A 57671-nucleotide genomic window follows, 5' to 3' on the forward strand; every position below is an offset into this window, starting at 1 on the left:
GCCGAAGACCGCCCCCTGGGGGGGGGTTGTTCCCCCCATCCTCTTCTTCCTCCCGGGAAACCCGAAACCCCCCGGGTGCCCCCCCCCCGGGACCCGCGCCCCCCCCCCCCCCCCCCGCGCCGGGCCCGCCCCGCCCCGCCGGCTCCGTGCCGCGCCCGCGCCCTCCCTCCCACGTCAGAGAAAGTCCGTACCAACTGACACGCGCAACCGAACGCCTGCCCGCACTTGGCGAGAACTCGGGTTTCCTCGCCCCCACCCCGGTCCAACCCCCCATGCTCCCGTCCCACCCACCCCACGCCCCCTCTCCCCACCCACCCACAAACCGGCCGCCGCACCGCTCCTGACCGGCATACGGCCCACCGGATCGAGGACCTCACGGGAGCACACACCGGCGCACCGACCCGGCAGACGCCCCTTCCCGGCATCACAGGCGCGTCCGGGCGCCCCAGGTGGTCACGCGGGCGCCCCGGGCGGTCACTCGGGCGGCCCGCGCGTCCCCGATGCCGGCGAGCGAGGACTTCGGGCGGTTCGCCCGGGACGGCGCCACCACCGTCTACTGGTTCCTCGGCTCCGTCGCCGCCACCGACTGGCGCGCCGCCCCCGGCACCGCCCCGCAGGAGAAGACCGCCGCCCTCCCGGCCAACCACGCCCCCGACTTCGCGCCCGCCCCCGACCCCACCCTCCGCCACGGCATCACCGCCACCGCCGCCGCCCTCGCCTGTCTCGGCAGCGCCCCCGCGAAGACCGCTCCCGCCCCCTAAGGTGAGAACACCGCCGCTCGGCGCCGGCCACCCTCCGGCGTACCGGACGACCCTCCCCGCCCGGCCTTCCCGTCCGGAGAACGGAGACGCACGATGCCGCTCGAATCCGACCCGCGGCGGGTGGACGACGAGCCGGCCGGGCCGGCCCCCTCCCGGTTCGGCCTCGACTGACCCCGTGCGCCCACCCCGCACCCCCGGCACCCCCGACACCGATCTGATCGTCGTCGGCGGCGGCCCGGCCGGCTGCGCCGCCGCCCGCATGGCCGCGAGCGTCGGCATGCGCTCGGTCCTGGTCGAGCCGGAAGCCCTGTGCCGCACCCTCCACCGCATCCCGGCGCTGGACAACGTCCTCGGTGGTCACACCAGCGGGCCCGGACTCGCCGGCACCATCGCCGCCGAGCTGCGGAGCACCGAACTGTGCCGCCTCGCACTCGGCCGGTACGCCACCGAGGTCCGCGCCCACGACGACCGGGTCACGGTCACGCTGTACACGGGTCTCCGCCTCACGGCCCCGCACACCGTCGTCGCCACCGGCACCGGTCCCCGCCGGCCTCGGGACGTCCCCTGGATCACCGCGCCGGTCGGCCCTGCCCTGCCCGCGCTCTGGCAGGCCGACGCGACCGAGGCGGAGGGCCGCACCCTGCTCGTCCTCGGCGGCGACCGCCCCCTCGGCACCTTCCTGCGCGCCCACCCGGCCACCGGCACCCGCCTGCTGGCGGCGTACCCGGAGGCCGACGACTACAAGACCGAGGAGATCCGCCACGACCCCCGCGTCGTCCTCCTCCCCGTCCGGCACCTCACCCTCCACCCACCTGCGGCCCGCCTCCTGGACCGCTCCGGCGGCCACCGCACCGTCACGGCGGACGCCGTCTTCCTCAACCTCGGCAACACCCCCGCCGCCCCGCCCGGCGACCTCGTCCGCGACGCGTCCGGCCACTGCCCGCCCGCCGCCCAGCACCCCCGCGTCCTCGTCGCCGGCGACCTCCGCTCCGCCTGCTTCCAGCGCGTCATGACCGCCTTCGGCTCCGGCACCGAAGCCGCCCTGCGCGCCTACTACTCGGCACGCGACCTGCCGGACGAGAACACCCCCTGAACGCCGTGGTCCCTTGGCCGTCCCGGAGCGGAGCCCGCGCGGTAAACCGCTTAGCGGGCCACCGCGACCACTGCTACGTTCCCCGAGGCCGTGCGAGACGACGAGGAGGTGGTACCCGTGAACGCAGTATCGACATGGGTGCTCCCCTCCGGGGTCATGGTCGGGCGATAGGTCGTCCGGGAGCGCCGTTCAAGAGCACTCCCGAAAGGCACGACCATGCGTTTCACTTCCGAGAAGCGTCTTGATGACGGCGTCCTCGAACGCGAATTCACCCTCGGCGAGATCCCCGGCACCCTGTGGACACCCGAAGCCGCCGCACCGGTCCCGCTGATCCTGATGGCCCACAACAACGGCCTGCCCAAGGGGCAACCCCGGCTGGTGGCCCGGGCCCGGCACACCGCGACACGCGGTTACGCGGTGGCCACCATCGATACTCCCGGATGCGGTGACCGTCCCCGTTCCGCCGCCGACGAGCAGGCCCGCGCCGACCTCCGCCGGGCGATGCGGACCGGTGAGCCGGCCGACGAGATCTTCGAGTCCCTCGTCGGCCCGCTGGTCGACAAGGCGGTCCCGGAATGGCAGGCCACCCTGGACGCCCTCCTCGCACTGCCCGGGATCGGCGGCCCGGTCGGGTACTCCGGGTGGACCGCTGTCGGCATCCGGCTGGCGGTGGCCGAGCCACGTATCGCGGCCGCCGATTTCTTCGCCGGGGGTTACGTGCCCCGCGCCCAGCGCCAGGAGGCCCGGCAGGTCACCGTCCCGCTGCTGTTCCTGCTGCAGTGGGACGACGAAGGGAACCCCCGGCAGCGGGCCCTGGACCTGTTCGACGCCTTCGGCAGCAGAGAGAAGACGCTGCACGCCAACATGGGCGGGCACATCGGCACCCCGTGGTTCGAGGTGGAGGACGCGGGCCGGTTCTACGACCGGCACCTGAAGTGAGCCCAGGCCGCCGGGCGGTCAGCGGACGCTGAGCGGTCGTCGGCCAGGACGCCGCTCGTCGGTCGGGGACGGGCCCCGGCTCCCCCGGCTCGCCGCGTCGTGGGCCCCTGCCGGCTCGGCAGGGGCCCACGACGGGCAAAGCCGGTACAGGGGCCTTCCGTTCTCGTGCGCGGAGCCGCGGCGGCCCGGCGCCTCGCGGTCCGGAAGTGCGACCGAACAGCGAGTGCCACTGCCCCAGCGTCGAGGGCGCCGGCCGCCGCGGGTCCCCTGTGGCGCGACTCACGCGGACTGGTTCGCGCCCCGCCGTACCTTCCGCAGCGGGGGCCCGTCCGCATCGAGGACCTGGTCCCGCGGAGCGCGACGGGCGAGAGCGCCCTCACCGCCCGGGACCGCGACCGGTGAACGTCGAAGGGCCCCACCGCGAACGGTGGGGCCCTTCGACATCGTGCCCGGTGAGGCACTGGCGGAGGATACGAGATTCGAACTCGTGAGGGGTTGCCCCCAACACGCTTTCCAAGCGTGCGCCCTAGGCCTCTAGGCGAATCCTCCGCCGCAAACAATACAAGACGTTGAGGCGTGCTCGCGAACTCGTTCGCCGGGGGGTGGATCGGGTAGGCTGTGCGGAGCCCCTCACGTGGCGCTATCTGACTGAACTCCCCCAGGGCCGGAAGGCAGCAAGGGTAGGTCGGCTCTGGCGGGTGCGTGGGGGGCGCTTGCGTTGGGGGAGGGAGCGGGCCGGGCCGGTTGTCGGTGGGGCCCGATATCGTCGTATGCGTGTCGTCCCTCGCGCTGTACCGCCGCTACCGCCCCGAGACCTTCGGTCAGGTCATCGGGCAGGAGCATGTCACCGACCCCCTGCAGCAGGCGCTGCGGAACAACCGGGTCAACCACGCGTATCTGTTCAGCGGGCCGCGCGGGTGCGGGAAGACGACGAGCGCCCGGATCCTGGCGCGCTGTCTGAACTGCGAGCAGGGCCCCACGCCGACGCCGTGCGGGGAGTGCCAGTCGTGCCAGGACCTCGCGCGCAACGGGCCGGGTTCGATCGACGTGATCGAGATCGACGCGGCCTCGCACGGTGGCGTGGACGACGCCCGTGATCTGCGGGAGAAGGCGTTCTTCGGGCCGGCCAGCAGCCGGTACAAGATCTACATCATCGACGAGGCCCACATGGTCACATCGGCGGGGTTCAACGCCCTGCTGAAGGTGGTCGAGGAGCCGCCGGAGCACCTGAAGTTCATCTTCGCGACCACCGAGCCCGAGAAGGTCATCGGGACGATCCGGTCGCGCACCCACCACTACCCGTTCCGGCTGGTGCCGCCCGGCACGCTGCGGGACTACCTGGGTGTGGTGTGCGGCGAGGAGAAGATCCCGGTCGCGGAGGGGGTGCTGCCGCTGGTGGTGCGGGCCGGGGCCGGGTCGGTGCGTGACTCGATGTCCGTGATGGACCAGCTGCTGGCCGGCGCCGCCGAGGACGGTGTGACGTACGCCATGGCGACGGCGCTCCTCGGTTATACGGACGGCTCCCTGCTGGACGCGGTGGTGGACGCCTTCGCCGCCGGGGACGGGGCGGCCGCGTTCGAGGTGGTGGACCGGGTCATCGAGGGCGGCAACGATCCGCGCCGGTTCGTCGCCGACCTGCTGGAGCGGCTGCGCGACCTGGTGATCCTGGCCGCCGTGCCGGACGCCACCGACAAGGGGCTGATCGACGCGCCCCAGGACGTGGTGGAGCGGATGCAGGCCCAGGCCTCGGTCTTCGGCGCGGCCGAGCTGAGCCGGGCCGCCGACCTGGTGAACGAGGGCCTCACCGAGATGCGCGGCGCCACCTCGCCGCGGCTCCAGCTGGAGCTGATCTGCGCCCGGGTACTGCTGCCCGCGGCCTTCGACGACGAGCGCTCGCTGCTGGCCCGGCTGGACCGGCTGGAGCGCGGCGCCGCCCTGGCCCCGGGCGGCATGCCCGGCGGCGGCGCCCCGGTGTTCCAGGCGCCCCCGCCCGGGCCCGTGCCGGGGTACGCCCCCGGGCCCGGCGCCCATGCCCCCGTACCGCCCGTCGGGGGCCCGGCCCCGGTGCCCGCCCCCGTGCCCGAGCCGCAGGCACCGCCCGCCGCCGCGCCCGAGCAGCAGCCGGCCGGCGCCCAGCAGTCCGCGCCCCAGCAGACCGGGGAGCCCGAGCCGCAGGAGGCTCCGCCGGCCGGGCGCCCCGGGGCCTGGCCGTCGGCCTCGTCGCCCGGCTCCCGCGCCCCCGGCCGGCAGCCCGGCGGCTGGCCCACCGCCTCCGCGCCCGGCCAGGGTGCGCCCGCGCCCCAGCAGCAGGCCCCGCAGCCGGCCCAGCCGCCGCAGCCCCAGCCCGGCCAGGGACAGAGCCAGGGACAGAGCCAGGGACAGAGCCAGGGGCAGGGGCAGGCGCAGCCGGGGATGGCGCAGGGCGCCGCCCAGGTGCGGAACATGTGGGACTCCATCCTGGAGGCGGTCAAGAACCGGCGTCGCTTCACCTGGATCCTGCTCAGCCAGAACGCGCAGGTCGCCGGGTTCGACGGCACCACCCTCCAGCTCGGCTTCCTCAACGCCGGCGCGCGCGACAACTTCACGAGCAGCGGCAGCGAGGACGTGCTGAAGCAGGCGCTGGCCGAGCAGTTCAACGTCCACTGGAAGATCGAGGCCATCGTCGATCCGTCCGGCGGCAGCGGCGGCCCGGGCTCCGGCGGCACCGGCGGCTACAGCGGCGGCGGCCAGGGCGGCTTCGGCGGCGGGGGCGCGCCCGCGGCCGGCGGTCCCGGCGGATTCGGCACCGCACCGGCCGGCGGCAGCAGCGCCTACGGCAGCGGCGGCGGTCACGGCGGTGGCTCCGGATCCGGCGGCGCCCCGGCCGGCTCCTCCGCGTTCGGCGGCGCCGCCACCCCCGCCGCCCCGGCCCCCGGTGGCGCCCGGCCGGCCCCGGCGTCCGCCCCGGCCGCCGCACCCCGGCCCGCGCCGGAGCAGTACCGGGAGGCGTCCCCGGAGCGGTCCCGGCCCCCGGCCGAGCCCGCGCCGCCGCGCCCCGGCAGCCCGCCCCCGGTGGCGCTGGAGGACGACATGCCGGAGGACGACGATCCGGACCTGGTCGACAACGCGCTCTCCGGCCACGACCTGATCGTCCGCGAGCTGGGCGCGACCGTGGTGGAGGAGTACCCGAACCAGTAGGGACGCCGGGGACCGGGCCGGTCGGGACCGGATCGGCCCGGACCGGGCGGACCGAAACCGGGTCCGGCCTGGCCGGCATACCCGGAACGGGACAGTCTCTGGAGGAAGCTCCAAAGCCGTGGCGGCGGGGGCCTCGGTGGCCCGCACAAGGGGCACCCCGCGCCGCGGGCTACCCTGGCTGCCGTGAAGGTCCTCGTCATCGGCGGCGGCGCCCGCGAACACGCCCTGTGCCGCTCCCTCTCCCTCGATCCCGACGTCACCGCTCTGCACTGCGCGCCCGGCAACGCCGGAATCGCGGAGGTCGCGGAGCTCCACCCGGTGGACGCCCTCGACGGCGCCGCCGTCGCCCGCCTCGCCGGTGAACTGGCGGCCGACCTGGTCGTCGTCGGCCCGGAGGCGCCGCTGGTCGCCGGGGTGGCCGACGCCGTCCGCGCGGCCGGCATCCCCTGCTTCGGCCCGTCCCGGGAGGCGGCGCTGCTGGAGGGCTCCAAGGCGTTCGCCAAGGACGTGATGGCCTCCGCCGGCGTCCCCACCGCCCGCAGTTACGTCTGTGCCACGCCCGAGGAGATCGACCGGGCGCTGGACGCCTTCGGTGCCCCGTACGTGGTCAAGGACGACGGTCTGGCGGCGGGCAAGGGCGTGGTGGTCACCGCCGACGCGGCGCAGGCACGGGCGCACGCGCTCTCCTGCGAGCGGGTGGTGATCGAGGAGTATCTGGACGGCCCCGAGGTCTCGCTCTTCGCGATCACCGACGGCACCACCGTGCTGCCGCTCACCCCGGCCCAGGACTTCAAGCGCGCGCTCGACGGCGACGAGGGTCCCAACACCGGTGGCATGGGCGCCTATTCGCCGCTGCCGTGGGCCGATCCCAAGCTCGTGGACGAGGTGCTGGCGAGCGTCCTCCAGCCGACCGTGGACGAACTCCGCCGCCGGGGCACGCCGTTCACCGGTCTGCTGTACGCGGGCCTGGCGATCACCGGCAGGGGCGTACGGGTCATCGAGTTCAACGCCCGCTTCGGGGACCCCGAGACCCAGGTGGTGCTGGCCCGGCTCCGCACCCCGCTCGCCGGGCCGCTGCTGCGGGCGGCCGATGGGACCCTGGCCGACCAGCCCCCGCTGCGCTGGCACGAGGACGCCGCCGTCACCGTGGTCGTGGCCTCGCACAACTACCCCGGCACCCCCCGGACCGGTGACCCGATCGAGGGGCTTGACGAGGTGGCGGCGGAGGACGCCCCGTACGCGTACGTCCTCCACGCCGGCACCCGCCGGGAGGGCGACGCGGTGGTCAGCGCCGGCGGCCGGGTGCTCTCGGTCACCGCCACCGGCAAGGACCTGACCCAGGCCCGGGAGCGGGCGTACGCGGCGGTGGCCCGCATCCGGCTGGACGGCGCCCAGCACCGTACGGACATCGCGCGCGAGGCCGCCGGGGAGTGAACCCGCGAACGCGCGACCGGGCGGTCGCGCGGGGCGCACATTCGCTCGGCCGCTCATGCGTAAGGGGGGGGCATGGCCGTGCGGTCGTACGGACTGCACCTCGGACCATCGGGTGGTCGGGCGGTCGTACGGCCGGGGGAATCGCGCGGTCGGGCGGGAGCGCGAGCGGGAGTGCGGCCGGGAACACGGTCGGGAGCACAGGCGGAGATGCGGGCGGTGTGCGGACGCGCGGTCGCGCACAAGCCCGGGGCGTGCGCAAGGGCGCGGGGGAGTGAACCCCGCGGTTCCGGGAAGCGCATCACCTTTGCCCAAAGCCATTCCATCGAGTGACCGCTAGGCCATCCGAATGACGCCTGCCGGCGCCCCAACTAGGGTGCCGCGCAGGCGTTCCGGCATGTTCCGGCACTTGGCCCACCGGCATTGCGATGTCAGTGACGGGTGCCACAGTGGGGGAGTGACCAACACCACCGCGAGGCAGTCCGCCGCAGGGCGGGAGGGGGTGACGTACGGCCGTGTCCACAACCGGTACGAGCGAGGCGAGCGGTTCCGGCATGTCCGGTCCGGGTGACGAGCGGGGCGCGCGGGCCGCGCACGCCCGGGCCCTCGCGGTGCTGCGGGTGCGCGCCCGGGCGACGGCGCTGGCGCTGCTCCCGGCGGCCCTCGCCGTGGTGCTGCTGGCCGGCGGAGCGCTGGGCCGGCTGCCCGGCCCCGGCTGGGACACGGCCCGCTGGGCGGTGTCGGCGGTGGCCGTGGTGGTGCTGGCGGTGGCGGGCGCGGTGGCGGCGGTGATCACCCGCGCCCGGCCGGCCCTCAGCCCCACGGTCCAGCTCAGCCGCGAGTCGGCCCCCGATCTGTACCGGATGGTCCAGGACCTGGCCGGCCGGCTGGAGGTGCCCGCCCCCTCCGCGATAGCGCTGACCCCGGACTGCGACAGCTGGCTGGAGGACCGTACGCACCCGGCCCACCGGCCGGCCGGTGGCACCGGGGGCCGACCGGCCGGCGGCGCTCCCGTGCTGGTCATCGGCTCCCCGTTCCTGTGGTGGATGCGGGTGGCCGAGCTGCGGGCGGTGCTGGCCCCGGTCGTCGCCGGCACGGGGCCCTCCGCCCACCCCGACATAGCCGCCGCCCGCCGGTTCGTCCGGGGGCTGGACGCGGCCGCGGCGGCGACCGCCCGGCCGGACACCGGTCCGCTGCGGCGGCCGGCCTGCCGGCTGGTCGGCGCGGTGGTACGGGCGCTGCTGCGGAGTTGCGCGGTCCACGCCGCCGAGATGGAGCGGGGCGTGGCGGCGGCCGCCTCCGAGCGGGCCCGGACGGTCGACTACGGGATGCGGATCGTCGCCCAGGAGCAGGTCGGGCTGGCGTACGCCGGCTGGGACCGGCTGCTCACCCGGGTCGCGCTGCCCGCCTGGCGGATGGGGCGCTGGCCGTCCCGGCTGGACGCGGGCGTGGTCTCGGCGCTCACCGAGCTGTCCCGCCGCGACCGGCTGGCGGCGGACGGTTTCTCCTCCCGGCTGGGTGAGCGGCCCGCCTGCGACCTGCTGGAGGAACCGGGCGCGGTGGACGAGGCCACCTCGCTGCTCGCCGCCCGGCTGTTCCACGGCGGCCCCCCGGCGTCCGGGCCCGGCTGGGCCCCGGTCGACTGGCAGCGTTACCCGGAGGAGGTGGTGGACCGCAAGTGGCGCACCGAGGCCGCCCGGCTCCACCGGGTGCTGGACCGGCTGGGCGTCCGGCGCGGCGCGGAGGCCACCCTGACCCGGGTGCTCGACCACCTGGCCACCGCCCGCAACGGCGAGACCCTGGCGGCGGCGATCAGCGCGGAGCTGGCCCGCGAGGAGACCGCCCCCGGCCTCCCCGGCGCCCCTGGCCCTCCCGGTGCTTCCGCACTCGGTGCTCCCGGACTTCCCGGAGCGCCCGGCGGCGCCCCCGCCCACGCGCTCCCGGACGCCGGTACGCCCCCGGCCCCGGCTTCCGGTACGGCCCCGGCTTCCGGTACGGCCCCGGCTTCCGGTACGGCTCCGAGCCCGGCGCCCGACCCGGCCCCGGCCCCGGGTGCCGCCGGGGCCACCGGGTCCGCCCGCTCCACGCCCGGCGCGGCCCCGCACGCGCCCGCCCCGGACCGGTGTCCCGCCGATCCGGAGACGGCCGAGCGGTGTCCCGCCGCCGGGGCGCGCCCCGCCGACCCGGACCCAGGTGGTACCGGAGGTATGTCCTCGCCGGCGCCGCTGCCCGAACTGCTGGGCGGCGACCCGCTGCCGCTGTTCCCGCTGGGGCCGCCGCGCACGGGGCGGGAGCTGCTGGCCGACCATGTGACCGCCATGGTCTGCTGCGCGGCCGTCGACACCGCCGGTGCCGCCCCGGGGCTGGACTGGCTGGACGGACCCGCCCTGCTGGTCGACGGCGAGCGCCGGTCGGATCTGGGACCGGGGGTCCTGGCCCTGGTCGAGGACGCCGATCCCGAACCGCTCCTCGCCTGGCTGGCCTCGATCGGCATACGTCCGGAACTGCCCGTCCGTCTCGGATGACGGGGCAGCGCGCGGGGGCGTGAAAGGGGCAGGGGGCGCGCGCTGAGCGGAATGCACCGTTCCGATCACGCTGAAGAGCGCCGTACGGTGACGGGATGGGTGCGTAATGTGATGTGCTGAGTCCTCGCCGACCGGTCATCGGTCGGCCGGACGGGTGACCGCCGTCCGGCCTGCCGGCCCGGGCCCCGGCGGGACCGGTCGGGTGGCCGGGCCGGCCGAGCTGTCGGACGGGGGCGACGCCACGGTCCGCACACCACCGAGCGCGAGAAAACAGTCCGGAAATCCAGCGGTTCGGCGGTTGCGGTTCAGCGGTCCAGCACTCCAGAGATCCAGCAGCCCGGCAGTCCGGAGACCCGTTCAGAGGCCCAGACCCAGCAGTTCAGCAGTTCAGCAGTTCAGTAGTCCGGCAGTTGAGAAGCTCAGCAGTCCAGCGGCAGCAGGTCAGACACCGGTCACGGGGGAACCGAGGGAGGGGCACCATGGGGGCGGCACAGATCCGGCGGTGGGAATCGGGCGCGCTCGCCCACGCCGTCAGTGACCCGTTCGGTCAGGGCCCGCTGCCCTGGCTGCGCGGCTCCGAGCAGTACTTCGACGACACCGGGCAGGTCGTGCCCTGGTACGCGGACGAGACCTACGCCCGTGGCGGCACCGGCGGGCCCCGCTCCGCCGACGATGTGCGCCGGCAGATCAAGGGCTTCGCCTCCTCCGGGGCGGTGGCGCCCGGTGAGGCCATCGACTTCCATGTCACGGTGAACCCGCCCCAGGAGTTCTCGCTCGACATCTACCGGATCGGGCACTACGCGGGCGAGGGCGCGTCCAAGATCATCACCAGTCCGCGGGTCTCCGGCATCGTCCAGCCCGCGCCGCTCACCGCCGACCGCACCGTCTCCTGCCACAACTGGTGGCAGTCCTCGCGGCTCCAGGTGCCGGACTACTGGCCGATCGGCGCCTATGTGGCCGTCCTCACCACCCTGGACGGCTACCGCTCCCACATTCCGTTCACCGTCCGCGACAGTCACCCCGCCGACCTGCTCCTGCTGCTCCCGGACATCACCTGGCAGGCGTACAACCTCTATCCGGAGGACGGCCACACCGGTGCGAGCCTCTACCACGCCTGGGACGAGGAGGGCCGGCTGCTCGGCGAGGAGGACGCGGCGACCACCGTCTCGTTCGAGCGGCCCTACGCCGGGGCCGGGCTGCCGCTCCATGTGGGGCACGCGTACGACTTCATCCGCTGGGCCGAGCGGTACGGCTACGACCTCGCCTACGCGGACGCCCGGGACCTGCACGCCGGCCGGGTCGATCCCACCCGCTACCGGGGGCTGATCTTCCCGGGCCACGACGAGTACTGGTCGGTGCCCATGCGCCGTACCGTCGAGCAGGCCCGCGACCACGGCACCTCGCTGGTGTTCCTCTCCGCCAACACCATGTACTGGCAGGTGGAGCTGTCGCCGTCGCCGTCCGGGGAGCCCGACCGGCTGCTCAGCTGCCGCAAGCGGCGCGGCCCCGGCAGACCGGCGCTCTGGCGCGAGGTGGACCGCCCGGAGCAGCAGCTGCTCGGCATCCAGTACGCCGGGCGGGTGCCCGAGCCGCACCCCCTGGTCGTCCGCAACGCCGACCACTGGCTCTGGGAGGCCACCGGCGCGGGCGAGGGCGACGAGCTGCCCGGCCTGGTCGCCGGGGAGGCCGACCGGTACTTCCCGCGCACGGCGCTGCCCGAGCACGAGAGCCGCATCCTGCTCGCCCATTCGCCGTACCGGGACAGCGAGGGCGCCACCCGGTTCCAGGAGACCTCGCTCTACCGGGCCCCCTCCGGCGCCCTGGTCTTCGCCTCCGGCACCTTCGCCTGGTCCCCGGCGCTGGACCGGCCGGGCCATGTCGATCCCCGTATCCAGCGCGCCACCGCCAACCTGCTGGACCGGATCTGCAAACGCGACTAGACCCGGCACCCGAAGGACCGCCCGACCCCTGAGGAGCGCCCGGGCGCGCGACCGGCCGCCCCCGGGCGGAAGCGGTCCGGGCCATGCGGGAGAATCGGAGCCGACTGGAGAGAAACACCGGAGGGAACCGTGACCGGATTCGTCGAAAAGCCCGAGCCGGTGCAGGTGCCGGGGCTGGTGCATCTGCACACCGGCAAGGTGCGGGACCTGTACCGCAACGAGGCGGGCGACCTGGTGATGGTGGCCAGCGACCGCATCTCCGCCTATGACTGGGTGCTGCCCACCGAGATCCCCGACAAGGGCCGGGTGCTCACCCAGCTCTCGCTCTGGTGGTTCGACCGGCTGGCCGACCTGGTTCCGCACCATGTGATCTCCACCGAGCTGCCCCCCGGCGCCCCCGCCGACTGGGCGGGCCGCACCCTGGTCTGCTCGGCGCTGCGGATGGTGCCGGTCGAGTGCGTGGCGCGCGGCTACCTCACCGGCTCGGGGCTGGTCGAGTACGACCGTTCGCGTACGGTCTGCGGCCTCGCGCTGCCCGAGGGCCTCAGCGACGGCTCCGAGCTCCCGGCGCCGATCTTCACCCCCGCCACCAAGGCGGCGGTGGGGGAGCACGACGAGAACGTCTCGTACGAGGAGGTCGCCCGCCAGGTCGGCGCGGAGACCGCCGCCCAGCTGCGCCAGGCAACCCTGGCCGTCTACAGCCGGGCCCGCGACCTCGCCCGGGAGCGCGGCATCGTCCTGGCCGACACCAAGCTGGAGTTCGGCTACGACGGCGACCGGCTGGTGCTCGCGGACGAGGTGCTGACGCCCGACTCCTCACGCTTCTGGCCCGCCGCCACCTGGGAGCCGGGCCGCCCCCAGCCGTCGTACGACAAGCAGTACGTACGGGACTGGCTGACCGACCCGTCCACCGGCTGGGACCGCCACGGCGAGCTGGCGCCGCCCCCGCTGCCGCCGGAGGTCGTGGCGGCCACCCGGGCCCGGTATGTGGAGGCGTACGAGCAGCTGACCGGCGTGCCCTGGCAGTAGCGGCGCCGCAGGGCGCCTCCCGGCCGGGCAGCCCCCGCCCCCGCGGGCGGGCCGCCCGGCCGGGGCGCGGGCGGTGGCGGGAGCACGACGAAGCCCCCGGTCCGGGGACCGGGGGCTTCGTGCACCGAGCGGACGACGAGACTCGAACTCGCGACATCCACCTTGGCAAGGTGGTGCTCTACCAACTGAGCTACGTCCGCATGCGCCGTGGCGCGGGGACCACTATACCCAACCGCGCTCCCGGGCGAGACGCGCCGCCGTGTGCCGGTTCTCCGCACCCAGCTTGGCGGCGGCGGAGGAGAGGTAATTGCGCACCGTCCCGGGGGAGAGCGCGGCCCGTGCGGCGATCTCCGTGACCGGCGCCCCGTCCGCCGCCAGCTCCAGTACCTCGGCCTCCCGGACGGTCAGCGGCGAGTCGCCGGCCGAGATGGCGTCGGCCGCCAACTCCGGGTCCACATAACGGTTTCCGGCGTGCACGGTACGGATGATCTCGGCCAGCCGCTGGGCGCTGACGGTCTTCGGGACGAAGCCGCGCACCCCGGCCGCGAGCGCCCGCTTGAGGTGGCCGGGGCGGCCGTGACTGGTCACGATCATGGTGCGGCAGCCGGGCAGTTCGGACCGCAGCAGTGTGGCGACCTTCACACCGTCCGCCCCCGGCATCTGGAGGTCCAGCACCGCCACGTCCGGGCGGTGGGCGCGGGCCATCGCCAGCGCCTCGGGTCCGGACGCCGCCTCCGCGACCACGTACAGGTCGTCCTCCAGGCCCAGCAGCGCCGCCAGGGCGCCCCGGATCAGATGCTCGTCGTCGGCCAGCAGCACCCGCACGGCATCCCCGCCCGGGCCGCCGGGCTCCGTGCCCGGGCCATCGAACCCCGTACGCCGGCCACCGGGCTCCGTACCCGGGCCACCGAACCCCGGACGCCGGCCGCCGGGCGCCGTAACCGGTCCGCCGGACTCCGTGCCCCGGCCGCCGGGCTCCGTCCCCCTGTCCGGCCCCGCGCCCCCGCCGGTGGGTCCGTCGGGGCCGCCGGCGGGGGCCCCGCCCGGGCCGGCCGGCGCCGGCGTCCCGTTCCGCTCGCCACTCATGTCCGTCCGTCCTCCACTTCCGTACGCCCGTACCACCGTCCCGCACCGGGATTCCCGTCTTCCCCGCCGCCCGTACCCGGCGGCGTCACCGGCACCCGGGCGGTCACCCGGAACCGGTCGTCGCCGAGCCGCCCGGCCGCCAGCGCGCCGTCCAGCGCGGCCAGCCGCTCCCGCAGCCCGGCCAGCCCCGAACCGGGTCCGGGCAAGCCCCGGCTCGCGGGCGCACCGGAGGGGCCCCCGTCGCCGGTGAGCCCGTCGTTCTCCACCACCAGCACCGCGCAGCCGTCCTCCGCCGACACCGCGACCGACACCGTGCACCGGCGGGCGTCGCTGTGCCGGAGCACATTGGTGGTGGCCTCCCGGACCACCCAGCCGAGCGCCGACTGCACCGCCGCCGGCCATGTCCCGGCGCCGCCCGCCTCGACCACGCAGGCGATGCCCGCCGCGGCCAGGATGCTCCGGGCGCCCTCCAGTTCGGTGCCGAGATCCGCCTCGCGGTAGCCCCGTACGACGTCCCGCACCTCCCGCTGGGACTCCCGGGCGATCCGCTGGACCTCGGTCATCTCGTCCGCCGCCCGCTCCTGGGCACCGCGCCGGGCCAGTCGCACCGCCAGCTCGCTCTTGAGCGCGATCACCGACAGATTGCGGCCCAGCACATCGTGGAGGTCCCGCCCGAACCGCAGCCGCTCCTCCGCCACCGCGAGCCGGGCCTGCAATTCCCGCGCCGCGTCCAGCTGCCAGACCGCTTTCACCAGCCACGCGGAGAAGCCGCTGGTGAAAGCGAGGCCCAGCCCGGCGCAGCAGACGCCGATCAGCAGGGCGAGGGCCCCGGTGGCGGGCAGCCCCAACGCCAGCGCGACGAGCGGGGCCGCCGTCGACGTGGCGAGGACCAGATACAGCATGTGCCGCGCCCGCCGGAGGCAGAGCACCAGCCCGGCGATGCCGAACGCGAGCAGGAAGACCACCGACACCACGGCCGGCGTCGTGTCGCCGGTTCCGTCCGGCCGGTGGAACAGCAGGATCGCGCAGGCGCCGCCGCCCGTGATCACCGCGTACGCCGCCATGAGCCGGTACGGTCGCTCCCGGCGGCCCAGCGCCCAGTCCAGCGCCCGGGAGCAGAGCCATCCGAAGGTGAGGGCGTGCGCGAAGACCAGCAGCGCCCAGAGCGTCGGGCGGCCGCCCGCGAGCAGCGCGGAGCCCATCTCCATCACCACGAAGAGGTGGAACGACCACCGGGTGTAGAGCTCGACCTTCTCCGGATTGCTCCGGCCGCTCCACCATCCGGTCAGCCGCCTCATGGCCCCGCTCCGTCTTCCGTCGTCTTCCGTCGTCTTCCGGCGTCGTCTTCCGTCGTCTGCCATCGTCTGTTGTCGTCCGTCGTGAACCGTCGTGAACCGCCCTGATCCGCCGTCGTTCGTCCGCGAACCCCGGCGACCTTCAGGGACCCGCAGAGACTTTCAGCGACGCGGCTCCCAGCGGAACCACCGCCGGAGGACGTAGACCGAGAGCAGTGTCCAGACCGCCGCGGTGAGCGCGGCCGTCAGCACCTCCCGGCCGTCCGGGCCGCCGACCCAGCCGGCCCGCACCAGGGTGACCACCCCTGAGAGCGGCAGCAGCTCGCACACCGAGGCCAGCCCGCCCGGGAAGACGTCCAGCGGGACGAACAGGCCGGAGCCCACCGCCGAGATCATGAACATCGGCAACGTCGTGAGCTGGGCGCTCTCCACCGTCCGGGTGACGATCGCGGTGACCCCGGCGAGCGCGGCCATCAGCACCGTCCCCAGCAGGGTGCCCCCGAGCAGCAGCAGCGGGGAGCGCGGCGCGGTCACGTCCAGGAACCCGACCCCCGCCACCACCAGCAGCACGCACTGGACCAGCGCCGCCACCACCGCGGGCAGGGCGGTGCCCACGAGGATCTCCGGGTCCGTCACCTCGCCGGTCCGCAGCCGCTTCAGCACCAGTTCCTCGCGGCGCGCCACATACGCCGAGACCAGGTTCAGATGGACCACCAGCAGCAGCACCATCCCGATGCCGCCGGTCAGCGTCGCCTCCAGGACGCTCAGCCCGGACCCGCCGAGGCCGACCCCGTCCAGCGCCGTCCGCATGAACGCCACCATCAGGGCGGGCATCAGCAGCGCCGTGAAGAGGGCGTACCGATTGCGTACGAGGAGGGTCAGCTCCGCCCGGCCGAGCGCGCCCAGCCGCCCCGTCACCGTCGTACGCGCCGTCCGGGACTTCCGTTCCGCCGCGCGGTTCATGGGTGTGGCCATGGTCACACCCCCGCCGTCTCGGTGGTCCGCGCGATGTCCAGGAACGCCTCCTCCAGGCTGGCCGAGCGGGCGTCGAGCCCGTCCAGCCGTACGTTCTCCCGCCGGGCCCAGAGCAGCAGTTCGGCCAGGTCGTCCTGGAGCCGGTGGGTACGGACCTCGATCCGGCGCCCGGTGTCGTCCGCCCGCGCGGCCCGCAGTGTCAGCGGCAGCCGGGCGGCGTCGACCCCGTCGGGCAGCGCGAACCGGATCCGGGCCGGCCGGGCCGCGGTCACCTCCGCCGGCGTACCGGAGGCCACGATCCGGCCCCGGTGCATGATCGCCAGCCGGTCGGCGAGCGATTCGGCCTCCTCCAGGTAATGCGTGGTCAGCAGCACGGTGGTGCCGGCCGCGCGAAGTTCCCGCACCAGCCGCCAGGTGTCCCGCCGCCCCTCCGCGTCCAGCCCGGTGGACGGTTCGTCGAGGAACAGCACCTCGGGCCGGCCCAGCAGGGCCAGCGCCAGATCGAGCCGCCGCCGCTCACCGCCGGACAATTGCTTGACCCGCACCTCGCTCCGGGCGGCCAGCCCGACGAGCTCCAGCGCCTCGCCGGCCGGGCGGGCACCGCTGGTGCACCCGGCCCACATCCGTACGGTCTCCCGCACCTTCAGCTCGGACGGGAAGCCGCCCTCCTGGAGCATCACCCCGACCCTCGGCCGCACCGCGACCCGTTCCCGGTACGGATCGTGCCCGAGCACCCGCACCCGGCCGCCGCTGGGCCGGGCGAGGCCCTCCAGCACTTCCACGGTGGAGGTCTTGCCCGCGCCGTTGGTGCCGAGCAGCGCGAAGATCTCGCCGCGCGCCACGGTGAGGTCGATGCCGGACACCGCCTCGAAACCGCCGGAGTACGTACGCCGGAGGCCCGCGGCCTCGATCACCGGCCCGGCGCCGTCCCCGCCGGCCCCGGTCCCGCCCCCGGCTCCTGCCCGCGTCCCGCCGCCGGCCACGGGCACGGTGGCGCGGACGGCTCTGTCGTCACTGGTCATGGGTCCAGGCTTCCGCCGGGTGGCGAGGGAGGGCAGTGCGCGCTGTCATCGGCCCGGATGACAAATGTCATCGCCTGCGCCCCGGAAGCTGATCGGGGCCCCGGGACCGGGACCGCCCGGACCGAGCTGGGACCCCCGGACCGAGCCGGGACCGCCCGGCACGGGACACCCCGGACCGAGCCGGGGGACCGTGCGGACGCCTGGCGACCCGCCTGACGCGCCTGGGGGACTCGAAGATGCCCGGAGACGGCGAGAAGCGCCGGAAAGCGCGGGAAGGCTGGGAAAGCTGAGAAAGCTGAGAAAGTTGGGAAACGACGAAGACCCCGATCATTCGACCGGGGTCTTCTCACTGAGCGGACGACGAGATTCGAACTCGCGACCCTCACCTTGGCAAGGTGATGCTCTACCAACTGAGCCACGTCCGCATTGCTCCCGCTCGGCTCTCACCGGGCGGTGCTCCATCACCTTACCCGAACCACCTGAGTGGTCGGGTCGATGAGGTGGAGCGGGTGACAGGAATCGCACACTGCGCCTTCCCCCTGGAAGGGGGATGTTCTACTACTGAACTACACCCGCACGCTCCGTGAGGCGCTTGGCTTTTCGGCCTCGCCCCTCGGCGTGCTCCAGACTCTAGCCGATCACCGGGGGTGTCGCGCAACTCCGGGTTCCGCCGGCCCCCGCCCCGGGCGCCCCGACCCGGCCCCCGCAGCCCTCCCGCCCCGGGAACCGGGCCCCCCGGAGCCCCGTGCCCGAAATCCAGGACGGCGCCCGGTTCCGGTCTCGGGGTCGGAAGTCCCGCCCGGCCGCGCGCTCAGCCGGCCTGTTCGAACGCCTCGTAGATCCGCTTCGGGATGCGGCCGCGCGCGGGCACCTCCAGCCGGTTGGACTGCGCCCAGGCGCGTACGGCCGCCGGGTCGGGCGCGACGGCGGTGTGGCGGTAGGTGACCGCACGCGCCTGGCCGGTCTTCCGGGCCCGCTCGGCCGCCTGCTTCCGCCCGGCCGCCATGTAGGGGGCGAGGGCCTTGCGCAGTTTCTTGGCATTGGCGGGATTGAGGTCGATCTCGTACGACTTTCCGTCGAGACCGAAGGCGACCGTTTCCGCCGCTTCTCCGCCGTCGATGTCGTCGAAGAGCGTGACCACTACGCGCTGCGCCACGGATATCGGTCCTTTCGTGCGGGTCGCCGCACCGCTCGCGAGTGCCCGGCACCCACGTGTCTCCGGCGCCCGGACGGCACCCGGTGCTTCCGGGGGCCGGGCACCCTGCTGACGTGCGGCGAAACCGACTTCACGGCTGTTGTCGGGGAATGCTGTTTTTCGCTGCATTCCTTTGTACCCGGAACGCGTCGCCCGGGGAAGTCCAGCCAATTGCATCGCGTGTCCCGCCGCAATGGCCTGCGGCTTTGTTTTCCAGGTTTTTCCCGTTTGCAACGAGCCGGGGCCGGGGTCGCGGATGAAGGGGAAACGCGAGGCGGGGGAGGAGGGGGAGGAGGGGTGGGGGCGCGGGTCCCGAAGCGAGTGGGGTCACCGGGGTGCGACTCCCGGGGCAGGCCGCATCGGAACGGGCCCGGGGCCGGCCGGGTCGGGCAGTGCCCGGGCGGTGCCGGCCGGTGCCGGCCGGTGTCGGGGCAGTGGCACGCCGGTCGGCGGAGAATCCTTCGTAGACTCCTACAGAAATCTACTCGCGTAGAATTTGGAGACAGGTACGCTGAGGGAACCGCCCACGCAACACACCACCGGGAGTGCCAGTGGCACGCGTCGTAGTCGACGTCATGCTCAAGCCGGAGATCCTCGACCCGCAGGGACAGGCGGTGCAGCGCGCACTGCCCCGTCTCGGCTTCGAGGGGATCGCGGACGTCCGCCAGGGAAAGCGCTTCGAACTGGACGTGGAGGGGCCGGTCGACGACGCCGCCCTGGCCCGCATCCATGAGATGGCCGAAACCTTCCTCGCCAACACCGTCATCGAGGACTTCGTCGTGAAGGTGGAGTCGTGACCGCTCGTATCGGAGTCGTCACCTTTCCCGGCACTCTGGACGACCGGGACGCGCTGCGCGCGGCCCGTATCGCGGGCGCCGAGCCGGTTTCGCTCTGGCACCGCGACAAGGATCTGCACCAGGTCGACGCCGTGGTTCTGGCGGGCGGTTTCAGCTACGGCGACTATCTGCGCGCCGGTGCCATCTCCCGGTTCTCGCCGGTGATGGAGACCATCATCGAGCAGGCGAGGTCCGGACTTCCGGTTCTCGGCATCTGCAACGGCTTCCAGGTCCTCACCGAGGCGCATCTGCTGCCCGGCGCGATGCTGCGCAACGACCACCTGCACTTCGTCTGCCGCGACCAGAAGCTGCGGGTGGAGAACGCCACCACCGCCTGGACCGCCGACTACGAGGCCGGCCAGGAGATCTCCGTACCGCTGAAGAACATGGACGGCCGGTACGTGGCCGACGAGCGGGTGCTGGACGAGCTGGAGGCGGAGGGCCGGGTCGCGTTCCGGTACCTCGGTGGCAATCCCAACGGCTCGCTCCGTGACATCGCGGGCATCACCAACGCCGCCGGCAATGTCGTCGGTCTGATGCCGCACCCGGAGCACGCGGTCGAGCCGCTGGTCGGCACCGGCCGCACCGACGGCCTCGGGTTCTTCACCTCGATCCTGAAGAAGTTGGTTTCCGCATGACCCTCGATACGGTCAAGCACGCGGGCGGGACGCCCGACGTCGAGCAGCCGTGGGCCGAACTCGGGCTGAAGCAGGACGAGTACGCGCGCATCCGGGAGATCCTGGGCCGCCGCCCCACCGGCGCCGAACTCGCCATGTACTCCGTCATGTGGTCCGAGCACTGCTCGTACAAGAGCAGCAAGGTCCATCTGAAGCAGTTCAGCGAGAAGAAGCCCGAGTCCGACGCGATGCTCGTCGGCATCGGGGAGAACGCCGGCGTGGTGGACGTCGGCCAGGGGTACGCGGTGACCTTCAAGGTCGAGTCGCACAACCACCCCAGCTACATCGAGCCCTACCAGGGCGCGGCCACCGGCATCGGCGGCATCGTCCGCGACATCCTGGCGATGGGCGCCCGCCCGGTCGCCGTGGTGGACCCGCTGCGCTTCGGCGCCGCCGACCACCCCGACACCAAGCGCGTGCTGCCGGGCGTGGTCGCGGGCATCGGCGGCTACGGCAACTGCCTGGGCCTGCCCAACATCGGCGGCGAGGTCGTCTTCGACTCCTGCTACCAGGGCAACCCGCTGGTCAACGCCGGCTGCATCGGTGTGATGAAGCACGAGGACCTGCACCTCGCCAAGGCGTCGGGTCCGGGCAACAAGGTGATCCTGTACGGCGCCCGCACCGGCGGCGACGGCATCGGCGGCGTCTCGGTCCTCGCCTCGGAGACCTTCGACGCCGCGGGCAAGCCCACCAAGCGCCCCGCCGTCCAGGTCGGTGACCCGTTCCAGGAGAAGCTGCTCATCGAGTGCACCCTGGAGATCTTCCGCGAGAAACTGGTCGCGGGCATCCAGGACCTCGGCGGCGCCGGCCTCTCCTGCGCCACCAGCGAGCTGGCCTCGGCCGGTTCGGGCGGCATGCGGGTCGAGCTGGACACCGTGCCGCTGCGCGACGCCACGCTCTCGCCGGAGGAGATCCTCATGAGCGAGTCGCAGGAGCGCATGTGCGCCGTCGTGGAGCCGGACAAGGTCGAGCGCTTCCTCGCCATCTGCGAGAAGTGGGACGTCATCGCCACCGTCATCGGTGAGGTCACCGACGGCGAGCGGCTGGAGATCTACTGGCACGGCGAGCAGATCGTGGACGTGCCGCCGCGCTCGGTCGCCCACGAGGGCCCGACCTACCACCGGCCGTACGCCCGTCCGGAGTGGCAGGACGCCCTCCAGGCCGACGACGCCGGCACGTTGCCCCGCCCGGGGACCGGCGCCGAGCTGAAGGACCAGGTCCTGAAGCTGGTGGCCCACCCCAACCAGGCGTCCAAGGCGTGGATCACCGACCAGTACGACCGTTTCGTGCAGGGCAACACGGTCCTCGCCCAGCCCGAGGACGCCGGCATGATCCGGATCGACGAGGAGACCAACCTCGGGGTCGCCATGGCGACGGACGGCAACGGCCGGTACGCCAAGCTCGATCCGTACACGGGCGCGCAGTTGGCGCTGGCGGAGGCGTACCGCAATGTCGCCGCCTCCGGGGCCAGGCCGCTGGCCATCTCCGACTGCCTCAACTTCGGCTCGCCCGAGGACCCGGCCGTGATGTGGCAGTTCGCCGAGGTCACCCGTGGACTGGCCGACGGATGCCTGGAGTTGGGCACCCCGGTGACCGGTGGCAATGTCTCGCTCTACAACCAGACCGGTGAGGTGGCTATCCACCCGACGCCGGTGGTCGCGGTGCTGGGTGTGATCGACGACGTGACCCGCCGTACGCCGATCGCCTTCGCGGAGGAGGGCCAGCTGCTCTACCTGCTGGGCGACACCCGCGAGGAGTTCGGTGGCTCGGCCTGGTCCGAGGTGGTCCACGGGCACCTCGGCGGACTGCCGCCCCGGGTGGACCTGGCCCGCGAGAAGCTGCTGGGCGAGATCCTGATCTCCGCCTCCCGGGACGGCATGATCGACGCCGCCCACGACCTCTCGGACGGCGGTCTGGTCCAGGCGGTGGTGGAGTCCTGTCTGCGCGGCGGCACCGGCGCCCGGCTGGTCGTCCCGGACGGCCTGGACGCCTTCACCTTCCTGTTCAGCGAGTCGGCGGGCCGCGCGGTCGTCGCCGTCCCGCGCAGCGAGGAGCTCCGCTTCACCGACATGTGCGGCGCGCGCGGGCTGCCCGCGACCCGGATCGGGGTCGTGGACGGCACGGAGCTCGATGTGCAGGGCGAGTTCGGCGTCTCGCTGGACGAGCTGCGGACGGCCCACGAGGCGACCGTCCCCGCGCTGCTGGCCTGAGCCGCTGCCGGCCTGAGCCCGTACGAAGCCTGTACGGCGCTCCCGCCGTTGCCGGTCGTCGCCCGTGAGCCCCCGTCCGGCCCCTTCCCGGGGCCGGGCGGGGGCTTTCGTCTGCCCCAAGCCGTTGCCCATGTCTACGAAATTACGTAATCTCGTCACCATGGCATCGGAGGAACGGGAGCGGCTGAAGGAGCGGCTCACCGCACTCGAACGGCGGCTTGACGCCCTCGAAGGTTCCGGTTCCGCCTCCGGCCCCCTCTCCGCTCCCCGTCCCTCGCCGGACGGCCGGGGCCCCGAGTTCTGGGCGCTGAACGGTCTGAAGGAGCAGGTCGCGGCGGCGGGCGCGGAGGACGGCGCGGTGCTGTTCACCGGAGCCGTACGACTGCCCACCGGCGAGCGGTACGAATGGCAGGAGACCCGCCGCACGGCGGACGTCACCGAGGACCTGGTCCACGGCGGGAGCGCCGATGACGCCACCGGCCCGCCTGGGCCGCGGCGGACGGCCGAAGCGCTCGCCGCGCTCGGGCACCCGGTCCGCCTCCGGTTGCTCGGAGAGATCATCACCGGCCGCCGCACCGCCGCCGAGCTGGCCGGACTGGACGGCATGGGCACCACCGGCCAGATCTACCACCACCTGCGCCAGCTCACCGCCGCCGGCTGGCTGGTCGCCACCGGGCGCGGCCGGTACGAGGTCCCGGCGACCCGGGTGGTCCCGCTGCTGACGGTCCTGGCCGCCGCCGGGAGCTGACACGGGCGGCCGGAACGGCCGGGGCGGGCCCGGACATCCCGCGCATCGACCTATCTGGAGGGCTCACATGAACATCAGCCAATTACGAAAATCCGTAACGGTTCTCAGCCGGCTCGGGCAGCTGGCCGTGGTGGCGGCCCTGATCGCCCGGTTCGGCTTTGACGCCCCGGTGTGGTGGGTGCTCCCGCCCGTCCTGCTGTGCTGCCTGGTGCCGTACGCCTTCCGCCGGCTCGAACGGTCGGCCGGGCCCGCGCGCCCGCCCGTCGAGGTGGCGCCGCCGGTGACCGACCGCTGGCTGGCGCTCAACAGCCCGGCCGACAAGGTGCCGAGCCATGGCACGTACGGCCACGCCCAGAGCCACGCCATCGACATCGTGGCCGAACCGGACGAGGGCGCCCGGCCGCCGTTCCGGCCCCTCTGGCCGGTCGCCCGCCGCAACCGGGACTTCCCGGGCTTCGAGGCGCTGGTGTACGCGGTGGCGGACGGCACGGTGATCCACGCGGCCGACCGGCAGCGCGACCATCTGAGCCGCAACTCCGGCCCGGCGATGGCCTACTTGGCGCTGATCGAGGCGGCGGTACGGAGCCTCGGCGGCTGGCGCGGCCTCTTCGGCAACCATGTGGTGCTGAAGCTGGACGGGAGCGCGGACGGCTCGGACGAATCGGACGGCACGGGCGGCACGGGCGGTACGTACGCCGCCTACGCCCATCTGCGGCGCGGCTCGCTGCGGGTGCGGCCGGGGGACCGGGTGGTGGCCGGGCAGCTCATCGCGGAGTGCGGCAACTCGGGCAACTCCACCGAGCCGCATGTCCACTTCCAGCTGATGGACGGCCCCGACCCGGAGGCCGCCCGGGGCGTGCCCTTCAGCTGGCGCGGCATCGGCGTCCCGGGCGGGAACACGACCTTCATCGCCGCCCCGCCGGCCAAGGAGGCTCCTGCCGAGGGGCCGGCCGCCGAGGAGGCCCCTGCCGAGGGCTCGGCCACTGGAAGTCCGGCCGCCGGCGGCCCCTCGGCCGGAAGTCCGGTCGCAGGGGGGCCGCCGGCCGGGCGCACCGGCTAGTCTCGGGCGCATGCCCCCGGCCAGGAAGCGCGCCCGCAGTTACGACCCCGCCAAGACCCGCGCCGCCGTGCGCGCCCAGTTCGACCACGTCCGCGCGGCCGTTCTGGGGCTCACCCCGGAACAGCTCGCCGCGCCCACCCGGCTGGGTGACTGGACGGTCCGGGAGCTGGCCGCGCATCTGGCCCTCGGCTACGGCTCGGTGCCCCGGGCCCTCGCCGAGCCGGAGCCGGCCACCCGGGAACTGGAGCTGGTGGAGTGGCCGTTCGCCACCGCCCCGCAGGCCGGCGGGGTGGACGAGGCGGCACGCACGGCGGCGGCCGGCGCCGATCTGCCCGGGCTGTACGCGGAGGTGGCGGCGGACCTGGACGCGGTGCTGCCGGACGCCCCGGACGACCGGGTGGTGGCCATGCGCGCCGGGACGATGCGGCTGGGCGACGCGATGGTCACCCGGGCCGTCGAGCTGATCGTGCACACCGACGACCTCAACGCCGCGACCGGCCTGGCGGTGCCGTACGACCGCGCGGCGCTCGGGGCCTGTGTACGGCTGCTGGCGGACGCGCTGGCGGTGAAGGCCCCGGGCGGCTCGGTGGAGGTGCGGGTGCCGCCGTACGCGGTGGTGCAGTGCGTCCCGGGCCCCCGGCACACCCGGGGCACCCCGCCCAATGTGGTGGAGACCGACCCGCTGACCTGGCTCCGGCTCGCCACCGGCCGGGCGCGGTGGGCGGACGAGGTGGCCGCCGCCCGGGTCCGCGCCGGCGGCGAGCGGGCCGACCTCGCCGCCCTGCTCCCGGTCATGAGCTGACCCGTACGGGCATGCGGAGCCCGGCACCCGGGGGAACCGGATCGTCCCCGAGCCCGTCGAAGCGGCATGCAGACGACGACGCGCACTCAGCTGGCAGCGGCCACCACCCTGGCGGCCTCCCTTCTCGTCCTCACCGCCTGCGGCACGGAGGCGACGCCCGGCGGAGGGGGCGGCCGTACGGTCGCCGCCGACCCCGAGGTCGCCGGCGTCCACTGGTCCGTCGAGAGCGTCACCGCGGACGGCCGGAAGACCACCGTGCCGCCGGGGGCGTATCTGCGGATCGACCCGAAGACCGACCGCGCCGAGGGCGATCTCGGCTGCAACCGGTTCAGCGCCGGGGCGACCGTCAAGGGCGACACCGTCACCCTCAGCAAGCCGACCTCCACACTGTTGAGCTGTACGAGCCCGGACGGGAAGCGGGGAGAGGCCGAACAGGCGCTGCGCACGGTGCTCAACGGTCCGCTCACCGCCCGGGTCGCGGCCGGAAAGCTCACCCTGACCGGCAAGGGCGGCGACACGGTCCGGCTGTTCGACGCGCCCCCGGCGAAGCTGGTCGGCCCCACCTGGGAGATCACGAGCCGCTATCCGGGGACGCCCGCCCCGGGCAAGGCGAAGCTGGTCTTCGGCAAGGACGGCACGGTACGCGGCACCCTCGGCTGCAACCGGTTCAGCGCCACCTTCACGACCCCGGAGCCGGCCACGAAGGCGGCCCCGGAGCCATCCGGCGGGACCACGGAAGGGGCGCTCGTGATCACCCGGCCCGTCACCACCCGGATGCTCTGCCAGGGCGCGGCGGGCGAGACCGAGAAGGAACTGCTGAAGGTGCTGAAGGGCGGGCTCAGCTACCGGATCGACCACCGGAAGCTGGTGCTCCGGACCTCGGGCGACTCCGCCCCCGGCGGCAACGCGGGCCTCACCGCGTACCCGGTCGGCGGCTGACCCGGCGGCCCCGGCGGGCACACCCGGGCGCGCACCCGAATCGTCCGCGGAGCGAGCCCGGACCGTCCCCGGGCGGGTCCGCGAGGCCCCGGACCGTCCCGGAGCCGGCCCGTGAGGCCCCGGACCGTGCCCGGAGCCGGCCTGGAAGGCCCTCGGAGGCGTACCCGGCCCCGGAGGCGTACACGGCAGACGTACCCGGAATGAGCCATTCTCGGCCCGGTCCCGGTCCCGGCTGCCCGCAGAAGCCGGGGCCCGGCCCGGCGACCGGCTCCCGACGGCAGAGGAAGGCCGGATCGGGGCCGGATCGGGGCGAGGCCGGGGCAGGATTCGGGCCGGTTCACTGCGAGGTCCGTCACACCCGTGGCCGCCCGGCGGCCGGAGCAAGCTCCCTGGTCAGCGCGGTGGCCATGACCGACCGTGAGGGCGGGTGTCCGGAACGGGCGGCTCCAGGGGCGCGTCCCGGGGCCGTCCCCAATTCGGACCAGTGGTCGATCTCGCCTACACTCGGTGCCGTGCCACGTGGTGACGGTCGACTCAATCACGATCTGCTTCCCGGCGAGAAGGGCCCCCAGGACGCTTGTGGCGTCTTCGGCGTCTGGGCCCCGGGCGAAGAGGTCGCAAAGCTCACGTACTTCGGTCTCTACGCTCTCCAGCACCGGGGCCAGGAATCCGCGGGAATCGCGGTCAGCAACGGCTCCCAGATCCTCGTCTTCAAGGACATGGGCCTGGTCTCCCAGGTCTTCGACGAGACATCCCTCAGCTCCCTCCGCGGCCATATCGCGGTCGGTCACGCGCGCTACTCCACCACCGGCGCCTCGGTGTGGGAGAACGCCCAGCCGACGTTCCGGGCCACCGCCAACGGCTCCATCGCGCTCGGCCACAACGGCAACCTGGTGAACACCGCCCGGCTCGCCGAGATGGTCGCGGACCTCCCCCAGGAGAACGGCCGGTCCGCCCGGGTCGCGGCCACCAACGACACCGACCTGGTCACCGCCCTGCTGGCGGGCCAGGTGGACGAGGACGGCAAGCCGCTCACCGTCGAGGAGGCGGCCGCCAAGGTGCTGCCCGACGTCCGGGGCGCCTTCTCCCTCGTCTTCATGGACGAACACACCCTCTACGCCGCCCGCGACCCGCAGGGCATCCGCCCGCTGGTCCTGGGCCGCCTGGAGCGCGGCTGGGTGGTGGCCTCCGAGACCGCCGCCCTCGACATCTGCGGCGCCAGCGTGGTCCGCGAGGTCGAGCCGGGCGAGATGATCGCCATCGACGAGAACGGCATCCGCACCTCGCGGTTCGCGGAAGCGAAGCCCAAGGGCTGTGTCTTCGAGTACGTCTACCTGGCGCGCCCGGACACCGACATCGCGGGCCGGAACGTCTACCTCTCCCGGGTCGAGATGGGCCGCAAGCTGGCCCGCGAGGCGCCTGCCGACGCCGATCTGGTGATAGCGACCCCGGAGTCCGGCACCCCCGCCGCCATCGGCTACGCGGAGGCGAGCGGCATCCCGTTCGGCGCCGGCCTGGTGAAGAACGCCTATGTGGGCCGGACCTTCATCCAGCCCTCCCAGACCATCCGCCAGCTCGGTATCCGGCTGAAGCTGAACCCGCTGAAGGAGGTCATCCGGGGCAAGCGGCTGGTGGTCGTGGACGACTCCATCGTCCGGGGCAACACCCAGCGCGCGCTGGTCCGGATGCTCCGCGAGGCGGGCGCGGCCGAGGTCCACATCCGGATCTCCTCCCCGCCGGTGAAGTGGCCGTGCTTCTTCGGCATCGACTTCGCCACCCGCGCCGAGCTGATCGCCAACGGCATGTCGGTCGAGGAGATCGGCCGGTCGCTGGGTGCGGACTCGCTGTCGTACATCTCCATCGACGGCATGATCGAGGCCACCACCATCGACAAGCCGAAGCTCTGCCGGGCCTGCTTCGACGGGGAGTACCCGATGGAGCTTCCCGACCCCGAGCTGCTCGGCAAGCAGCTGCTGGAGACGGAGCTGGCCGCCGGACCGGCCGCCACCGCGGCGGCGGACGCGCTCCGCAGGCCGTGAGCCCGCGGCCGGTGACGCCCGTCTCGCCGGTGCCGTCCCCGGACGGCCCCCGAGACGGTTCACCGGCCGCCCGCCCGGACCGTTCCCGGCCGTCGCCCGGCGATCTCCTCGTCCCCGCCGGCCGCCCCCAGACTCACCGTCCCCACCACCCCTACCATCCCCAGCACCCGCCGTACGGCTCCCCGTACGCATCGCCGCACGACAGGAAAGTTCTCTCCGCCATGTCAGAGACCTCCGGGGCCCCCGAGACCCCTGGTGCCAGCTACGCGAGCGCGGGCGTCGACATCGAAGCGGGCGACCGCGCCGTCGAGCTGATGAAGGAGTGGGTCGGCAAGGCCCGGCGTCCCGAGGTGCTCGGCGGCATCGGCGGCTTCGCCGGGCTGTTCGACGCCTCCGCCCTCAAGCGCTTCGAGCGCCCGCTGCTCGCCTCCGCCACCGACGGTGTCGGCACCAAGGTGGACATCGCCCGCCGGATGGGTGTGTACGACACCATCGGCCACGACCTGGTCGCCATGGTCATGGACGACATCGTGGTCTGCGGCGCCGAGCCGCTGTTCATGACCGACTACATCTGCGTCGGCAAGGTCCACCCCGAGCGGGTCGCGGCGATCGTCAAGGGCATCGCCGAGGGCTGTGTGCTGGCCGGCTGCGCGCTGATCGGCGGCGAGACCGCCGAGCACCCGGGGCTGCTCGGCCCGGACGACTTCGACGTCGCCGGCGCCGGCACGGGCGCGGTGGAGGCCGACCGTCTGCTGGGTGCCGATCGCATCCGTACGGGTGACGCGGTCATCGCGATGGCCTCCTCGGGTCTTCACTCCAACGGGTACTCGCTGGTCCGCCATGTCCTCTTCGACCGGGCCGGGATGACGCTCGACCAGCGGGTCGGGGAGCTGGGCCGGACCCTGGGCGAGGAACTGCTGGAGCCCACCCGGATCTACTCGCTCGACTGTCTGGCGCTCACCCGGACGAGTGAGGTGCACGCGTTCAGCCACATCACCGGCGGCGGACTGGCGGCCAATCTGGCCCGGGTGATCCCGGACGGGCTGCACGCCACGATCGACCGGTCCACCTGGGCCCCGGGCGCCATTTTCGACCTGGTCGGTTCGGCCGGACAGGTGGAGCTGCTCGAACTGGAGCGGACCCTCAACATGGGCGTCGGCATGATGGCGATCGTTCCTGCCGAGTCGGTCGAGGTGGCGCTGACCACCCTGGCCGACCGGGGTGTCGACGCCTGGGTGGCGGGTGAGATCACCGAGCGGACCGACCGGCACACCACCGGGGCCACCCTGGTCGACGGCTACGCCCGGTAGTCGTCCGGAACCATGCGGCCGGTGTCGCCGTCCTCCGTCCCCGCGCCGGGCCCGTCCCCCGCGCGGGGGCGGCGCCCGGGCCGGGCGCCGCCCCCGCGCGATCCGGGCACCCCGGAGAGCGCGGCCGGCCCCGAGATCACAAACGCCTCGGGGATCACGGGGATCACGGAGAGCCCGGAGATCACACACGTCTCGGAGATCGCGGGCGACCCGGTCGCGGACAGCACAGAACCCGGTCCGGGGGCTGGCCCCGGACCGGGTGGGTGTCGATCAATGGCGACCGGTGGACGACGGACGGTCGTCGAGCGGACGGCTCATGTTCCTGACCAGGAAAGAGAGGCGCCGCACCAGTGCGTCAAGCGCCGCGACGCTGCTGCGACGACGAACCGGAACCCTCGTCCTCGTCATCGTCGTCGTTGTAAAGATCCGCGTACTGTGCGTACGGGTCGTCCTCTTCGTCGTCCTCGAACGGTTCGCCGTTCGGAGGCTGACTCGAAGTCGATGCGCCCAGCTCACTGGCCAGACGCGACAGATCAGTTCCGCCGGTGCTGTACTTCAGCTGGCGGGCGACCTTCGTCTGCTTGGCCTTTGCCCGGCCGCGCCCCATGGCTCGACCCCCTCGGTGACGGGGCTCGACGGCCCCAGAGTCTTGACACGCGTTCATGATGCGGAGCGGGCTCCCCGTGGAGAGACCGGCCCGCAGGGCTTCAACGGTACCTGCTTCCGCAGCCATACGGTACGCCGCCCGCATGACGCGCCCCGGAGCAGGACCGACGAGGCGCCCCGTCCTCGCTGGTCAGCTGCGATTTTAACCTCTTCCGCACGGCGACCCGCCGACCGGCGTGAGTCTTCTCTCGCCGGTACCCCGCCGAACGTGCCGGATCCCGCGGTCCGCCGCCGGGTCCGCCCGGTTCCCCGGGGCGGGCGCACCCGGCCGGTGATCGCAAGACCGCCGCCCGTCGCGCCGCAAGGAACGCGACAACCTGACACTTGCCCCGGGTTCGGCGCGGGAACGTTCCCGCGCCGAACCCGGGTGACCCTCCCGGGCACACTCGGCCGGCGGATCGATCAGCGGATCGGTCGGCGGATCGGTCAGCGGCGCGCGGCGCGGCCCTCGGCCATCCGCTGCTCGGCGATCCGGTCGGCCGCCGCGGCCGGCGGAATCCCGTCCTCATTCGCACGTGCGAATATCGCAAGGGTGGTGTCGAAGATCCTCGCCGCCTGCACCTTGCACCGGTCGAAGTCGAAGCCGCGCAGCTCGTCCGCGACCTGGATCACGCCGCCCGCGTTCACCACGTAGTCCGGCGCGTAGAGGATCCCCCGGTCCGCGAGGTCCTTCTCGACCCCGGGGTGGGCGAGCTGGTTGTTGGCCGCGCCGCAGACCACGGTCGCCGTCAGCACCGGCACCGTCTCGTCGTTGAGGGCACCGCCCAGCGCGCACGGGGCGTAGATGTCCAGGCCCGGGGTGCGGATCAGGGCGTCGGTGTCCGCGACCACCGTGACCTGCGGGAACCTGTCGGTCACCCGGCGCACCGACTCCTCGCGGACATCCGTCACCACGACCTCGGCGCCGTCCGTCACCAGGTGCTCGACCAGATGGTGCCCCACCTTGCCGACCCCGGCGACACCGATCTTCCGGCCGCGCAGCGCGGGGTCGCCCCAGAGCTGCTGGGCGGAGGCCCGCATGCCCTGGTAGACACCGAAGGCGGTGAGCACCGAGGAGTCGCCGGCGCCGCCGTGCTCCGGGGAGCGGCCGGTGGTCCAGCGGTTCTCCCGGGCCACCACGTCCATGTCCGCCACATAGGTGCCGACGTCGCAGGCGGTGACGTACCGGCCGCCGAGCGAGGCGACGAACCGGCCGTAGGCGAGCAGCAGCTCCTCGGTCTTGATCTGCTCCGGGTCACCGATGATCACGGCCTTGCCGCCGCCGTGCTCCAGCCCGGCCAGGGCGTTCTTGTACGACATCCCCCGGGAGAGGTTGAGCGCGTCCGCGACGGCCGCTTCCTCGGAGGCGTACGGGTAGAAGCGGGTGCCGCCGAGGGCCGGGCCCAGGGCGGTGGAGTGGAGGGCGATGACGGCCTTGAGGCCGGAGGCGCGGTCCTGGCACAGCACCACTTGTTCGTGGCCGCCCTGGTCGGAGCGGAACAGGGTGTGCAGGACGCCGTCGGTCACATCGGTCACGGTGGTGACTCCCAAGTACGAGGCGGCGATTGAGGCCCTCCTGCGGGTGGGGAGGACCGTGTTGGGCAAGAGAGTAAGTCCTACCTGGCCGTAGGGCCGCCCCCGTGCGCGGGATCACCCTCCCGGGCGTCCGCGGGGGCCCGGGCGTGGCAGGATGCGCGGCATGCCAGCCGTCTCCTCGGTCCTCGTTCCCTACGCGTCCTATCTGCGGGTGTACGAGCCGCTGGCGGCGTTCCCCGAGCCGGAGCGCGGCCACTGGACCCGGTACGCCCGGCGCGGTACGGCGCCCACCGCCCAGGACGAGCTGCGCCGCTCGCTGGCCGGTCTGCTGGCGACGCCGCCGGCCCCGCTCCCGGCCCACGAGAGCCCGGACGCCTTCGTGGCGGAGCTCGACGGCGCGGTGTGCGTCTGCCCCTGGCGCACCCGGCTGCGCGGCTGGCTGGCCCTGGCCGAGCTGCCGGGGCTGCTGCCCGGGTCGGTGCTGGACGCCGCGCTGCCGCCGGTCGTACGGGAGCAGGCGGCGGCCGACCACGAGCGGTGGCGGGAGCGGAACCCGGAGGCCCGGCCGTGGATCCGTACGGCGGTCTGGCAGGTGCCGATGCGCTGGTTCGCGCTCTTCGCGGACGAGGAGCGGGAGTACGACCCGGCCGGCGGCCCCGGCGGGACGCCGCTGCTCCGCTACCGGACCCCGATGGTGGAGGCCCGGCGGCGGGTGGCCCGTTCGCTGAAGGCGCTGCGGGACTCCGTCGACGAGGGCCCGTTGACCGAGAACCTCACGGACGTGGGGCGCTGGCTGGAGGAGTTCCATCCGCGCTCGCTGGTGGAGCTGGACTACGGCGGGCTGGTGCACGCGATGGCGCCGGAGGTGCTCGCCGGCGACCACTCGGTGGCCGATGTCGCCGAGGGCATCGCGGCGCTGCGGGACCGGGACGAGGACGCGGCGGGGAAGGCGTACCGGCGGCTGACGGAGCGTTGGCGGGCCGTGCGCGACCGGCAGTTCGCCAACTGAGCGGTTGGGCGGACGGCCGCGTAAGGGGAGGTGCGGGACCTGCCGGGTTGCGACCGGGCCGGCCGGGGGCCGGGGGCCGGGGGCCGGTCGGATCGTGGGCGGTGGCCGTGGGCCCCGGGCCGTGGACGGTGGGCCGCGGATCGCGGGCGGTGGATCGCGGACCCGGGTCCGGGTCATGGGGCCTGGGCCCTTGGTCCCGATCCGGGCCTATGCCTCAAGCGTGATGGATCGCACTAACGGGGCTCTTGCGCGCATCGCCCGCCCTCGTGCCAAAATAGGACAAGGAGTCCGGGGGGCTCCTTCCGTCCGGATATGGATGGAAGGCTTCAGCGTTGCACGCTATGGGGGGTCTGGTGGCTCCTGATCGCTCTGTGACTGATCGTCACTGTGACGTGACTGTCCGCTATGGCATGGTCCATTGGCTTCCGCCGGTGATGGACACCTGAGAGGGCAATTCCATCGGTTTGGCCGAACGTGGCTGGACAGATGGTGTAGTTGTAGTGCCGAGGACAAGCCGTTCGTCCTATAACCGACTCGGCCCGCGTCTGCCATTTCGGGCAACGCGGGTCAAGGTGCAGAATTTAGAGGAATGAACCGAGAAGGTTCGGTTCTCCCGAGGAGGCCGCTCATGACCGCTCGCACCCCTGATGCCGAGCCGCTGCTCACCCCCGCCGAGGTAGCCACGATGTTCCGCGTGGACCCCAAGACGGTGACCCGCTGGGCAAAGGCGGGCAAGCTCACGTCCATCCGCACGCTGGGTGGACACCGGCGCTACCGCGAGGCCGAGGTGCGCGCCCTGCTGGCGGGCATTCCGCAGCAGCGCAGCGAGGGCTGACCGCCCCGCACGGCCGGGCGCGACCGGATCCCCCAATCCGGTGAGCCCATCTGAAGCTCCATCGGCGGGCGCCTGCCCCAACAGGTTCTTCGCCAACGATCGCGCTGGACTCCGCCGGGTCCAGCGCGATTTGGCGTTTTCGGGGGAAGCTCCGGAGATGTCCGGGTGCCCGGGCGGGGCCGGACCGGCGCCGGGTCCGGGGCCGGCGGTCCGCCGAGGTGGTCGCGGGCGCCCCGGAGTTCGTCGATCCGGCGGTCGCGGAGAGGGCGGCGGCGAGGGGACGCGGGCGCCCGTACGGGCCGGTCGTGAGCGCGTCGGGCACCCCCGGAAGAGTGCAATTGCACGCATTAAATGGGGTGGTTGTAGGGAGGGTGTAAGTTATGCGCTCGGTAAAACAGGTTTAGTGACTCGCGTCACACTCGGCAGTCTCGTTCGGGTGGTGTGCACAGGCCGCCCCCGCCGGTCCGTCACGGGTCCTTCACCGTCGTCCGCCGACCCCTCCCTCGCCGTCCGCCGACCAGTCCCCTGCCCGCCGTCGGCCGGTCTCTCGCCTGTCGTCGCCGTCGGTCGTCAGGCGCCGGGGGCCGTCAGGCGCCGGGGGCCGTTCCGCCGGGCGTCCTTCCGGGCTCCACCGGCGCCGGGGGCTCCTGGATCCCTTCGGGTGCTCTGCCGGCGGTGCCGGTCGTCTTCCGCCCCCCCGGCGACCGCGAGGGGGCCGGCGGCCGTGCGGCGCCCCTAGGCGGCCCGGCTGTCACCGGGGCGGGGGGCAGGGGCGCGGGGCAGCCGCCGCCGGGTGGCGCGGGCGGTGCCGGTGCGCCCGGCCGCCCCGGCGCCGGCTCGGGGTCCTCGGCCGGTTCCAGGGCGAGGCGCAGCAGCCGGTGGCAGATGGGGCAGTGCCGGGTGATGTGCCGGTAGCCGGACGCGGCCGCCAGATGGGCGCGCAACAGTGCCCGGGTCTCGTGCTTCGTTGTGGACGCCGCCGCCATGACGTCACCTCCGCTGAAGGGCCCCCGTTGCCCTGATGACTGGGTACCGGCGGCAGTTGACGGCGTCAAGAGGTGGGGCAGCGGTTCGGCCCGGGGCGCCGGACCCCGGGCGAGTGAGCCGAAGGGGCGCGCCGCCGGATGCCCCGGCCCCGGAACACGGCGACGGCCCCGCTTCCACGAGGGATGCGGGGCCGTCCACTGCGGTCCTGACGGGATTTGAACCCGCGGCCTCCACCTTGACAGGGTGGCGAGCACTCCAAACTGCTCCACAGGACCAAGCTTTGCCGCCGTGCGCCGAATCGGCCGGTTCCACCCCGATTCGCTGCAGTTCACTGCGGTTCACCTGGGACTAGCCGGTTTCGGCTGGCTGCGAGTGAGACTCTACAGCAGCCCGGCCGCCCCGGTCGAACTCACCCAGCGCGACGGTCTCGTCACCGTGCGGGCGCTCTTCCGGGCGGGACGTCGTTCGGGTCGGTCCGGTGTCCCGGATCAGGGGGCGGCGGCGTCGATGGCCTTGACGATCCGCTTGTCCGAGACCGGGAACGCCGTCCCCAGGGCGTGCGCGAAGTAGCTCACCCGCAGCTCCTCGATCATCCAGCGGATGTCCCGGACGGCCCCCGGCACCGGGCGGCCGGCCGGGAACTGTTCGAGCAGCCAGGCGTACTCGTCGTTCATCTCGTGCACCTTCTCCATCCGGGTGGTGTCCCGCTGGACGGAGGTCGGCATCTGCTGGAGCCGCCGGTCGGCGGCGACCAGATAGCGCATCAGGTCGGGCAGCCGGCGCAGCCCGGTGGCGGTGACGAAGCCGGCCGGCACCAGGGCGGCCAGCTGCGCGCGTACGTCCTGGACATTGGCGAGAAGGGTCGGGCTGGTGGTGGCCTTCAGCCGGCGCTCGCACGCCTGCCAGGCGGCCAGGATCTGCTGGACCCGGTCCACCGTCCGTACGGTCAGGTCGACCAGATCGGCGCGGACCCGGTCGTACAGCTTCCGGTACGACTCCTCGTCCCAGGCCGGGCCGCCGTGCTCGGCGATCAGCCGGTCGGCGGCGGCGGTGGCGCAGTCCTCGAAGAGCGCCTGGACCGAGCCGTGCGGATTGCGGGAGAGGGCCAGCTTCTGCTGGTTGGTCAGCTTGTCGGAGGCGAACTTGGCGGGATTCACCGGAATGTTGAGCATGATCAGCTTCCGGGTGCCCCGCCACATCGCCTCGGCCTGCTCCTCCTCGGTGTCGAAGAGGCGTACGGAGACGGTGTCGCCCGCGTCGACCAGGGCCGGGTACGCCTTGACCGGCTGGCCGGCCCGGCGGGTCTCGAAGACCCGGCTGAGGGTGCCGATCGTCCAGTCGGTCAGCCCCGAGCGCTCCAGGCCCTGCCCGGAGCCGGCCGGACCGGAGGCGGCGGCCGCGGCGGCCTGGGAGAGCGCCTGCCGGGCCTTGGGGCGCAGCTTCAGCTTGAGCGCCTCCAGGTCCTTGTCCTCCGCCAGCTTCCGGCGCCGCTCGTCCACGATCCGGAAGGTGACCTTCAGATGGTCCGGGATCCGGGAAGGGTCGAAGTCGGCGGCGGTGACCGGGACGCCCACCATCCGCTGGAGCTCCCGGGCCAGGGTGGCCGGCAGCGGTTCCTGAAGGGGTACGGCCCGCTCCAGGAACGCCTTGGCGTAGTTGGGCGCCGGGACGTAGTGGCGGCGGATCGGCTTGGGCAGCGAGCGGATCAGCTCCACCACCAGGTCCTCGCGGAGCCCCGGGATCTGCCAGTCGAAGCCCTCCTCGGTGACCTGGTTGAGCACCTGGAGCGGAAGGTGCACGGTCACGCCGTCGGCGTCCGCGCCGGGCTCGAACTGATAGGTCACCCGGAACTTCAGCCGTCCCTGCCGCCAGGAGTCCGGGTAGTCCTCCTTGGTGACCGCGCCGGCCTTCTCGGTGATGAGCATCTCGCGCTCGAAGTCGAGCAGTTCGGGCTGCTCGCGGCGCTTGTGCTTCCACCAGGAGTCGAAGTGCGCACCGGAGACCACATGGTCGGGGACGCGGCGGTCGTAGAAGTCGAAGAGCGTCTCGTCGTCCACCAGGATGCCCCGGCGGCGGGCCCGGTGCTCCAGCTCCTCGACCTCGGTGAGCAGCTTCCGGTTGTCCGCGAAGAATTTGTGGTGGGTGCGCCAGTCACCTTCCACCAGGGCGTTGCGGATGAAGAGTTCCCGCGAGGTCTCCGGGTCGATCCGGCCGTAGTTGACCTTCCGCTGGGCGACGATCGGCACGCCGTACAGCGTCACCTTCTCGTACGCCATCACCGCCGCCTGGTCCTTCTCCCAGTGCGGCTCGCTGTAGGTGCGCTTGACCAGGTGCTGGGCGAGCGGCTCGATCCACTCGGGCTCGACCCTGGCGTTGACCCGCGCCCAGAGCCGGGAGGTCTCCACCAACTCGGCGGACATCACATACCGGGGCGGCTTGCGGAAGAGCGCGGAGCCGGGAAAGACCGCGAACTTGGCGCCCCGGGCGCCGAGATACTCGTTCCGGGGGGTGCCCCGGCCGCTCTGGCCGGCGCCGGTGCCCTCCTTGCCGGTCTCCTTCACGTCCTTGAGGCCGATGTGCGAGAGCAGTCCGGCCAGCAGCGAGATGTGCACCGACTGGGCGGGCGCGTCCTCCTCGTTGAGGTGGATGCCCATCTGCTTGGCCACCGTCCGCAACTGGGCGTAGATGTCCTGCCACTCCCGGATGCGCAGGAAGTTCAGATACTCCTGCTTGCACATGCGACGGAAGCTGGACGAGCCGCGCTCCTTCTGCTGCTCCCGGACGTACCGCCAGAGGTTCAGATACGCCAGGAAGTCGGAGGTCTCGTCCTTGAACCGGGCGTGCTGCTGATCGGCCTGGGCCTGCTTCTCGGCCGGGCGCTCGCGCGGGTCCTGGATGGAGAGCGCGGCGGCGATCACCATCACCTCCCGCACACAGCCGTTCCGGTCCGCCTCCAGCACCATCCGGGCCAGCCGGGGGTCCACGGGGAGCTGGGAGAGCTGCCGGCCGCGGGGGGTGAGCCGCTTCTTCGGATCCTTCTCGGCCGGGTCGAGCGCGCCGAGTTCCTGGAGGAGCTGGACGCCGTCCCGGATGTTGCGGTGGTCCGGCGGGTCGATGAACGGGAACTTCTCGATGTCCCCGAGGCCGGCGGCGGTCATCTGGAGAATGACCGAGGCCAGATTGGTGCGGAGGATCTCGGCGTCGGTGAACTCCGGCCGGGCGAGGAAGTCGTCCTCGTCGTAGAGCCGGACGCAGATGCCGTCCGAGGTACGGCCGCAGCGGCCCTTGCGCTGGTTGGCGCTGGCCTGGCTGATCGGCTCGATGGGCAGCCGCTGGACCTTGGTGCGGTGGCTGTAGCGGGAGATCCGGGCGGTGCCCGGGTCGATGACGTACTTGATCCCCGGCACGGTCAGCGAGGTCTCGGCGACATTGGTGGCCAGCACGATCCGCCGGCCGGTGTGCGGCTGGAAGACCCGGTGCTGCTCGGCGTGCGAGAGCCGGGCGTAGAGCGGCAGCACCTCGGTGAACCGCAGCTTCCGCTTGTTCAGCGCGTCGGCGGTGTCGCGGATCTCCCGCTCGCCGGAGAGGAAGACCAGGATGTCGCCGGGGCCCTCGGCGCAGAGCTCGTCCACCGCGTCGCCGATGGCGGTGATCTGGTCCCGGTCGCTCTCCTCGGAGTCCTCCTCCAGGAGCGGCCGGTAGCGCACCTCCACCGGGTACGTACGCCCCGAGACCTCCACGATCGGGGCGTCCCCGAAGTGCCGGGAGAACCGCTCCGGGTCGATGGTCGCGGAGGTGATCACGACCTTGAGGTCCGGGCGGCGGGGGAGCAGCTGGGCCAGATATCCCAGCAGGAAGTCGATGTTGAGCGACCGCTCGTGGGCCTCGTCGATGATGATCGTGTCGTAGGCCCGCAGCTCGCGGTCGGTCTGGATCTCCGCGAGCAGGATGCCGTCGGTCATCAGCTTGACGAAGGTCGCGTCCCGGTCGACCTGGTCGGTGAACCGGACCTTCCAGCCGACCGCCTCGCCCAGCGGGGTGTTCAGCTCCTCCGCCACCCGCTCGGCCACCGTGCGCGCGGCGATCCGGCGCGGCTGGGTGTGGCCGATCATGCCCCGTACGCCACGCCCCAGCTCCAGGCAGATCTTGGGGATCTGGGTCGTCTTGCCGGACCCGGTCTCACCGGCGACGATCACCACCTGGTGGTCGCGTATCGCCGCCAGGATGTCGTCCTTCTTCCGGCTGACCGGCAGTGCCTCGGGGTAGGTCACCTCCGGCACCCTGGCGGCCCGCTCGGTGAGCCGGGCGGCGGCCTTGCCGGCCTCGGCGGCGATCTCGTCCAGCACGGCCTGCCGGGCCTCGGGCTTACGGATGCGGCGGGCGCCCTCGAGACGGCGGCCGAGCCGCTGCGCGTCGCGCGGCGAGACCTCGGTCAGCAGGGTCTGGAGGTCGGCGAAGGAAGTAGACATACGGGCTCCAGGATCTCACCCGGCGCTCGGGAGTGGCGAACCGATTTACCGGTACGGGGTTTCGGACGCGGGCCCGCCGGCCCGGGGGCCGGCCCCGTCGTCGGCACCGGGCCACGGGCCGCCCCCCCGGGGCGCCGGGATGCCGGTGCGGGGGTGCTCCTCCCGCCCAGGTGCGGGCGGCCCTCTCCCCCCGGCGGGGTGGCTGGCTGGCTCCCCCCCGGGGCTCGGGGGTGCGGGCTGGCTCTCCCCCCTGGGCGTGGGCTGGCCCTCTCGGCGGGTGCCGGGGGCGGGTGTAGTTGTCGGATGTCGGGCTGCCGGGGGCGGCCTCCCCTGGGTGGGGGCTGGCCTCCCCCTCGGCGGGTGCCGGGGTCCCCGGGTGCGGTTGTCGGGTGTCTGGACGCCGGGGCATTCGGGCGCCGGGGCGCCGGTGTGGTGCCCTCGTCGGCGCCGGAGTGCCGAGTGGCGCGGTTGCTGGGGGCCGGGGTCGTCGGGCGACCGGGTCCGGGTGCTGGCCGCCTGGGTGCGGGTGGGGATACGGGGGTTGCCGTGGTCGTCCGGCGTCCGATGCCAGGGGCCGGATGGTGCGGTTGCCGGGGCGCAGGGGCGGTGCGGGTGCCGGGTCCTGGGGCCGTCGGCTGACCGGTGCCGGGTGCCGGGCGGAGTGGTCGGCGGTGCCGGGACGGGAGTTTGCCCCGTCGTCGGTGCCGGGGTGCGGGCCGGCCGGGTGCGGGCACGGGGTGCCCCGTCCCGGGCGGGTGGGGCGCTTCGCTTGTCACCTTGCGCCCTCCGCTCCCCGCCCTCTGCCGTTGCCGGGGTCCGACTCCCCGGTGCCGGTTTTCCGGTACGGGCCTCCGCCCCGGGCCCGTACCATTTCGGGCGAGCCGACGCATCCGCCGGGCGGCCGGGGCCGAGCGCCCCGCCCGGACCCGGCCCGACCCTCCGGAAGGCGGTGGACCGTGGCCCGAGCCGACGGCCCCGCCCGCCTGCCCTCCCGGATGCCTCTGTGGCCGGCCGTGCTGGCCGTGCTGATCGCACTGGTCTGCTGCCTGGGGGCGGGCGGCCACCCGGTGGTCGGGGCGGGAGCCTCCGCGAGGGCCGCCGTATCACCGGGCGCGGGGCTCGCGGAGCCTGCCGCGCGGGCCGGGGGGCCGGCTGCCGGGGGCGCCGGACCGATCGCCGTACCGGGTGCGGAACCTGCCGCCGCGCGGGCCGTCGCCGCGCCGGCCGCCCGGTTCACGCACGCCACCGCCGCGTCCTTCACGGGCCCCGGAGCCGGGGAGGCCGTAGCGGCCGTACCTCCGGCGTCCGGCGGTCGGGCGCCCGGCTGTGATCGGGGGCCCGGCTCGGACGACGGCGGGCTGCGGCCGGTGGTCCCGTCGCGCGGCGGCACCGGCGCCGAGCTGCTGCCGGTCCCGCACACCGCCCGGCACCTGGCCGGGAGCTGGGCCGTGCCGGGCGGCGTACCGGCGGCCGTGCGTCCCGGCCGGACGCCACCGCCGCTCGCCCCGCCGACCCCGGTCGGCCTCTCGGTCCTGCGCGTATAGCCGGCGCCCGGTGCGGCCCGGCGGCCCGTTCTCCCGGCACGCCCGGGGGCCCGGCCGCACCCGTCACCCCGCCGACCCAGTCGTTCCCGCGTCCGCCGCGTACCCGCGTCCGCCGGGCGGGCGTCCCCGTGTCTCCCTCAGGGGTGACCACCGGGACGGTCGTACCCGCCCCCGGCCACGGGCCTCGCCGCCGGCCGCGCACCGCGCTCAGGAGTTCCCCATGCCCTTCCTCTCGTCCGCCCGCAAGCCGTATGTCATCGGAGCCGGGGTGGTCGCCGCCGCCGCGCTGCTCGGCGCCGTCTCCTACACCGCCACCAAGCCCGACGCGCCCACCGCCTCCGCCGCCCGCACGCCCGGCGGCGGGGAGTCCGCGCCGGGCGCGGAGCCCCGGGTCTACCCCGAGCTGGAGCGGTACGCCCGCCGCGACGCCGAGGACGGCCTGGCGCTCGGCCGGGCCGACGCCCCGGTGGTCCTGATCGAGTACGCCGACTTCAAGTGCGGCTACTGCGGCAAGTTCGCCCGCGACACCGAACCCGAGCTGATCCGCCGCTATGTCGACCGGGGCGTCCTGCGCATCGAGTGGCGCAACTTCCCGATCTTCGGCGCCGACTCCGAGCGTGCCGCCCGGGCCGCCTGGGCGGCGGGCCAGCAGGGCCGGTTCTGGCAGTTCCACCGGGCCGCCTACGCCGAGGGCGCCAAGGAGAAGGGATTCTCGGCCGAACGGGTGGCCGCCCTGGCCCGGGAGGCGGGCGTACCGGACCTCGGCCGCTTCACCCGCGAGCTGGACGGCGAGGCCGCCCGCAAGGCGGTGGCCAAGGACCAGGACCAGGGGTACTCGCTGGGCGCCACCTCCACCCCCTCCTTCCTGGTGAACGGCCGCCCGCTCGCCGGCGCCCAGCCGACGGAGGCGTTCGCGAAAGCAATTGAAGCGTCGGCGGCCGCCGCGAAGCAGCGCCCCGAGTCTGTCACTCCCAGTGAGACGGCGGGGGCGGGAGCCCGGGACGAGAGGGCCGACCGGTGACCGACCTCGGCTATCTGGCCGCCTTCCTCGGCGGGCTGCTCGCCCTGCTGAGCCCGTGCAGCGCCCTGCTGCTCCCGGCCTTCTTCGCGTACTCGATCGACTCCCCGGCCCGGCTGCTGGCCAGGACCGGGATCTTCTACGCCGGGCTGGCCACCACCCTGGTCCCGCTGGGCGCGGCCGGCTCGTTCGCCGGGCGGCTCTTCTACGGCCACCGGGACCTGCTGGTGACGACCGGCGGCTGGCTGATCATCGGCCTGGGACTGGCCCAGCTCCTCGGTCTGGGCTTCGCCTCCCGGCGGCTCGGTGAGGCGAGCGGGCGCATCCGGCCCACCACCGTGCTCTCCGTCTACGCGCTGGGCCTGGTCTACGGGCTCGCCGGATTCTGCGCGGGCCCGATCCTGGGCAGCGTGCTGACGGTGGCCGCGCTCGGCGGCAACCCGGTCTACGGGGGCCTGCTGCTGGCGGTGTACGCGCTCGGCATGGCGGTGCCGCTCTTTCTGCTGGCGCTGCTCTGGGACCGGTTCGAGCTGGGCCGGCGCCGCTGGCTGCGCGGCCGGCCGGTGCGGGTGGGCCGCTGGGAGACCCACTCCACCTCGCTGCTGTCGGGCCTCTTCTTCGTCGCGCTCGGGGTGCTCTTCCTGGCCTTCGACGGGGCGACGGCGCTGCCCGGGCTGCTGGACGTGGACGACTCGTACGCCGTCGAGGAGTGGGCCGCCGGGCTGGGCGCGGCGGTGCCCGACTGGGCGCTGCTGGTGGCCGTGGTCGCGGTGGTGGCGATCGCCCTGGGGGTACGGGGCTGGCGCCGCCGCGAGCGGGCGTAGCACCGGTGACCGGTCGCCGGGTGGCGGGCCTCCGGGCCGGCCCGCCCCCGGTGGCGCACCGGTACGTGTCTCCCGTACGACGCTCTCGTACGGGTCACACGACGAAGCCCCCGGCGCGGGGCCGGGGGCTTCGGGCGGTGGCTGGGGCCGGGGTCGAACCGGCGACCTATCGCTTTTCAGGCGATCGCTCGTACCAACTGAGCTACCCAGCCACGGTGTTTCACGTGAAACACCAGCGGTCCTGACGGGATTTGAACCCGCGGCCTCCACCTTGACAGGGTGGCGAGCACTCCAAACTGCTCCACAGGACCAAACGTGATGCGAGAACCAGTCTCGCACACGGTGATGCGTGCCCCCAACGGGATTCGAACCCGTGCTACCGCCTTGAAAGGGCGGCGTCCTGGGCCACTAGACGATGAGGGCTAAGAGGCCCGCCTGAGCGCCTCTCAGCGCGTCGGGGACGTGAGAAGCATAGGCGATGGGCGGACCGATCGCCAAAACGGTTCCCCGGCGCCCCGCGGGCCCCCGTTCAGGACCGGGCCGGGTCCCGCGGCCCGGGGGCCCGTCCCGGAGGGCGCACAGGTCAGGGCGTACCGGCCGGGACGGGCGTACCGCCGCCGGGGGAGCCGCTTCCGGCGGGCGTACGGGCGCCGGAGGGCGTACCGCTCCCGGCGGGTGCACCGGCCCCGGAGGGCGGGCCGGACCCGGAGGGCGGGCCGGAAGGACTGCCGCCCGGTGAAGCGGCGCCCGGGGACGAGTCCGGGGCGGACGGGGTGGGCGACGGGCCGGGGGCGCCGGGAAGGCGCTCCTTGGGCACGTGCCGGCTCACCTCGGCGGTCGTCAGGCCGAGGCCGCCGAGCGTGATCTCGTCCCACGCCTGGAGCCGCCGGGTGTCCCGGTCCAGATAGAGCACCGAGGCGCGGACCTGCTCCGGCCGCTCGTTCTGTACGGCGCGCAGCCCGCCGCCGCCCGTGGAGCCCTCGACCTTCAGCCGGGTGCCGTGCGGCAGCGTCTTCTCGACCCGGTGGTGGACATGGCCGGCCAGCACCAGCGGCACCCGGCCGTCCGTCTCCTGGGCGGCGACCGGATTGTGGGCCACCGCGATGTCGACGGGCGTCCCGGACCGCTCCTGGCCCAGCAGCGCGGCGGCGAGGCGCCGGCCGGCCGCCCGCTCGTCGTCGTCGGTCGCGGGCACCACCGAGCGGTCGGGCGTGAACTGCGGGTCCCCGATCCCGGCCACCCGCAGCCCGCCGACCGTGACGGCCCGGCCGTCGTCCAGGACATGGACGTTCTTCAGGCCCTCCAGATACCGCTGGGTCACCCGCGAGTCGTGGTTGCCGCGCACCCAGACGTACGGGGCGCCGAGGTGGGCGGCCGGGTCGAGGAAGCCGTTCTCGGGGGCGGTGCCGTGGTCCATGGTGTCGCCCGAGTCGATGATCACGTCGATCTTGTACTGCTTCACCAGCGAACCGATGATGTGCCAGGCGGCCGGGTTGAGGTGGATGTCCGAGACGTGCAGCACCCGGATGGTGCCCGGGTCGGGCTGGTAGGTCGGCAGGGCGGAGGTGGCGTCGTACAGCTTGGTCACATTGGTGACCAGCCGGGCCAGCTCCTTCTGGTAGACGTCGAACTCGCTGACGATCGACCGGGCGTTGCCGACCACCGAGGGCGCCGAGGAGAGCAACCCGGAGAACCGGGGCTCCAGCACCGACTTGGGGTTCCAGGTGGCGAAGGCGCAGGCGCCCGAGGCGGCGAGCAGCACCAGGGCCAGCCCGCCGGCGGCCAGCGCGCGGCGCGGGCGCCGGTAGACCACCAGGCCGAGCGCGGTCGCCCCGGAGACGACCGCGACGCAGGACCGGACGGCCAGGTCGCGGGTGCCGTGGCTGACGTCCCGGGTGATCTCCTCCTGGAGGCCGGAGATCCGCTCCGGGTGCTGGACCAGGGCCTGGGAGCGCACCGGGTCGAGCTGGTCCACGTCCACGTCCAGCCGGAGCGGCGCGGTGTGCGAGTCCAGCTGGAGGGCGCCCAGCGGGGAGACGTTGATCTTCGTTCCGCCCTCCAGGGACGGGCGCAGGGTCATGCTGGTGTCCATCGGGCCGACGGGCGTACGGACGCTGCCGACGACCAGCAGACCGAGCCAGGCGCCGAGCAGGACCACCCCGACCATGCCGAGGGCGCGGGCCCAGGGATGCGGCGGGTGCACCAGGGTGCTGGTGGGGCCGGAGTGGCGGGAGCGGTAATGGCGGAGTGCACGGTGGTACGTGGCACGGAGGGCGCGGGCCATGCGGAGCCGTATGCCCGTTCCGCCCTCCGGACATGCCCGCCCCCGCCCGTGCGGGGGAGCCGGGGGCCGGGGAGCCGGTGGGCTGGGGGCCCGGTGGGTTGGGGCGGCGGAACCGGCCCCACGGTGTGCGCGCCGCCGTCCCGCGCCCCCGCCGCCGGGGCGCGTCCGGGACAATGGCCGGGTGCTGGAGATGACGCGCGAGGAGTTCGAGGAACTGGTCGCCGAGGCGCTGGACCGGATCCCGCCGGAGCTGACACGGCTGATGGACAACGTGGCCGTGTTCGTGGAGGACGAGCCGTCCCCCGACGACCCCGAGCTGCTCGGGCTCTACGAGGGGACCCCGCTCACCGACCGGGGCGAGTGGTACGCGGGCGTGCTGCCGGACCGCATCACCGTCTACCGGGGGCCGACGCTGCGGATGTGCGAGACCCGCGCGGACGTGGTGGCGGAGACCGAGGTCACCGTGGTGCACGAGATCGCCCACCACTTCGGCATCGACGACGAGCGGCTGCACGAACTCGGCTACGGCTGACGGGCTCCGGCCCCGGTGTCCGGGGCACGGGTGCCGGGGCGCGGGCGACGGGCGATGGGCGGCGGATGGTCGCGTACGGGCCAGGGGCGGGCCGTGCGCGGGCGTCGGGCCACGGGCGGCCGCGCGCGGGCGGCAGGTGACCACCGGGGCGGGCGTGTCCCTTGCGGGGCCCGGGGAGTTGGGCAGGGCGACCCCGTCCCAGGGTCCGGCAATCCCGTCCGGGCCTCGCCGTCGCGTTCCGTGTCCCGGAGGAGCCCCCGTGCGCCAGATGCCCGCCCCCGTCCGCTGGGCCGTCACCGCACTGGCGGTGGCCGCCTCCGCCGGTACCGTCAGCGGCTGTATGAGCGTGACCGACGAGCGCGCCAAGCCCGCGCCCGCCAACTCCGTGGAGCCGTCCGAGGTGACGGTGGAGCACGAGGCGGTGGACGCGACCGCGGACGGCGGCCCGGTCTCCGGCGGCGGCCAGGAGCCGGACGGCCGGACGGACCCGGAGCACCCGGCCGGGGCGAGTGACGGACCCCGCGCCCAGGCCGGGCCGAGCGGCGCGCCGTCCAAGGGCGCCGCGCCGGGTGCCCGCCCCGGCCGGCCCCCCGTGGCCACGCCGACCGCCGGGCCGCCCGGGGGGTCCGGCGGCGGCGGCGGGGGCGGCCCGGCCCCGACGACCCCGGCGCCCACGCCCCCGGAGCCGACCCCCGAGCCCGAGCCGACGCCCACCCCGACCCCGCCCGTCGAGCCGACCCCGGAGCCTACGGACCCGCCGGCTCCCTCGCCGGGCGGCGACTCCCACACCGAGGCGATGCGGGCGCCCCAGGGATACGGTGCCTGGACGCCCCAGGTGCTCGCCGCGCCGGCCGGGGCCGAGGCATGAGCCGGTGGCCGGCGCCCCCGGGCGCGGTGGTGGTACCGGGGCGGCGTGCGGAGGCCGTCCGGCGCCGGGAGGCCGTCCAGGACAGGGCCCGTCCCGGACGTCGGGCACCGGGACTGTGACGCGCTCCACTCCGTATCGGCCGTATCGGATTTGCGCGGGGTGGGGGAGGGTGCGTATGGTGGTAGATCGTTTGATCCCATTTGCCCGGCGCCACGACCGAAGAGCGCCGCGTGTGGCGCGTACTCTCCTTTGCCGTGGCTGACCGCATCGAGGCGGTCGTTGGCGAAACACGGAGTTGACGGGCGCGTGCCGAGACTCCGGAAGGTTTCGCATTTCGCATGTCCATTTCCAGTTCTGACCGTACCGTTGTGACCGCCGAGACCCCCGTCTCCGCCGAGTCCGAGGCCATCGAGACGGCCGGGGCGGCCCAGACCGCTCAGACCGCCGAGCTCACCGAGACCGCTGAGACCGCCGACGTCCAGTCCGCCGACGACAGCGGCGCGGCGGAGTCCGCCGAGCCGGCTGAGCCGACCGTGACCTTCGCGGACCTCGGGCTGCCCGAGGGCGTCGTGCGCAAGCTGGCGCAGAACGGCGTGACCGTCCCGTTCCCGATCCAGGCCGCGACCATCCCGGACGCCCTGGCCGGCAAGGACATCCTCGGCCGCGGCCGCACCGGCTCCGGCAAGACCCTCTCCTTCGGTCTGCCGCTGCTCGCCACCCTGGCCGGCGGCCACACCGAGAAGAAGAAGCCGCGCGGTGTCATCCTCACCCCGACCCGCGAGCTCGCCATGCAGGTGGCGGACGCCCTCCAGCCGTACGGTGATGTGCTCGGCCTGAAGATGAAGGTCGTCTGCGGCGGTACGTCGATGGGTAACCAGATCTACGCGCTGGAGCGCGGCGTCGACATCCTCGTCGCCACCCCCGGCCGGCTGCGTGACGTCATCAACCGCGGTGCCTGCTCGCTCGACCAGGTCCGGGTCGCCATCCTCGACGAGGCCGACCAGATGTCCGATCTGGGCTTCCTCCCCGAGGTCACCGAGCTGCTCGACCAGGTGCCGGCCGACGGCCAGCGGATGCTCTTCTCCGCCACCATGGAGAACGAGATCGCGACCCTGGTCCGGCGCTACCTGAACAACCCGGTCAGCCACGAGGTCGACAGCGCCCAGGGCAACGTCACCACGATGACCCACCACGTCCTCGTGGTGAAGCCGAAGGACAAGGCGCCGGTCACCAACGCCATCGCCGCCCGCAAGGGCCGCACCATCATCTTCGTTCGCACCCAGCTGGGCGCCGACCGCATCGCGGAGCAGCTCCGCGACTCCGGGGTGAAGGCCGACGCGCTGCACGGCGGCATGACTCAGGGCGCCCGCACCCGGACGCTGTCCGACTTCAAGGACGGTTACGTCAACGCGCTGGTCGCCACCGACGTCGCCGCCCGCGGCATCCACGTGGACGGCATCGACCTGGTCCTCAACGTGGACCCGGCCGGCGACCACAAGGACTACCTGCACCGCTCGGGCCGCACCGCCCGCGCCGGCCGGTCCGGCACGGTCGTCTCGCTGGCCCTGCCGCACCAGCGCCGCCAGATCTTCCGCCTGATGGAGGACGCGGGCGTGGACGCCTCCCGTCACATCGTGGGTGGCTCCGGTGCGTTCGAGCCCGAGGTGGCCGAGATCACCGGCGCCCGCTCGCTCACCGAGGTGCAGGCCGACTCCGCGAACAGCGCCGCCAAGCAGGCCGAGCGCGAGGTCGCCGAGCTGACCCGGGAGCTGGAGCGCCTCCAGCGCCGGGCCGGTGAACTCCGCGAGGAGGCCGACCGCCTGGTCGCCCGGGCCGCCCGCGAGCGCGGCGACGACCCGGAGGCCGCCGTCACCCAGGTGACCGAGGAGGCCGAGGCCGAGGTCGCGGAGGCGGTCGCCGCCCCCGCGCCGGAGCAGCAGCCCCGCGAGTACCGCGAGGACCGCCGGGACGACCGCGGCAACTTCGAGCGCCGTGCCCCGCGCCGCGAGGACGACCGCGGTGGCCGTTCCTTCGAGCGCCGTGACGACCGTGGCGGCTTCCGTCGTGACGACCGGCGCGACGACCGCCGGGACGGTGACCGTGGTGGCTTCCGCCGTGACGACCGCCCCTCCGGCGGCTTCAACCGCGACCGGCGCGACGACCGCCGGGACGGTGACCGCGGTGGCTTCCGCCGCGACGAGCGTCCCTCCGGTGGCTTCCGCCGTGACGACCGGCGCGACGACCGCCGGGACGGTGACCGTGGCGGTTTCCGCCGCGACGACCGTCCCTCGGGCGGCTTCAACCGCGACCGGCGCGACGACCGCGGTGGCCGTTCCTTCGAGCGCCGTGACGACCGTGGTGGCTTCCGCCGCGACGACCGTCCCTCCGGCCACCGGGGCAGCGACCGTCCGTTCAACCGCGACCGCCGCGACGACCGCCCGTCCGGTGGCTTCCGCTCCGGCGGCCACGACCGCCCGTTCGGCCGCCGCGACGACCACCGGGGCGCCGGCTCCAACTCGCCCTCGTCGTCCTACGGCCGCCGCGACGACAAGCCGCGCTGGAAGCGCAACGGCTGACCCCGCCCGGCCGGTGCGGCTGACCCCGCCCGGCAGGTGACGGTCCGACGGGCCGGTACGGCGCTCCCGGGCGCCGTACCGGCCCGCCGCGTATCCCCAGGCCACGCCCGTACCCGATACCCGGTCGGCCCGGCAGCTCCGGGGGACTATGCTCGGTCGGGGCGCGCCGACCACGCACCCCCCGGCCCCGCTATGCTGCGGGGCGCGGGCCGTTAGCTCAATTGGCAGAGCAGCGGACTTTTAATCCGTTGGTTGTGGGTTCGAGTCCCACACGGCCTACCGACAGCAGGGCAGGGGAAGCCTCCTGACCTGCGGTGGAGCGCCCCGACCGGTTTCGACCGGGCGGGGCGCTTCGTCGTTCGGGGGTGGGTGCGTGAGCGATGCGTGAGCGCCACTGATACCGGACGCTGCGCTCACGAGGCGGTTACCTCTCCGCGTAACGGAGGAACTGGATGCCCAGGCCGACCAACATGACGGCTTCCAGGACGGAGGCCGTGGTCAACAGAGCGTTGTCCCTACCCGAGCACCAGAAGGCGACGAGCGCGGAGAAGGGGGTGAGGAAGAAGGCCGTCAGATCGACGATCGTCTGTGTGACCTTGCGAGAGACCCGCTTCGCGTCGCTGCGGTGGAAGGTCTCCCAGCCGAAGAGCGGGGCCCCTGCGTCCACTCTTGTTGCCAGTTGACCGGCAAGTTCGGTGCGGACGTACCGTCCGATGGCTGAGATCTTCTCGTCGTTGACGAGGTAGGTCCACCCAAGCACGATGCAGACGACTGGTAGAGCCAGCAGCAACTGTGGGCGCTTGGTCTGCAGAGCGACAGCAGTCAGAGCAGTCACGGCCGCCAGCGTGACGTACAGCAAGTTGTCGCGGAATCCGATGCGCGCTCGCTGCTCATCCTTGATCTGGGCGTACTCAGCGAGGAGCACGGCGCTCTCGCTTGTTTCGCCGTTACCAGCCACGGGTTCCCCCTCACGTACCGACACGATGCCGTTCACCCGTTCACAGCCGCCGACAGGGCCTACGGTATGAACCTGGAGAGCGGACTCCGCTGTGAGGCTGCACCGTGAAGCGATGCTGGGCAAGGGGGCCGAGTTGAACGAGGCATCGGACAAGATCGTTGTGCTGACGGCGCTCCCGTTGGAGTACCAGGCCGTGCGTAGCCTCCTTGAGGACCCGAGGCGTGTTGATCACGCTGGAACTATCTTCGAGCAGGGGCGTCTTGCTGGTACCTCGCACACGGTCTATCTGACGTCTACCGGTCCTGGCAACGATTCGGCCGCAGCGCTTACTGAGCGAGCCGTCAGTTTTGTTCAACCACGAGCTGTTTTCTTCACGGGAATCGCTGGAGGGCTTAAATCGGATATCTCTCCAGGGGATATCGTAGTCGCGACTGAGGTGCACGCGTATCACGGAGGCAAGCAGGACCCGGACGGGTTTAAGGTCCGCTCTCGTAGTTGGGAAGCCTCCTATCAGTTGCAGCAGGTGGCTCAGTACGTTGCGAATGTCGGCACATGGAGGAGCAAGCTTCCCGAGGGAGTGCGGACTTCGACCGCCGTTCACTTCAAGCCCATTGTGGCGGGTGACGTCGTACTGAACGCTCCTCAGGAGTCCTCGCTAAGGACATTCCTGGACCACTCCTACAATGGTGCCGTCGCTGTGGAGATGGAAGGTGCCGGATTCGCCAGCGCGGCCCACAAGACTCAAGCCGTACCCCATCTTATGATCCGGGGCATTAGCGATAGAGCGGATGGAACAAAGCAGAACACTGATGGCCTAGGGCTACAGGAAGCGGCTGCCAGTCATGCCGCGCTCTTCCTGGCAGAAGTGATCACTCAGCTCAGCCCGCCACCGACCTCTGTCGGTGGCCCAGACTTCAGTACCTCGCGACGGCTCGACGACGAACTGGTCTGGCAGCCCCTTGAGCAGCCGGCTGTGGTGACTTGGCGCAAGAACCTGATCCCAACGAGTGAGTACACCAGCAGTGCTTCGTTGCTTGAACTCCACCTCGTGCCTGTCCCCGCAACCAGCAGAGTGCCTGCGGTGCGAATGCAGCAGCTGACTGCCGAGTTGGTTGATCTAGGGAGGTCGGAAGGGTTCTTCACGAATCTTGAGCATGTAGAAGCTTATGATTCGGCCGAGGTGGCTTTGGTAGCCGTAAAGGATCGGCATAATCGTTCAGCTGGGATCGCAATTACGCGATCAGGTCAACGAAGTGCCTGGGAGGCTCTTCCGCATCCGGGACTTTCCTATGTGCTGGACGAGGATCGCACACGCGATAGAATCGGAATTCTGCTGAAGATTTTGGATTCTATTGCTAGTCCCGCCGCTTCGCATTATGCCCCTGCTGTAGCTGTCGAGAATACTACGATGGTCACGGTAGAGCGCCTTAGTGAAGTTAACCCGCATTCCGCCAGAATCCGGCCAACCGATGCGCCCATCGAAGTTCAACCCGAAGAGGCCATCGGTGTCGAAATGATTTCCAGGTGTGGTCGAGAGCTGGCCGAAGAGCTTACTGCTCGATTGATCTACTCTTTCCGAAACCCACGTCGTCAATGGTAGAGGAGGTCGCCGGTCATTGGGTCGGAGGCGGATCGGACTGTGACGATGTAGGGCGGCTGCGCTGGATCAGAGCGGCTGCCTTCTCCGCGATCTCACGGTCTACCTCAGGCAACAGACTCGTATACGTGTCCGAGGTCAGGGTGATCGTGGAGTGGCGGAGGGTCTCCTTGATCGTGTGGATGTCGCCGCCGGCGCCGTGGGTGAGCGTCGCCGCCACGTGGCGGAGGTCTCGCAGGGTGATGGGCGGGAGGTCGGTGGTGGTGAGGAGGCGGCGGAAGGTCTCCGAGACCGTCTCCGGGTGGAGCCAGGAGCCGTCCTCCTTGGTGAAGATCTTCCCGGTCTCCTGCCAGGCGGCACCCGCCTTCTTCCGTTCTCGTGCCTGGCGCTTCCTGTGCGCGCGCAGGACGGCCACGTTCACGCTGTCGAGGGCGATCGTGCCAGCACTGCCGTCGGTCTTCGGCTCGGACTCGTACGGGTCCCAGCCGTCGACGACGATCTCTTTGGCGGGGGTGATGAGGCCGGCGTCGAGGTCGGTCTCGTGCCAGTCCTGGCCGACGGCCTCACCGCGCCGGAGGCCGCGGGTGCCCATGAGATGGAAGAGGGCGTAGAGCCGATCCTCCTCGGCGGCGTCGAGGAAGGCGCCGAACTGCTGCGGAGTCCACACCATGACCGGACCGGGGACCTCGCCCGTCTCCCGCCAGCGGCGGACGCGTTCGTCGGTCCAGAGGAGCGGCTTGGGGCGCTTGCCGGACTCCAGCTCGACGTGGGCGGCCGGGTTGAACGTGATGAGCTGCTGGGCGATGGCGGAGTTCAGGGCCGCGCGGAGGGTACGGCGTACGGCCTGCCTGGTCGCCGGGCCGGTGATCTTCCGGAACGGCTTCATCTCCGCCAGCTTGGCCCGCTCGGCGGCGAGTAGGGCCCGTTCAGCGGCGACCGGGCGGCCGGGCCGACTCGGCTTGCAGCGGGCGATCTGCTCGCGGCGGGCCTGGTTCTCGGCGGCGATCACCTCGTTGTCGTCGGCTATCCCGTCGAACGTCTCCACGAGGTGACCGACGTTGAGCCGGTCCAGGCGTATGTGCCCGATACGGGGCTTCAGGTGGACGCGGATGTGTGACGCGTAGCCGTTGAGGGTGGTCCTGCGGCGCTTCTTCGACACGAACCAGGCGTCCAGCCACTCGCCGACCGTGAGCTTGCCGCGCAGCCCCAGACCGGCCCTCAGGCGCCGCCGTGTCTCCTCGACCTCGGGCAACGGCGCTTTCTCGTCCCCGACCTCCTCCAGGAGCGTGACGAGGCGCTGGAGGCTGTCGGGATCGTCCGTGTCGGCCAGGGCGAGGAGCGCGCGGACGTGGTCGAGGTCGGCCTGGGCAGCCTTGAGGGATTCGTAACCGGCGCGGCTGAAGGAGCGGCGGGTGCCGTCCTCGCGGGGCGGGAGCTCCTGGCGGATGGAGTACGAGCCGTGCTTGCGGCCGGCGAGCTTGGGGCACTTCTTGCCGAGCGGTTTGCCGGTGTGGGGGTCACGGCAGTAGCAGCGGCGGTGGGTGGAGCCCTTCAAAGGCGTTCCTCCGGTGTGGGGTCGGTTTCGGGCGGGTCGACGTCGCCCAGTGCGGGTGGCAGGTCGGGTGGGACGGCACCGTCCTCGCGGAGTTCGCGGCGGAGGTGGCGGAGGGTGTACTTGGCGGAGATGGCCTGATCGGCGTAGGTGGTCCGCTTGCGCTCGGCTTCCTCGCGCTGGGCACGGCTGGTGGCCTGCTTGGCCGCGAAGCGGGCGTGTTCCTCCTCTTCGAGGGCGGCGAGCGCGGTGCGCACGAGGCTGGCGTGGTACTCGAAGGAGGGGACGAGGCCGGCGTCGTTGTCGATCACTTCTTCTTCGCCGGTGAAGCGCCGCAGGGCGTCCCAGGTGGGGACGAGGGGCTGGAAGGGGAGTTCCTGGGTCTCCTCGACGTAGCCGACGGGGAAGATCAGGTGGGCCGGGTAGGTCTCCAGGGCGGCCGCCAGGACGATCACGTCCACCAGGGGGAGGACGGCGCGGCGGCCGGACTCCATGTTGGCGATCACGTTGCGCGGGATGGGGTGTCCCAGCTCCTCGCAGCGGTCCGCCAGGTCCTGTGCGCTCCACCCCATCTCCTTCCTTCTCCTCCGGACTTCGCCGGCCACGTTGGCCTTGACCCGGTCCACCCACTCGGGGAAGTCGTCCTCGTCAGCATCCACATCGCGTTGTGTCACATGGACACATTAGCTTGTGGATCCTGATCGGTAGACGCCTGGAGCCGGATGTGACGGTCACGTTCGCCGAGGGCTGTGCCGAAAGAGGTCCCCCGCATGCGAGAAGAAGCGAAGTCCGGACGTTCGAAGGGGATGAGCCGGGAGGAGATGCTCGCTCTCCCCGTGATGGTTGACCTGGAGACGAGCAACCGCGCACTCGGTCTGGGGCGGAGCAAGGGGTACGAGCTGGCGAAGCGCGGGGCCTACCCGTGCAAGGTGCGGCGGTTCGGCAACGCCTACCGCGTCGTGACCGCCGACCTGCTGGACCTGCTCGGGCTGGCGGCGTGAAGGGACGAATCCGTAGCACACCGTTCTGCGCTGAGCTGACACAGAAACGCTGGACTGTTGCCGGGGGTGGACGTACGGTTCGTGGTCCCTCGCGATGGGCTGATGCCCGCGAGAAGGGGATGGGCCCCCGGCGGTGCGACGCCGGAGGCCCGAGCAACCCCGAACGGCCCTGGAAGAACCAACCCGGCGGCAAGGGCGTGCGAGCCCACCGCCAGACGAGGAGCTGCCCTGTGCAACACCCCGAACCCCGGACCCATTCCGATCTCGACGCGCGGGATTGGCCACCGACCGCGATCCCCGGCATGCCCGGCCGGTACACAGGCGAGGAGTCCGTCGCCGATGAAGCCGACGGGATCGAGAGGGCCTTGGCGGACGCGCCTGTAGAGGAGGGGGCATCGAGGCCCGAACCGACCGCCGGGGCAAAGGTGCTGGACGAACTGCGTGGGCAGCTCGCGAAGTTCGTGATCCTGCCCTCGCCGGAGGCGCTGGACGCCGTCACGCTGTGGGTGGCGGCCACGCACCTGCAGACGGCGTGGCAGCACGCGCCGCGCCTCGCGGTCGTCGGCCCGGCGAAGCGGTGCGGCAAGTCGCGGCTCTTGGACGTGGTGACCGAGACCGTGCACGACCCGTTGATCACGGTCAACGCGTCTGCTGCCGCGGTGTTCCGGTCGATCACCGACGCCCCTCCGACCCTGCTGGTCGACGAGGCCGACACGCTCTTCGGGTCGGCGAAGGTGGCGGAGAAGAACGAGGAGATGCGCGGCCTGCTCAACGCCGGCCACCAGCGCAACCGCCCGACCCTGCGGGTCTCCGGCCCGAACCACGAGGTGTCGAAGTTCCCCACCTTCGCCATGGCCGCCCTCGCCGGCATCGGAGACCTGCCGGACACGATCATGGACCGGTCGGTCGTGATCCGGATGCGCCGCCGGGGGCCGGGGGAGAAGGTCGCCGAGTTCCGCACCGTACGGGACACCCCCGCCCTGCACGCCGTGCGGGACCGGCTCGTGGCCTGGCTCGGGCCGCTCTACGACACCGCCATGGGCCTCACCCCGCCCATGCCGGTCGAGGACCGGGCCGCCGACACCTGGGAGCCGCTGGTCGCCGTCGCCGACCTCGCGGGCGGCACCTGGCCTGCCGCTGCCCGGGCCGCCTGCCTGGCCATGACGAAGCACGAGGCCGAACAGGACCAGGACAACAGCGCCCTGAACCTCCGGCTTCTCGCCGACATCCGCCGTGCCTTCGCTGCCGAAGGCAACCCGGTCCTGCTCCGTACCGGCCGTCTCCTCAGCATCCTCAACGACGACACCGAGTCGCCCTGGCCGGAGTACAAGGACAAGGGCCTGACCGCACGCGGCCTGCAGCTCCTGCTGAAGGACTACGGCATCAGCGCCTCCAGCCACCGCTTCCCCGGTGACTCCCAGGCCAGGGGCTTCACCCGCGAGCAGTTCGCCGACGCCTGGGCCCGCTACTGCCCCGAGCCCGCACCGGCTGCCGAGCCACTGCTCCTGCCGACCCCATGACCGGCGCCTGACCCGGCACGACCCGTCCCCACCCGCCCCTTCGCAGGTCAGGGCCGGGACGGGTCACCCGCCCGTGACAGGTCGTCCCGATGTCGCCACCTCAACCCGTACCTGCTCTGACCAGGCACGCGACGGGTTGCGACAGGTTCCTGACCGGCACGGCCGAGCCCACCTTCCCCGACCCCTTGGAGCGCCTTCCCCTTGCCCTCGCTCAGCACCACCGCACCGCTCGACACCGCACCGACAGCCCTTCCCGCCCTGATCCGCACGGGCGTCGCCCTGATGGCCGTGGCCGCCTTCGCGCTTTCCTACGACGCGCTGCGCCAGATGGCTGCCGCCAGCCACATCCACCGGGTGCTCACCTACGCCTTCCCCCTCGTGATCGACGGCTTCATCGCCATCGGCGTCGGCGCCCTCCTCGTCCTGCGCACCGCGCCCGTGAGGTCCCGCCGCTATGTGGGGGCGCTGGTCGGGGTCGCCACCTTCACGAGCATCTGGGCCAACGTCCTGCACGCCGTCCGCCTCAACCAGCAGACCCAGCGGGACGGACTTGCGCTCGACAACATCACCGTCGGTGTCATCTCCGGCATCGCGCCACTCGCCCTGGCCGGAGCCGTCCACTTCTACCTCATCGTCCAACGCCGACCCATAGAAACGGAGCTACGAGAAGACCTCCGCCACATCACCGTGGACACCGATTCGGAACGTGGCGCGACAGCCACGAACGAGCCGACGGCCGATAAGAGGGACGTGGCTCAAGCCCCTGCCGGGCACGTGGCTCAGGCCCCTGTCGGGCACGTGGCTCAGGCCCCTGTCGGGCAAGTGGCTCAGCCCAGGAAGCCGGCCGCCACCGGACGTGGCCAGAGGCCGATCGTCACCTTCGAGCAGGCAGTCGAGATCGGCCGCACAGCCTCCCTGGGACGTGGCGGGCGGGTATCCCGCCGCAACGTCGAGGGGGCCATCCGCGACAAGGGATTCGGTGTCGGCCGCGAGCGCCTCGACCAAGTCAAGAGCTTCCTCCAGGAGGAACTCGACCAGAGCCGCGACGCCACTTCGACGTAGCTCGCCCCTCCGAACCTCGGCTGCTCGCCCCAGGAAAACCCTGGGGCGAGCAGCCCTTCTCCCACCGCAGCCGCCCGATCAGAGAGCCCGCACATGAACGAACAGCCCCTCCCCAATCCCCCTCACGCCGTCCAGCACCCGGTCTCGACGCCAGCCTCGGGCGCAGCAAGTTGTCGGGTAAGGAGTCCTTACCCGGCCTCCGCCCCCAGGGTGGCGGAGGCGTCCGGCGCTGAGGGGGCGCCGGTGTCGGCCGGCCCGGGGGAGCCGACTCGGGAAGAGACCTCGCAGTCGTGCGTGCCGCGTCGTCGTCTGCGTGAGCCGATGCTGCGTGAGAAGCGCGTCCACCCGCGCTTCAGCCACGACGAGTTCGCCCTCCTTACGACCGCTGCCCGCCTGAGCCGCATGCCGGTCGGCGGCTACGTCGCCGAGACCTCGCTCGCCGCCGCCCGCTCCGACGACCCCGCTGCCGCGGTCGCCGACTACCGCGCCACGGTCAAGGCGCTGATGGCCGCCAACGGGCGGCTCGCCCAGGTCGGCAACAACCTCAACCAGCTCACCCGTCACCTCAACCAGGACGGTCCCTGGCTCGCAGCGGACCTCGTGCGGCGGCTGCTGAGCCACATCGAGGCGTCGATCGCCGACGTGGACGTGGCCGTCGCCCAGGTGACTTCGGGACGGTGACCGCGTGATACCGAAGATCATCCTCGGCAAGGGGTCCCGCGCCACCCGCCGCCTCATCGGCTACCTCTACGGGCCCGGCTCCGCCAACGAGCACACCGACCCTCACCTGGTGGCGTCCTGGAACGGCTTCGCCCCCGATCCCGGCCGCAGCCCCCACCGCAACCCCAAACAGGTCGAGGACCAGCTCGCCGCGCAGCTCGACCAGCCCGTGAACATGCTCGGCGACAAGGCCCCAGCCACCACGGTGTGGCACTGCCCGGTCCGCGCCGCACCCGAGGACCCGATCCTGAGTGACGCCCAGTGGGCGGACATCGCCCGCCGGATCGTGGCCGCCGCCGGCATCGCCCCCGAAGGCGACGAGGAAGCCTGCCGCTGGGTCGCCGTCCGCCACGCCGACGACCACATCCACATCGCCGCCACCCTCGTCCGCCAGGACGGCCGCCGCCCCCGCCGCGACCACGACATCCGCGCCGTCCAGCGCGAAGCCCGCAAGATCGAGACCGACTTCGGCCTGCGCCGGCTCAAGCCCGGCGACGGCACCGCCGCCAAACGCCCCACCAGCAAGGAGCACTTCAAGGCCAAACGCCAGGGCCAGGACACCACCACCCGCGAGATCCTGCGCCGGCGCGTCCGCCGCGCGGTGGCCGCAGCCTCCACCGAGACGGAGTTCTTCGCCCTGCTGGACGCGACCGGCGTGACCGTGCGGCCCAGGACCGGACCGTCCGGCGACACCCTCGGCTACAGCGTCGCCCTGCCCGGCGACCTCAACAAACACGGCGAACCGGTCTGGTTCTCCGGCTCCACCCTCGCCGGCGACCTCTCCCTGCCCAAGATCCGCCACCGCCTCACCACCACCAGCCCCGAACCCGTCACCGCGCGGCCGGCCGACCCCTGGCACCAGGCCACCGCCGCCACCGAACGCATCCCCGACCACCTCACCCACAGCAGCGACCACACCGCCCAGGGCCAGCTCGTCGTCCTCGGAGAAGCCCTCGACCTGCTCCCGCTGACCGCACCGGCCGAGGCGAAACGGGAACTCGAACGAGCCGCCGCCCTCTTCGAGCGCGCCACCCGCTCCCGCATC

At 73.0% G+C, this 57671-nt stretch carries 45 protein-coding genes, 9 tRNA genes and 1 other RNA gene (1 of these 55 running past the window's edge); 33 read left to right on the plus strand and 22 right to left on the minus strand.

What is annotated here, in order from left to right:
- The first annotated feature begins 500 nt into the window (after nucleotides 1-500).
- From NX801_RS24895 to NX801_RS24905, 3 genes are all read left to right on the plus strand, one after another.
- Complete coding sequence (locus NX801_RS24895; protein ID WP_258790148.1) at nucleotides 501-761, plus strand: hypothetical protein; 261 nt, start codon at nucleotides 501-503, stop codon at nucleotides 759-761.
- 175 nt (nucleotides 762-936) lie between these two features.
- Nucleotides 937-1854, plus strand: coding sequence for an FAD-dependent oxidoreductase (locus tag NX801_RS24900; protein ID WP_258790149.1), 918 nt, complete (start codon nucleotides 937-939; stop codon nucleotides 1852-1854).
- A gap of 216 nt (nucleotides 1855-2070) precedes the next feature.
- Nucleotides 2071-2793, plus strand: coding sequence for a dienelactone hydrolase family protein (locus NX801_RS24905; protein WP_258790150.1), 723 nt, complete (start codon nucleotides 2071-2073; stop codon nucleotides 2791-2793).
- 461 nt (nucleotides 2794-3254) lie between these two features.
- On the opposite strand, the gene NX801_RS24910 is transcribed toward NX801_RS24905, so the two are convergent.
- Nucleotides 3255-3342 (minus strand) — tRNA-Ser (locus tag NX801_RS24910).
- A 72-nt stretch (nucleotides 3343-3414) separates the two neighbouring features.
- On the opposite strand from NX801_RS24910, the gene ffs reads away from it, so the two are divergent.
- The 6 genes from ffs (at nucleotide 3415) to NX801_RS24940 (ending at nucleotide 12895) form a co-directional block, all read left to right on the plus strand.
- Nucleotides 3415-3513, plus strand: an RNA gene (gene ffs / locus NX801_RS24915) — signal recognition particle sRNA small type.
- A gap of 54 nt (nucleotides 3514-3567) precedes the next feature.
- On the plus strand, nucleotides 3568-5970 hold the full coding sequence (locus NX801_RS24920) for a DNA polymerase III subunit gamma and tau (RefSeq protein WP_258790151.1): 2403 nt from the start codon (nucleotides 3568-3570) through the stop codon (nucleotides 5968-5970).
- Nucleotides 5971-6153: 183 nt separating this feature from the next.
- Nucleotides 6154-7404: a phosphoribosylamine--glycine ligase gene (gene purD, locus NX801_RS24925; protein WP_258790152.1), complete on the plus strand. Its 1251-nt coding sequence runs from the start codon at nucleotides 6154-6156 to the stop codon at nucleotides 7402-7404.
- Nucleotides 7405-7955: 551 nt separating this feature from the next.
- Nucleotides 7956-9926: a hypothetical protein gene (locus NX801_RS24930; RefSeq protein ID WP_258790206.1), complete on the plus strand. Its 1971-nt coding sequence runs from the start codon at nucleotides 7956-7958 to the stop codon at nucleotides 9924-9926.
- Between the two features lie 479 nt (nucleotides 9927-10405).
- Entirely contained in the window at nucleotides 10406-11866 is a 1461-nt protein-coding gene (locus NX801_RS24935; protein WP_258790153.1) for a N,N-dimethylformamidase beta subunit family domain-containing protein, read from the plus strand.
- A 129-nt stretch (nucleotides 11867-11995) separates the two neighbouring features.
- A complete protein-coding gene (locus NX801_RS24940; RefSeq protein WP_258790154.1) occupies nucleotides 11996-12895 on the plus strand; it encodes a phosphoribosylaminoimidazolesuccinocarboxamide synthase in 900 nt (299 codons plus the stop codon).
- Nucleotides 12896-13022: 127 nt separating this feature from the next.
- On the opposite strand, the gene NX801_RS24945 is transcribed toward NX801_RS24940, so the two are convergent.
- The 8 genes from NX801_RS24945 to NX801_RS24980 form a co-directional block, all read right to left on the minus strand.
- Nucleotides 13023-13095, minus strand: a tRNA-Gly gene (locus tag NX801_RS24945).
- A 22-nt stretch (nucleotides 13096-13117) separates the two neighbouring features.
- The gene (locus NX801_RS24950) at nucleotides 13118-13720 is read right to left on the minus strand and encodes a response regulator transcription factor (protein ID WP_258790155.1); all 603 of its coding nucleotides are present in this window, start codon (nucleotides 13718-13720) and stop codon (nucleotides 13118-13120) included.
- 257 nt (nucleotides 13721-13977) lie between these two features.
- Entirely contained in the window at nucleotides 13978-15279 is a 1302-nt protein-coding gene (locus NX801_RS24955; protein WP_258790156.1) for a sensor histidine kinase, read from the minus strand.
- A gap of 159 nt (nucleotides 15280-15438) precedes the next feature.
- Nucleotides 15439-16251, minus strand: a complete 813-nt coding sequence (locus tag NX801_RS24960; RefSeq protein ID WP_428986223.1) for an ABC transporter permease — start codon at nucleotides 16249-16251, stop codon at nucleotides 15439-15441.
- 2 nt (nucleotides 16252-16253) lie between these two features.
- The gene (locus NX801_RS24965; RefSeq protein ID WP_258790157.1) at nucleotides 16254-17273 is read right to left on the minus strand and encodes an ABC transporter ATP-binding protein; all 1020 of its coding nucleotides are present in this window, start codon (nucleotides 17271-17273) and stop codon (nucleotides 16254-16256) included.
- Nucleotides 17274-17625: 352 nt separating this feature from the next.
- Nucleotides 17626-17698: transfer RNA gene (locus NX801_RS24970), tRNA-Gly, on the minus strand.
- A gap of 76 nt (nucleotides 17699-17774) precedes the next feature.
- Nucleotides 17775-17849, minus strand: a tRNA-Gly gene (locus NX801_RS24975).
- Nucleotides 17850-18084: 235 nt separating this feature from the next.
- Nucleotides 18085-18429 (minus strand): histone-like nucleoid-structuring protein Lsr2, encoded by a 345-nt coding sequence (locus tag NX801_RS24980; RefSeq protein WP_258790158.1) that lies wholly within the window; start codon nucleotides 18427-18429, stop codon nucleotides 18085-18087.
- A 590-nt stretch (nucleotides 18430-19019) separates the two neighbouring features.
- Between NX801_RS24980 and purS the strand changes: the two genes are divergently transcribed.
- The 9 genes from purS (at nucleotide 19020) to purM (ending at nucleotide 29089) form a co-directional block, all read left to right on the plus strand.
- A complete protein-coding gene (gene purS / locus NX801_RS24985; RefSeq protein WP_073756364.1) occupies nucleotides 19020-19265 on the plus strand; it encodes a phosphoribosylformylglycinamidine synthase subunit PurS in 246 nt (81 codons plus the stop codon).
- Nucleotides 19262-19942 (plus strand): phosphoribosylformylglycinamidine synthase subunit PurQ, encoded by a 681-nt coding sequence (gene purQ / locus NX801_RS24990; protein ID WP_258790159.1) that lies wholly within the window; start codon nucleotides 19262-19264, stop codon nucleotides 19940-19942. Before purS ends, purQ begins: the two co-directional genes overlap by 4 nt.
- A complete protein-coding gene (gene purL, locus NX801_RS24995) occupies nucleotides 19939-22191 on the plus strand; it encodes a phosphoribosylformylglycinamidine synthase subunit PurL (protein ID WP_258790160.1) in 2253 nt (750 codons plus the stop codon). The genes purQ and purL overlap by 4 nt, the downstream gene beginning before the upstream one ends.
- 160 nt (nucleotides 22192-22351) lie before the next feature.
- Nucleotides 22352-22939 (plus strand): ArsR/SmtB family transcription factor, encoded by a 588-nt coding sequence (locus NX801_RS25000; protein WP_258790161.1) that lies wholly within the window; start codon nucleotides 22352-22354, stop codon nucleotides 22937-22939.
- A gap of 67 nt (nucleotides 22940-23006) precedes the next feature.
- Nucleotides 23007-23999 carry a M23 family metallopeptidase gene (locus NX801_RS25005; protein ID WP_309505889.1) on the plus strand — a complete coding sequence of 331 codons (993 nt, stop codon included), beginning with the start codon at nucleotides 23007-23009 and terminating at the stop codon, nucleotides 23997-23999.
- A 10-nt stretch (nucleotides 24000-24009) separates the two neighbouring features.
- Nucleotides 24010-24801 (plus strand): maleylpyruvate isomerase family mycothiol-dependent enzyme, encoded by a 792-nt coding sequence (locus NX801_RS25010; RefSeq protein WP_258790162.1) that lies wholly within the window; start codon nucleotides 24010-24012, stop codon nucleotides 24799-24801.
- A 66-nt stretch (nucleotides 24802-24867) separates the two neighbouring features.
- Nucleotides 24868-25740, plus strand: coding sequence for an META domain-containing protein (locus NX801_RS25015; protein ID WP_258790163.1), 873 nt, complete (start codon nucleotides 24868-24870; stop codon nucleotides 25738-25740).
- Between the two features lie 512 nt (nucleotides 25741-26252).
- Nucleotides 26253-27779: an amidophosphoribosyltransferase gene (purF, locus tag NX801_RS25020; protein WP_258790164.1), complete on the plus strand. Its 1527-nt coding sequence runs from the start codon at nucleotides 26253-26255 to the stop codon at nucleotides 27777-27779.
- A 221-nt stretch (nucleotides 27780-28000) separates the two neighbouring features.
- Nucleotides 28001-29089: a phosphoribosylformylglycinamidine cyclo-ligase gene (gene purM / locus NX801_RS25025; protein WP_258790165.1), complete on the plus strand. Its 1089-nt coding sequence runs from the start codon at nucleotides 28001-28003 to the stop codon at nucleotides 29087-29089.
- Here purM and NX801_RS25030 read toward each other — a convergent pair.
- The 3 genes from NX801_RS25030 to NX801_RS25040 form a co-directional block, all read right to left on the minus strand.
- Entirely contained in the window at nucleotides 29077-29256 is a 180-nt protein-coding gene (locus NX801_RS25030; protein WP_258790166.1) for a hypothetical protein, read from the minus strand. The genes purM and NX801_RS25030 overlap by 13 nt on opposite strands.
- A gap of 188 nt (nucleotides 29257-29444) precedes the next feature.
- Complete coding sequence (locus NX801_RS25035) at nucleotides 29445-29696, minus strand: DUF3073 domain-containing protein (protein ID WP_258790167.1); 252 nt, start codon at nucleotides 29694-29696, stop codon at nucleotides 29445-29447.
- A gap of 485 nt (nucleotides 29697-30181) precedes the next feature.
- Nucleotides 30182-31270 (minus strand): Leu/Phe/Val dehydrogenase, encoded by a 1089-nt coding sequence (locus NX801_RS25040; RefSeq protein WP_258790168.1) that lies wholly within the window; start codon nucleotides 31268-31270, stop codon nucleotides 30182-30184.
- A gap of 163 nt (nucleotides 31271-31433) precedes the next feature.
- On the opposite strand from NX801_RS25040, the gene NX801_RS25045 reads away from it, so the two are divergent.
- Complete coding sequence (locus NX801_RS25045; protein ID WP_258790169.1) at nucleotides 31434-32279, plus strand: DUF8083 family protein; 846 nt, start codon at nucleotides 31434-31436, stop codon at nucleotides 32277-32279.
- 628 nt (nucleotides 32280-32907) lie between these two features.
- Entirely contained in the window at nucleotides 32908-33114 is a 207-nt protein-coding gene (bldC, locus tag NX801_RS25050; RefSeq protein WP_020869672.1) for a developmental transcriptional regulator BldC, read from the plus strand.
- Between the two features lie 587 nt (nucleotides 33115-33701).
- On the opposite strand, the gene NX801_RS31050 is transcribed toward bldC, so the two are convergent.
- From NX801_RS31050 to hrpA, 3 genes are all read right to left on the minus strand, one after another.
- Nucleotides 33702-34100, minus strand: a complete 399-nt coding sequence (locus NX801_RS31050) for a DUF6274 family protein (protein ID WP_428986224.1) — start codon at nucleotides 34098-34100, stop codon at nucleotides 33702-33704.
- Nucleotides 34101-34301: 201 nt separating this feature from the next.
- Nucleotides 34302-34376 (minus strand) — tRNA-Asp (locus NX801_RS25060).
- 213 nt (nucleotides 34377-34589) lie between these two features.
- Nucleotides 34590-38570 (minus strand): ATP-dependent RNA helicase HrpA, encoded by a 3981-nt coding sequence (gene hrpA / locus NX801_RS25065; RefSeq protein ID WP_258790170.1) that lies wholly within the window; start codon nucleotides 38568-38570, stop codon nucleotides 34590-34592.
- Nucleotides 38571-39565: 995 nt separating this feature from the next.
- Here hrpA and NX801_RS25070 point away from each other — a divergent pair.
- The 3 genes from NX801_RS25070 (at nucleotide 39566) to NX801_RS25080 (ending at nucleotide 41956) form a co-directional block, all read left to right on the plus strand.
- Nucleotides 39566-40114, plus strand: a complete 549-nt coding sequence (locus tag NX801_RS25070) for a hypothetical protein (RefSeq protein ID WP_258790171.1) — start codon at nucleotides 39566-39568, stop codon at nucleotides 40112-40114.
- A gap of 220 nt (nucleotides 40115-40334) precedes the next feature.
- Nucleotides 40335-41135, plus strand: coding sequence for a DsbA family protein (locus tag NX801_RS25075; RefSeq protein WP_258790172.1), 801 nt, complete (start codon nucleotides 40335-40337; stop codon nucleotides 41133-41135).
- Nucleotides 41132-41956 carry a cytochrome c biogenesis CcdA family protein gene (locus tag NX801_RS25080; RefSeq protein ID WP_258790173.1) on the plus strand — a complete coding sequence of 275 codons (825 nt, stop codon included), beginning with the start codon at nucleotides 41132-41134 and terminating at the stop codon, nucleotides 41954-41956. Before NX801_RS25075 ends, NX801_RS25080 begins: the two co-directional genes overlap by 4 nt.
- A 138-nt stretch (nucleotides 41957-42094) precedes the next feature.
- Here the strand turns inward: NX801_RS25080 and NX801_RS25085 are convergent.
- The 4 genes from NX801_RS25085 to NX801_RS25100 form a co-directional block, all read right to left on the minus strand.
- Nucleotides 42095-42168 (minus strand) — tRNA-Phe (locus tag NX801_RS25085).
- 24 nt (nucleotides 42169-42192) lie between these two features.
- Nucleotides 42193-42267, minus strand: a tRNA-Asp gene (locus tag NX801_RS25090).
- Nucleotides 42268-42306: 39 nt separating this feature from the next.
- Nucleotides 42307-42379: transfer RNA gene (locus tag NX801_RS25095), tRNA-Glu, on the minus strand.
- Nucleotides 42380-42539: 160 nt separating this feature from the next.
- Nucleotides 42540-44240 (minus strand): metallophosphoesterase family protein, encoded by a 1701-nt coding sequence (locus NX801_RS25100; RefSeq protein WP_258790174.1) that lies wholly within the window; start codon nucleotides 44238-44240, stop codon nucleotides 42540-42542.
- Between the two features lie 181 nt (nucleotides 44241-44421).
- On the opposite strand from NX801_RS25100, the gene NX801_RS25105 reads away from it, so the two are divergent.
- The 4 genes from NX801_RS25105 (at nucleotide 44422) to NX801_RS25120 (ending at nucleotide 48495) form a co-directional block, all read left to right on the plus strand.
- Nucleotides 44422-44772 (plus strand): metallopeptidase family protein, encoded by a 351-nt coding sequence (locus NX801_RS25105; protein WP_258790175.1) that lies wholly within the window; start codon nucleotides 44422-44424, stop codon nucleotides 44770-44772.
- A 259-nt stretch (nucleotides 44773-45031) separates the two neighbouring features.
- Nucleotides 45032-45640: a hypothetical protein gene (locus NX801_RS25110; protein WP_258790176.1), complete on the plus strand. Its 609-nt coding sequence runs from the start codon at nucleotides 45032-45034 to the stop codon at nucleotides 45638-45640.
- 338 nt (nucleotides 45641-45978) lie between these two features.
- Nucleotides 45979-48216, plus strand: a complete 2238-nt coding sequence (locus NX801_RS25115; protein ID WP_258790177.1) for a DEAD/DEAH box helicase — start codon at nucleotides 45979-45981, stop codon at nucleotides 48214-48216.
- Between the two features lie 206 nt (nucleotides 48217-48422).
- A tRNA-Lys gene (locus tag NX801_RS25120) sits at nucleotides 48423-48495 on the plus strand.
- 145 nt (nucleotides 48496-48640) lie between these two features.
- On the opposite strand, the gene NX801_RS25125 is transcribed toward NX801_RS25120, so the two are convergent.
- On the minus strand, nucleotides 48641-49201 hold the full coding sequence (locus NX801_RS25125) for a hypothetical protein (RefSeq protein WP_258790208.1): 561 nt from the start codon (nucleotides 49199-49201) through the stop codon (nucleotides 48641-48643).
- Between the two features lie 85 nt (nucleotides 49202-49286).
- Here NX801_RS25125 and NX801_RS25130 point away from each other — a divergent pair, with 85 nt between their 5' ends.
- On the plus strand, nucleotides 49287-50774 hold the full coding sequence (locus NX801_RS25130; protein WP_258790178.1) for a 5'-methylthioadenosine/S-adenosylhomocysteine nucleosidase family protein: 1488 nt from the start codon (nucleotides 49287-49289) through the stop codon (nucleotides 50772-50774).
- 13 nt (nucleotides 50775-50787) lie between these two features.
- Here the strand turns inward: NX801_RS25130 and NX801_RS25135 are convergent, their stop codons facing one another.
- Together NX801_RS25135 and NX801_RS25140 are read right to left on the minus strand one after the other, a co-directional pair.
- Nucleotides 50788-52326, minus strand: coding sequence for a site-specific integrase (locus NX801_RS25135; protein WP_258790179.1), 1539 nt, complete (start codon nucleotides 52324-52326; stop codon nucleotides 50788-50790).
- Complete coding sequence (locus NX801_RS25140; RefSeq protein ID WP_258790209.1) at nucleotides 52323-52982, minus strand: helix-turn-helix domain-containing protein; 660 nt, start codon at nucleotides 52980-52982, stop codon at nucleotides 52323-52325. The genes NX801_RS25135 and NX801_RS25140 overlap by 4 nt, the downstream gene beginning before the upstream one ends.
- Before the next feature lie 111 nt (nucleotides 52983-53093).
- Here NX801_RS25140 and NX801_RS25145 point away from each other — a divergent pair, with 111 nt between their 5' ends.
- The 5 genes from NX801_RS25145 to NX801_RS25165 all read left to right on the plus strand — a co-directional run.
- A complete protein-coding gene (locus tag NX801_RS25145) occupies nucleotides 53094-53324 on the plus strand; it encodes a hypothetical protein (RefSeq protein WP_258790180.1) in 231 nt (76 codons plus the stop codon).
- A gap of 230 nt (nucleotides 53325-53554) precedes the next feature.
- A complete protein-coding gene (locus NX801_RS25150) occupies nucleotides 53555-54844 on the plus strand; it encodes a DUF3631 domain-containing protein (protein WP_428986225.1) in 1290 nt (429 codons plus the stop codon).
- A 201-nt stretch (nucleotides 54845-55045) separates the two neighbouring features.
- Nucleotides 55046-55906, plus strand: a complete 861-nt coding sequence (locus NX801_RS25155) for a DUF2637 domain-containing protein (protein ID WP_258790182.1) — start codon at nucleotides 55046-55048, stop codon at nucleotides 55904-55906.
- A 321-nt stretch (nucleotides 55907-56227) separates the two neighbouring features.
- Nucleotides 56228-56587: a plasmid mobilization protein gene (locus NX801_RS25160; RefSeq protein WP_258790183.1), complete on the plus strand. Its 360-nt coding sequence runs from the start codon at nucleotides 56228-56230 to the stop codon at nucleotides 56585-56587.
- Between the two features lie 4 nt (nucleotides 56588-56591).
- A protein-coding gene (locus NX801_RS25165; protein ID WP_258790184.1) for a relaxase/mobilization nuclease domain-containing protein crosses the window boundary here: on the plus strand, nucleotides 56592-57671 show its 5' portion. The gene runs 627 nt beyond the window's last position; only the first 1080 of its 1707 coding nucleotides appear in the window; its start codon is at nucleotides 56592-56594; the stop codon falls past the right edge of the window.

Source organism: Streptomyces pyxinae (assembly GCF_024756275.1).
Lineage (GTDB): Bacteria > Actinomycetota > Actinomycetes > Streptomycetales > Streptomycetaceae > Streptomyces > Streptomyces pyxinae.

Bases quoted from the DNA above. Each gene is read 5' to 3' on its own strand.
- NX801_RS24955 (WP_258790156.1), bottom strand. From the start codon at position 15,279: ATGAGGCGGCTGACCGGATGGTGGAGCGGCCGGAGCAATCCGGAGAAG.
- NX801_RS25160 (WP_258790183.1), top strand. From the start codon at position 56,228: ATGCTGCGTGAGAAGCGCGTCCACCCGCGCTTCAGCCACGACGAGTTC.
- NX801_RS31050 (WP_428986224.1), bottom strand. From the start codon at position 34,100: ATGGCGGCGGCGTCCACAACGAAGCACGAGACCCGGGCACTGTTGCGC.
- NX801_RS25010 (WP_258790162.1), top strand. From the start codon at position 24,010: ATGCCCCCGGCCAGGAAGCGCGCCCGCAGTTACGACCCCGCCAAGACC.
- NX801_RS24895 (WP_258790148.1), top strand. From the start codon at position 501: ATGCCGGCGAGCGAGGACTTCGGGCGGTTCGCCCGGGACGGCGCCACC.
- NX801_RS24905 (WP_258790150.1), top strand. From the start codon at position 2,071: ATGCGTTTCACTTCCGAGAAGCGTCTTGATGACGGCGTCCTCGAACGC.
- NX801_RS25045 (WP_258790169.1), top strand. From the start codon at position 31,434: ATGCCAGCCGTCTCCTCGGTCCTCGTTCCCTACGCGTCCTATCTGCGG.
- NX801_RS25035 (WP_258790167.1), bottom strand. From the start codon at position 29,696: ATGGGGCGCGGCCGGGCAAAGGCCAAGCAGACGAAGGTCGCCCGCCAG.
- NX801_RS25015 (WP_258790163.1), top strand. From the start codon at position 24,868: ATGCAGACGACGACGCGCACTCAGCTGGCAGCGGCCACCACCCTGGCG.
- NX801_RS25000 (WP_258790161.1), top strand. From the start codon at position 22,352: ATGGCATCGGAGGAACGGGAGCGGCTGAAGGAGCGGCTCACCGCACTC.
- hrpA (WP_258790170.1), bottom strand. From the start codon at position 38,570: ATGTCTACTTCCTTCGCCGACCTCCAGACCCTGCTGACCGAGGTCTCG.
- NX801_RS25145 (WP_258790180.1), top strand. From the start codon at position 53,094: ATGCGAGAAGAAGCGAAGTCCGGACGTTCGAAGGGGATGAGCCGGGAG.
- NX801_RS24935 (WP_258790153.1), top strand. From the start codon at position 10,406: ATGGGGGCGGCACAGATCCGGCGGTGGGAATCGGGCGCGCTCGCCCAC.
- NX801_RS24960 (WP_428986223.1), bottom strand. From the start codon at position 16,251: ATGGCCACACCCATGAACCGCGCGGCGGAACGGAAGTCCCGGACGGCG.
- NX801_RS25100 (WP_258790174.1), bottom strand. From the start codon at position 44,240: ATGGCCCGCGCCCTCCGTGCCACGTACCACCGTGCACTCCGCCATTAC.
- bldC (WP_020869672.1), top strand. From the start codon at position 32,908: ATGACCGCTCGCACCCCTGATGCCGAGCCGCTGCTCACCCCCGCCGAG.
- purM (WP_258790165.1), top strand. From the start codon at position 28,001: ATGTCAGAGACCTCCGGGGCCCCCGAGACCCCTGGTGCCAGCTACGCG.
- NX801_RS25070 (WP_258790171.1), top strand. From the start codon at position 39,566: ATGCCTCTGTGGCCGGCCGTGCTGGCCGTGCTGATCGCACTGGTCTGC.
- NX801_RS25130 (WP_258790178.1), top strand. From the start codon at position 49,287: ATGCTGGGCAAGGGGGCCGAGTTGAACGAGGCATCGGACAAGATCGTT.
- NX801_RS25005 (WP_309505889.1), top strand. From the start codon at position 23,007: ATGAACATCAGCCAATTACGAAAATCCGTAACGGTTCTCAGCCGGCTC.
- NX801_RS25075 (WP_258790172.1), top strand. From the start codon at position 40,335: ATGCCCTTCCTCTCGTCCGCCCGCAAGCCGTATGTCATCGGAGCCGGG.
- NX801_RS25115 (WP_258790177.1), top strand. From the start codon at position 45,979: ATGTCCATTTCCAGTTCTGACCGTACCGTTGTGACCGCCGAGACCCCC.
- NX801_RS24930 (WP_258790206.1), top strand. From the start codon at position 7,956: ATGTCCGGTCCGGGTGACGAGCGGGGCGCGCGGGCCGCGCACGCCCGG.
- purL (WP_258790160.1), top strand. From the start codon at position 19,939: ATGACCCTCGATACGGTCAAGCACGCGGGCGGGACGCCCGACGTCGAG.
- NX801_RS24965 (WP_258790157.1), bottom strand. From the start codon at position 17,273: ATGACCAGTGACGACAGAGCCGTCCGCGCCACCGTGCCCGTGGCCGGC.